The sequence below is a fragment of the Enterococcus sp. 3H8_DIV0648 genome, from assembly GCF_002140655.1.
In the GTDB taxonomy this organism is placed as follows: domain Bacteria; phylum Bacillota; class Bacilli; order Lactobacillales; family Enterococcaceae; genus Enterococcus_A; species Enterococcus_A hulanensis.
In genome coordinates, this window is the sequence record NZ_NGLG01000001.1 from 1631785 (window position 1) to 1689455 (window position 57671).

The window sequence follows — 57671 nt, forward strand, 5'->3', positions numbered from 1 at the left end:
AACTAATTGTAGAGCATTCCAACGCCATTTGAACTGCTGAACTCTTGAAGCAGTCGTTTTGATCTCCGATGCATTCAAGCCATGACGACGATAATAAACCAATTGTTCAGGAATAAAAACCACTCCGCGATAATAATCTGCTAGTAAACCAATCCACATGTCGTGCATCGGCACTCCTTGTGGGATTGGCAAAATAATTTCTTTTAATTCTGATCGAAAGGCCATCCCTGCACCAATATAACTGCTCTTCACAATATTATGCCAGAATCCAGAGTGAGTATGACGCATCGCTTGATAAGAAGGCATCAAAATTTCAAAGTCATTATCAACAATAACTAAATCAGAAATAACCACTTTTGTTCTGGGATTTTTGAAATACGGGAGCATCTTTTTAACTTTGTCAGCATGCCAGATATCATCTTGATCACTTAGGAAAATGATCGGGTGCCTGCTTTGCTGAATCGCATTAGCAAAATTCGCGATCAAACCTTTCCCATCATTTTGAAAAAGTTTTACTCGCGGATCATTTGCTTTTAATTCTAATAAAAATTCCCACGTGCCATCCGTAGAATGGTCGTCGGAAATAATCAACTCATCATGTTCTGAAAGTTGAGGGAATATGCTGTTCAATTGTTCTTCAATAAAGTGACGGCCGTTGTATGTCGCCATACAAACGGAAATTCGCATCTTGGACTTCTTTTGCATTCCCTACCTCCAAAATTAAAAAAATTGCCAGCCCCACTTTTGAAAATATTTTTTCATGGACTGTAAAAAAATAAAAAACAACTTGCGATTTTTAACTGCGCCGCGTTCATATAAATGAACGACAGCGAATTGTGGACTATAAATTGCTTTATAACCTGCTTGCTCCATTTTACGACAAAGATCATTATCTTCGAAATACATAAAGTAACGCTCATCGAAGCCTTCAATCTCATTAAACTTTGCTAGATCCACTACCATGAAACTGCCAGAAATCATTCGTACAAAACTATCTTGCCCTTCTGGTAAATCACGACACTCAAATTTAGCCAATCGCTTTGCAAATAGCCTTTTGACAATCTTAAACGGGATAAATCTCAGTATATAATCAAAAACATTTAAATGATTGCGAATCAAATATTGAGTCGTTCCATCTTCGTTTAATATTTTCGGTGCTAACAATCCGCACTTCGGATAGTTAGCCAAATGGATGACCATTTCTTTTAGATGATTTTCTGACAATATAATATCTGGATTAAAAATAATCCCATATCCTGTAGTATTTAAAAGGTTGGCGTTATGACCAAAACCGAAACCTTTGTTTTCCTCATGAAATTCTATTTTGACAAATGGATAATCGAGGTATTTTCTTAAACGCTCGCGATACGCTGATTCTGAGGCATTGTCAAAAATCTTAATCTGAATCGCCTGATCTTCACTCAACGTTTCAATCAAAGAATCCAAGCTTAGAAAAATCTTGTCGCTGTTGTGCGTCACGATGCTGACAGTTAGATTAGTATCATTCATATTCATAACGGACGACAACACTCATTTCTTGAAATATTTTTGCAATACCTGCGAACGGTACTCCTTGTTCCCAAAGAATCGGAAACTTTTCGTAATAAAACTATATTTTTCACTAATTAATCCAATCAATTCTAATAAGAATGTTAAAGCGAAAACCATGGCAACAATCAAAACAATCGTGCCCACTTGGCTGGTATAGTTCAATAGCAACGCGGAAAAAGAAAATAATACGGCAATTGCATAAATCGTCAAAACCGCTCCACGATGAGTAAACCCTAGATTCAGTAAGCGATGATGCAGATGCTGTTTATCTGCAACAGAAATCGGCATATTTTTAGCTTTGCGTCGAACCATAGCAAAGAACGTATCTGTCACTGGAACACCTAAGATAATCAATGGTGTGATCAAAGAAATGAAAGTAACATTCTTCAGACCCTGTAATGTCAGTACCGACATCATAAATCCCAAGAATAAAGCTCCTGTATCGCCTAAATAGATCTTAGCGGGGTAAAAATTATACGGAAAGAATCCCATAATACTTGCTACTAAGCAAAAAATCGCTAATGAAATATAGACTGTTGATGAATGCAGGAAAAAGTATCCTATGACACCTATTGTTGTCAAACTTATAATTGAAACTCCTGATGCCAAGCCGTCCAAACCATCAATTAGATTCATTGCATTCGTAATGCCAAAAATCCAAAAAACTGTAGCAGGCAGACTCAACCAATCTAAATTAATTCGACCAAATAATGGTGCTGTGAAGAAGTCAAAACGAATTTCTGCAACATAATAAATTATCAAAGCCGCCAGTAATATCCCCACACTTTTTTGTCTAGGAGATAATTCAAATTTATCATCTAGTAATCCAGTGATAATAATAATTAGACCACCTAATAAAATCTTACTAATATAATCAAAAGGGATCGCATCACGAAATAGAATTAACGATGAAATAGCAAATGCAACAAAAATTGGCAAACCGCCAGCACTAGGCATCGGCACTTGATTCATTCGGCGCGCATTTGGATTGTCTACCAACCCAGTCTGGACCGAAATTATTTTAAAAATCGGGGTTAAGACCAACGCAATCAAAAATGTTAAAAAATACTTGATGATCAGCCCGAACGATACTAACATATTGCCACCTGCCTTTTTACTAAAATTATTATATAGGATTAAACACTCTTTACAAGGTTCTCATAAAATCTTTCAAAATTCTTGAGATTATTTTTTCTTTTTTATGAAACGATCCTTCAATTTATTGAACCATTTATTGACACGATTTGATCCCTCTGTAACCTCTTGTCCTGTACGATATTCTTCGATGGCTACGTTCAACACACCACCTAAAATAATAATCGTTGCAGCGAAATTTAACCAAAACATCAGCACAATGAAGCTTCCGATGATTTGATAACCGGAGACACGTTGTGCGAAAGTCTGCGCGTAAATACTGAATCCTTGTGCCAAAACTATCCAACCGACTGTGGCAAAGACTGTCCCAGGAAGTGCATATTTTACACGTACGTGTGCATTAGGAATAACGATATACAAGCCACCTAGTATTACCAGCAGACCAATTAATGTGACAGGCCAGCGTAAAGCCAAGAATGTATCAATAATATCAGGAGAAAAACGTAATAATTGCTGCAAGGCATCTAAAATTACTTGACCCGCACTGAAAAATAGCGCAACAGCAATGATTGCCATCATTAACACACCAACAATACCTACTGATACGATACGGCTAATAACAAAATTCCCACGATCCTCAACACCATAAGCACGATTCAAGGCTGTCTGCAAGGCATTGATTCCTCGACTAGATGACCATAAAGCAGCTAAAACTGAGATTGATAACATACCGCCAGAAGTGCTTTCTAACAATCCTGTGATCGCCGGTTTCAAAAAACTGTAAACATTCGGCGGAATAGCCTCACTTAGATAGGGCAGAACTGTTTCTGGTGTGATATTAAAGTATGGCAGCAAATTGCCGACTATGATCAATATTGGGAAAAAGGACAGCAACAAATAATAGGCGACTACCACGGAACGGTCGCCTATTTCTGTCTCTGCTAAATGTTTTTGGATCGATTGGATAAAATCCATTAGTTTCTTATTTTTTTTAATTTTATCTATTGGTCCCATAAAATCCTCGTCGTCCTAATATGTTCCTTCTTCACCTTGTGAAGTCAAAATTTTCGGTCCTTCTTTCGTGATTGCTAAGGTGTGTTCATATTGCGCACACCAACCACCATCACGTGTATAGGCAGTCCAGCCATTTGGATCCATCTTCATTTGCCAAACACCAGTGTTGATCATTGGTTCGATTGTAATGACCATACCTTCTTTTAAACGCAGTCCTTTTCCAGCAACACCATAATGTGGAATCGCTGGTTCTTCGTGAATTGTTGGCCCTATGCCGTGACCAACAAAATCACGTACGACTGAAAAGCCTTCGCCTTCAGCATAAGTTTGAATTGCATGACCGATATCGCCGATACGATTTCCAACCTGCGCTTGCTCAATACCTAGATACAACGCTTTTTTAGTAACTTCCATAAGTCGGTTGATTTCAGGTGAAACTTCTCCTACTGCATATGACCAACAAGAATCAGACATCGCGCCCTTGTATTCGACACACATATCAACCTTGATCAAATCACCATTCTTTAGTGGTTTTTTCCTTGGAAATCCATGGCAAATTTCATCATTGATACTGCAGCATGTAGCATATTCATAGCCTTCAAAGCCGATTTGTGCTGCAACGCCGCCATGACTTTCAATAAAGTCTCTAACAAAATCTTCAATATCCATACTGGTAATCCCTGGTTTTATAAAATCGCGCAAATGACGATGAACGTCAGCTAGCAACTCGCCTGACTCATTCATCATTTCTATTTCCCGGGGTGATTTTAATGTAATCATGTTCTCGTCTCCTCATATTGATATTTCTACTATATTATATATCTATTTTTTTGGTGAAAATATCTTCATAGGTCGTCCAGTTAATACTTGGATTTTTCGTCTCATAATCTTTTTTTAAGCAATAAAACAAGTCTGTGAAAATCTGGACGAACATCCTTTTTCATCTTGTCCATTTTAACATAACCCTATAAAGCGAACAAATGGTTAGAGAGCAGTGATTTCCTTTTGATTTTTATTTTGATATAATGACCATAAATTTAGCTTAAAGCTAAGGAGGAATTTTTTTGACATTAGCAAAAATTGTTTATGCCAGCATGACTGGAAATACCGAAGAAATCGCGGACATTGTAGCCGAAGCCTTCGAAAACCTAGATATTGATGTAGAAATTGATGAGTGTACACAAGTAGAAGCAGAAGATTTTGAAGACGCGGATATCTGTGTTGTTGCTACATATACTTATGGTGAAGGCGATCTGCCTGATGAAATTGTAGACTTTTACGAAGATCTGCAAGAATTAGATTTAAGCGGGAAAATTTTTGGCGTATGCGGTTCTGGTGATACTTTTTATGATCAATACTGCAAATCCGTTGATGATTTTGAAGCGGCCTTTGCGAAAACCGGCGCAACTCGCGGTGCTGACAGTGTAAAAGTTGAAATGGCAGCCGAGGAAGAGGATATCGAAAATTTAGAAGCTTTCGCCAAAAAAATTGTCGCAGCAGCATCCTAATTATTCGAAAAAAGATGTACCAGATTTGTCTGGCACATCTTTTTTAAATGCATTTTCTTTTGCGAAATTCTAAGAAATGCTAAGATAAGACTAATGAAACGGAGGGATAATAATGGTACTACCTAATTTTGAGACACTTTTAAAAAAATATGCCCACTTGATTACAAAAGTTGGGGTGAATGTTCAAAAAAATGACACAGTGGTCGTTTACGCTAGTATTCAACAAGCATCGTTGGCACGTCTTGTGACAAAGGAAGCTTATCAACTAGGTGCTGCAGAAGTCATCGTTCAATGGAATGACGATGAGATCCAACGGGAATTCTTAAGTCATGCGGCCGAAGATCGTATCACCGAAGTTCCAGCCTATAAAGTGGATGAGGCTAATACATTTGCTGAAAAACGAGTCACTCGTATCAGTATCGTTTCTCAAAATCCAGATGCCTTATTAGGAGTCGATACAAACCGGGTTGCAGCCTTCCAAGCGGCTCGAGGAAAAGCTCTGCAAGCAGTGATGGAAGCAACACAATCTAACAAACTACGTTGGACAGTCGTAGCGGCTTCAAGTCCTGCTTGGGCAAAAAAAGTCTTTCCAGAATTGACTTCAAGTGAAGAACAAGTCGACAAGCTCTGGGATGAAATTTTTAAAACAACTCGAATTTATGCCGATGATCCAGTCAAAGCTTGGGAAGAACACGATGCTACGATGCGAAAACAAGCAGAGCTTCTAAATAAGGAACAGTTTTACGCTCTGCACTACACTGCTCCAGGAACAGATATTGTTATAGGCTTACCAGCGAATCATGTTTGGGAGGGCGCTGGCAGTTTCGCCGCAGATGGAAATGAGTTTATGGCCAACATGCCGACCGAAGAAGTTTTCACAGCACCAGATCGTAATCGTGTAGATGGTTATATTACTAGTACAAAACCGCTGAGTTATGCTGGAACCACATTAAATGAAATGAAATTTACGTTTAAAGACGGCAAAGTGGTGGAGTTTTCTGCTAAAGAAGGCGCTGATGTATTGGCATCGCTATTAGATATTGATGAAGGGGCTAAACACTTAGGCGAAGTTGCCCTAGTACCTGATCCCTCACCAATCTCTCAATCAGGGATTACTTTTTTTAATACCCTCTTTGATGAAAATGCCTCAAACCATTTAGCCCTCGGTGCCGCCTATCCTTTCAGTGTGGAAGGCGGAACTGAAATGTCTAAAACCGAATTAGCAGATGCTGGACTAAACAGCAGCCAAACTCATGTCGACTTCATGGTGGGCTCAGACCAAATGAATATCGATGGTATTCGAAAAGATGGGACAAAAGTTCCAATTTTTAGAAATGGTGATTGGGCTTAATTAAAAAACAAAAAATAGCCACTTAGAAAAATTTTTCTAAGTGGCTATTTTTACGTTCTCGACTGGAATCGAACCAGCGACCTATCGCTTAGGAGGCGATCGCTCTATCCTACTGAGCTACGAGAACGTGCCTATACTATTGTAGCGATTTTAACTTATTTTAGCAAGCTGGCTAACTTAAATTTAAGGGAGTTATTTCGAAAAAATGAAAATTTTCACTAACCGACTATTAGCAATTTATGAATTTTTATCAAATAAGAATCCAGAAGACTTTCGAGCCTTATACTGAGATTACTGAGCTAAAGTAAAAAAAGGGAAAAGACCTATTTTCGTCTTTTCCCTTTACTTTTTTTGCTTTTTTTCTTTTTTGGTTCGCTCTGTTTTACTGGTTCTTCAGTTAGCAGCTCTCCGCCAAATAGATAGATTGGTTCAAGCTTCAAGTCGAGCTTTTTAGCAATTTTAGTCAAATCCGATTTTTCTTGTGGTGTAACAAGAGAAATAACAATCCCACTTTCTCCCATTCGTCCAACGCGTCCAGCACGGTGAAGATAGCTTTCTTCACTCATCGGTACATCCGCATTGATCACAAATGGCAATGACTCGATATCTAAACCGCGACTAGCTAAATCGGTTGTTAATAATCCTAATACTTGATGCTTTTTGAATTGTTCGATTGCATTCTTACGAGATATTTTTGATTGATCTGAAGCAAGACTTGCCACAGGTAATTGGTGAAAGAGCAGTTTTTCTTCGGCACTTCCCATATCGTTTAATTGATTGAAGAAAATCATCCCCCAAAAAGCGGGCAGATTCAGCAGACGTCGCAGTTGATCAACTTTTTTTCGATCACTTGTTTCTAAATAGAAATGGTGCACATCACCTTGACTATCATCTTCATCGGAGACATCTACAACTAATAAATCAGACTCAAGCTGATTCAACTCATCCAGTACGACATCAGCTGTCGCGGAAAAATACAAATGCTGCGCCTGATTATCGCTGGCCTTCAGAATTTTTTGAATCAGCTGCAGGCTTTGTCCTTGAATTAGCTGATCGACCTCATCAAAGACTAATGTTTTGATATTGGGCGCTTTAATTTTTTTGGCTGTGATCAATTCCAACACACGACCAGGGGTCCCAATCAGCAATTCCGGTTTTTTCTTCAGTGCTTCTTGTTGGCGTTTAACATTTGCACCGCCGATTAAAGCTTGCACCTTCATGCTGGAACCTGTCAGCCACTTGCGAGCTACTTCCACCACTTGCATCGCTAATTCTTGCGAAGAGGTCAATACTAAAACTTGACTAGCTTTACCTGCTTCCATTTGATTAATTAAGGGTAATAAATAGGCCAGCGTTTTTCCACTGCCGGTTGGAGCGATTCCAACTAGATTTTTTCCTTCAATAATTGGTGAATAAACTTTTGTTTGGATCAAGGCTGGCTTTTGAAAGCCGGCCTCCTCCCAATTGTTCTTTAAAAATGGTACAAATTCCTGATTGTTCATAGTTTCCTCTATTTCTCGTCAGCATCAAAAACAATGCCCGCACTTTTTCGCATATCATAAATCACTTGGTTTACATTACGGGCTAATTCGACCCATTCCTCATAATCGGTTCCTAATTCACGATCTGTCGGATTTAAAATGACTTCAGCAAATACATTCGCTTCCTCCACCATTGGATTTTCCAATTGATGAACGTTTAGTTTTTCCCTGCGTTGATGATCACGATCATGGAAGACGGCTTCACTAATCGAATTAACTGCGTTCATCACTAAGGTGCCGTTACTTAAATATATCTCTGATTGCTGGAAGCTGTCGCTGATTTTGCCCGTACGAATCGTAACATCAAAGTTATCATACCGCAATACGCCGGTCCCGATTCCATCAACGCCGGTCGAAATTTTTTGGCCAAAATAAATGCTTTCTTTCGGCATACCAAACCAAGCTAACGCCGCATAAATTGGATAGACACCTAAGTCAGCCAATGCACCGCCTGAAAAGTGCGGTGAAAAAATATTTGGTTCTTGGCCATCTAACACTTGATCGTAACGTGATGAATATTTCATAAAGCTAAAATCCGCCCCAATGATCTGATCTTTAAAAGGTAGGAAATCAGCCACCGTTTTAAACGCCTGCTCGTGAATATTGCGAGCCGCTTCAAAGAAAAAGACCTTTTTCTGATTGGCTAGTTCAATAATTTCATCCATCTCTTTAGGTGTTGAAAAGGCTGGTTTTTCCACGATGACATTTTTACCAGCTAGAATTCCTTGTTTGGCTTGTTCAAAATGCAAGCTGTTTGGTGAAGCAATATAGACCGTGTTCAAATGCTCAATACCAAAAAACGTATCAAGGTCAGTCGCATATTCGACATCGCCGTATTTTTCACCGAATTTTTGCGCCGTTTCTAGTCGACGTGAATAAACTGCTGCTAGTTGATACTTGCCTGTTTCATGTGCCGCTTGAACAAATTGATCGGTGATCCAATTTGTCCCAATGATACCTAAATTAATCATGTTTCTTCCTCCCTTTTCACTCCAAGGTATTTTTTTAAGTTCTTTTACTTACACTGTAAAGGGTTGGAAAACGTCTCACTGATTCGGATCAATAAATTTTTGTTCCAAATCAAAGGGAACAGCTTTTTTGATTGAGATATTCTCCTGATCTACATCACAATTATACGCTAAAATCTGGACACCGTCTGCTATGGCCATTTTTACCGCCTCATAAAGTGCCGGCTGCATCTCACGATGAATCGTTGCGGCTTGAATCGTTGGAAACTGAACAACGAATAAAACATAACAATGATAGCTCATTGACTGAGCCACGCGTAATTCTTCAACATGTTTCAAGCCTCTTAACGTTGGTGCGTCGGGAAAAGCACCGATCCCTCGATTTTCCAACGTCATCCCCTTTACTTCCACGAATCCTTTTTCTTGCTGATCCGTCTCAAAATAAATGTCAAACTTCGAATGTTCAAAAGTGTATTCGCGCTTTAAGTAATTAATTGATCCCTTCAATCCAGGCAGTTGGATTTTACCTGTTAGGATTCCTTCAGCGGCCAACGCATTCGGTATTTGCGAGTCAATATTGATCCACATGTCTCCTTTTTTAACTGCGATTAGATCATAAGCCGTTTTCCGTTTGGCGGATGGCTGATGATTCACTGCTACCAAAACTTCAGGTAGTAATAATTCTTTGCTGCGGCCGGTATTTTTTACATGGGTGATAATTTCTTCTCCTGTCTCCAATAAACGGCAGCGAGCAATGAAGCGATTGCTTCTTTCAATAAAAATAGCTAAGTGAATGGCAGAATACTTCATTTTTTATCAAAATCCTTCTAAAAAAAGTTAAATAGTCCTTAAGGCTGATGGAAAGATGACAGACTTTATTATATAGTATAACAAAGCTAGTGTGAAAGGAGTTTTTTGATGAGATTGAAATGGCCCGTCTTCCTAAGTGCGACCTCTCTCGGTGTGGCAGCAGTGAGTTCGAAATTTGTTCGCAAACGTGAAGCGAAGGACTTAAATAGTATATATGTCGGTTCTTGGGAGTTCACTCATCCTAAAGAACACAAACATCACACTATTACGATCTATCCTGATTTATCGATTATTTTAGATGGCACAGCCATCATCTATCAACTGATTGAATTGAGTGAACAAAAATTGGCGATTCAGGATCAATACGGTTATCACTTGTTGATCAAAACAAAAAATGGCATACCTGAGACGCTTTATGACGAATTAGACGATGTGTCTTTTCCAATCGTCCCTGTTAAAAATTAGTAAGAAAAAAGGATGCCGACTGGCATCCTTTTTCTATTGATGGATTAAAGAACGTAAAATCTGATCTACATTTTCTGCCGCTTTGCGCCCTTCACGAATTCCCCAAATCACTAGGCTCGGTCCGCGTCTAGCATCGCCAGCCACATATACTTTTTCGTTATTCGTCGTATAGTCTTCATAAATCTCGTTTACATCAAATGCATCTAACAACTGTTTTTCTGCTCCGGTAAAACCCATCGCCAGTAAAACTAAATCTGCTTTTAACGTTTTTTCCGTTCCCTTGATTGGCTGGAACTGATGATCCACTTGTGTCGTCTCAATCGCAATTACTTGTCCGCGTTCTGCTCCGATAAAAGCTGTTGTTGATGTATTGTAAGCTGTTAACTCAGCATTTTTTAAAGAGCCTTCTGCTTGACCGTAGCCTTCACGATTGATCATTGAATATTCCGGCCATGGATTGTTGGCAGCTCGACTTGCAGGTAATTGCGGCGTGATCTCTAATTGTTTCACCGATGCCGCACCTTGACGAATTGCTGAACCGATACAGTCATTTCCTGTATCACCACCACCAATTACAATAACATGCTTACCTGCCAGCTTTTTGTCACTGACTTTTTTCCCATGCTGTAAAACATCCTTCGTACATTCGGTTAAGTAGTCCACCGCAAACTGGATACCGTGCAGTTCTCGTCCCTTAATTTTCAGGTCTCGAGGAACACTCGCGCCGCTAGCAATAATCACTCGATCGTATTTTTCTTGCAACTCAGAAGCAGTAATATCTATGCCAACTTCGGTATTCAAAACAAACGTAATCCCAACTTCTTCCATCACGTCGATCCGGCGTTGAACAATTTCTTTATCCAATTTCATATTTGGAATGCCATACATCAACAAACCGCCAGCACGGTCGCTGCGTTCATAGACCGTTACTTGATGGCCTAATTGATTTAAGCGCCAAGCCGCTGAAAGACCAGCCGGGCCTGACCCAATGATCGCTACTTTAAAGTCTGTCCGTTCATTCGGCAGCCCATCTGCTTTGACCCAATCATTTTCAAACGCATTATCAATGATGAAGCGCTCATTGTCGTGGATCGCCACACCTGAACCATTCAGCCCTTCTGTACAAGATTTCTCGCAAGGAGCTGGACAGACGCGCCCTGTCATTTCCGGTAACGGATTGGTTTTCGCCAATCGATCAAAGGCATTCTTGAAATCGCCTCGGAAAACAAAATCATTCCATTCAGGAATCAAATTGTCATTTGGACAACCTGAGACTGCTCGTTTGCCGCCATAGAAAATTCCCGTATGGCAAAATGGAATGCCGCAGTTCATACAACGAGCTGCTTGTTCTTTTCGTTCTTCTACACTAAGCGGCGTTTGCAATTCTTCCCAATCTTGAATCCGTTCTTCGACTGGTCGATAAGGATTGTCCTTCCGCGGGTATTTTAAAAATCCAAAAGGATCTGCCATCCTAGCCACGCTCCTTTCCAGCCGGTACTGTTTGTTCGCCGATCACTTCAACGAATGCCTTCTCGATCAATTCTTCACCACTTAGACCAGTTTTTGCCAATTCCTCAGTTACTCGAACCATTTCATGATATTCTCTTGGATAAACTTTAGTAAAATGTTTTTGGGCATTTTCCCAATCATTCAATAATTCGGCTGCCTTCAATGAATCGGTATAAGCTAAATGCTTCTCGATCATTTCCTTCAAGATAGAATCGTCGCCTGCTTCACCTAATTTGAAAAGATCAACCATTTCTAAATTGCATTTACCAGCAAAGGTATCAGTCGGATCATAAACATAGGCGACACCGCCTGACATCCCGGCTGCAAAGTTTCGACCAGTTGGGCCTAGAATCACCGCGACACCGCCAGTCATGTATTCACAGCCATGATCGCCGACACCTTCAACAACAACATGCGCGCCACTATTTCGGACACAGAAACGCTCGCCTGCTTTTCCGCGGAAGTAGCCTTCTCCGCGATTTGCACCGAAGCAAACCACATTTCCGACGATTGGTGAATTTTCGACATCATAAGCAGCATCCTTTGGCGGTACGATGATCACACGGCCGCCACTCAGCCCTTTAGCAACATAGTCATTTCCTTCACCAATCAGCTTCAACTCCATTCCCTGTGTGATGAATGAACCGAAGCTTTGGCCAGCGATCCCGGTGTAAGTATATTTGATCTGACCCGGAGTCAGCTCATAGTTGCCAAAACGTTCCGCGATCCAGCCGCCCATTCGCGCGCCGACCGTACGATTAACATTATTGATTGAGTATGTCATTTCTACTTGTTCACCGTTTTTAATGGCTCCTTCAGCAAAATGATCCAATTCAGGCCATTCCCGTTTTTCTTTGAATGGGTCTTCGGTTTTACGTTCGATTCCAACACTGGTCGCTAAGATCCGTGAGAAGTCTAACGATTTCGCTTTGCCTTTAGCGATAAAGCGCGGCTCCAATACTTCGGTATGTCCAATCATTTCATCGATACTTCTAAAACCTAACTCAGCCATAATCTCGCGTAAATCTTCCGCGATAAAATACATCATATTGACTAAATGCTCAGGTTTGCCGACAAAGAATTTCCGCAATGCCGGATTTTGTGTCGCAACACCTACCGGACAAGTGTTCAAGCTGCAAACCCGCATCATGACACAGCCGATCGCAACTAAAGCAAGTGAAGCAAAACTGTATTCTTCCGCTCCAAGTAAAATCGCCATCGCCACATCGCGGCCGGTCATTAGTTTTCCATCGGTTTCTAACGTCATTCGTTGGCGCAAATTGTTCATTGCCAATGTTTGATGCGCTTCAGCAACACCCATTTCCCATGGTAAACCCGCATCACGAATCGAGTTGCGCGGCGATGCACCTGTCCCGCCATCATAGCCGGAAATCACGACAACATCTGCGCCTGCCTTCACTACGCCTGTAGCGATAGTCCCCACACCGGTACTAGAAACCAGCTTGACGTTGATTTTCGCATACGGATTGATTGCCTTTAAATCGTAAATCAACTGGGCCAAATCTTCGATCGAGTAGATATCATGATGCGGCGGTGGTGAAATCAGACGTACACCTGGTGTTGATCCGCGAATCTCTGCGACCCAAGGGAAAACTTTATTCCCCGGCAATTGTCCGCCCTCACCTGGTTTCGCACCTTGTGCCATTTTGATTTGCAGTTCTTCGGCACTCATTAAATATTCTGCATTCACGCCAAAACGTCCAGAGGCAACTTGTTTGATTTTACTGTTGAAGTTTTTGCCGTCTGCTTGTGGTTTGAATCGTTTGCGGTTCTCTCCGCCTTCACCGCTGTTAGATTTCGCGCCAATACTATTCATCGCTTCAGCAATACATTGATGGGCTTCTTCACTTAATGAACCGTACGACATCGCCCCAACTTTGAAGCGTTTCACGATTTTACTAGCAGGCTCGACTTCAGACAGCTTGACTGCTGGACGATCTTGCTTGAACTCCCACAGTGCCCGCAAATTCGTTGGTTCCTCTAAGGCTTCCTGATTCATTTGCTCCACATAATGCTTGAATAGTTGATAATCCCCTGCGCGGACCGCTTGTTGGAAGTTATAGATCGTTTTTGGATTGAATAAATGATGCTCGCCATCGGCCTTATATTGAAAGCTTCCGCCTGAGGCTAAGCGATCGTCTTGCTGTGGGCCATAGGCTAATTGGTGTCGCTGCAGATATTCTTCTTCAATTTGCTGCAAGGATAGTCCACCAATTCGGCTGGCTGTCCCGGTAAAATATTTCTCCGTCACCGGTAGACTGATCCCCACAACTTCAAATAACTGTGCGCCATGATAACCGGCGATCGTTGAGATTCCCATCCGCGACATGACTTTCACGATACCTTTTTCAGCAGCTTTCCGATAATTTTCCAGACCATTTTCAATCTTAAAGTCATTCAATGTCGCATATGCGCCATAAGGATGGACTCCGCTGGCACCATATCCGATGAGAGTCGCAAAGTGATGAACCTCGCAAACCTCCGCAGAATCAACAACTAAGCTTGCCATGGAAGCTTTCCCTTTACGAACTAGATGATTATGCAAACCAGAGACAGCTAATAAAATCGGCATCGCCATTTTTTTCTGCTCTGAACCGCGATCGCTTAAAATCAGAATCGTACCGCCATGATCAATCGCCGACTCAGCTTCTTTAAACATCTGTTCCAACCCGTCTTCCAAAGCATTCCGGCTGCCGACTGGATATAATGTTGAGATCGTCACCGCTTTTTGTTCTTTGGTATTTAATTGGGCAATTTTTTGAAAATCAGCACTGCTGAGAACCGGACTCTTGATTTTCAATTTTTGACAGTTATGTGCATCGTCTACGCGAATATCGCCATCACGACCTAAGAACATTTCTGTTCCGATCACCAATTGTTCACGGATCGCATCAATCGGTGGATTCGTTACTTGAGCAAATTGCTGTTTAAAATACGTGAACAGCGATTGCGGCTTGTCACTTAAAACGGCTAAAGGAGAATCGTACCCCATTGAAAGAACAGGTTCCTCGCCTTTTTCCGCCATTTGTAATAATGCCCCGCGAATGATTTCATCGGTATAACCGTTCAGCTTCCACAGTCTTTGCAATTCCTTTTCAGTCATTGCCTCTGCTTCGTTTTCCACTTCAGCAAGCTGTGCTAATTCGATGCGATTTTCAGCTAACCATTCTTTGTAAGCATGAGCCTTTGCATATTTTTCTTTGATTTCTTGATTGCGGTAGAATTTTCCATTGATGGTGTCAACTAGGATCATGTTCGCAGGTCCCAGCACACCTTTTTCAATCACATTTGATGGTGCAAAGTCAACAACACCAGATTCTGAAGCAACTTGCACAAAGCCGTCTTTTGTTATGGAATAGCGGGAAGGCCGCAAACCATTGCGATCCAGCGTCGCCCCGACCATTTCGCCATCTGTAAAGCACAAAGCTGCTGGTCCATCCCATGGCGCCATGAAGCTGGCATTATACTCTTGGAAAGCCGTCATTTCTTCACCCAGTCCCGCTTCTTCCGACCACGCTTCTGGAACCATCATCATCAGTGCGTGAGGAATGTCACGACCGTTGCGATATAAATACTCCATACAATTCTCTAACTTAGCCGAGTCAGAGTCTTCTTCGTTATACACTTCGATGCCATGACTCTTCATCCAATTTTCTGACCCGCGTAATGTATTGATCTCACCATTATGGGCTAAGAAACGGAAGGGCTGCGCACGATCCCAGCTTGGAAACGTGTTGGTAGAAAAACGTGAATGCACTACTGCGATACTTGCCGCAAAATCTTCATCCTGCAAATCATCATAAAAAATTCCAACCTGATAGGCATGCAGCATCCCTTTATAAACGATTGTTTTACTGGATAGGCTGCAAATCGCCAGTTCATTCGCATGATACGTTTTTTCCAACTTACGGCGCAAACGATACAGCCGATCTTCAAACTCACGATCCGTTTGGACTTCTAACGGCCGTTTTATGAACAACTGAACAAAGCTGGGCATGACTTTTTGCGCCCCGGGCCCGCAATTTTCATACTGAAACGGCACATCCCGCTGCCATAAAACTAAATAACCAGCGGCTTCGATTTCTTTTACAAGTGACTGCTGCAACCCGCTTTTGTGTTTCTCGTCTGGGGGCAAAAAGAACATTCCTGCCGCGTACTGCCCATGTTCAGGTAAAGTAACACCAGCCGCTTTTGCTTCCCGTTGAAAAAATTTGTCTGGAATCGTCGCTAATATTCCTGCACCGTCACCAGTTTCAGGTTCCGCCCCAGTTCCGCCACGATGATTCATTCGTTCCAGCATCGTCAGTGCATGCTTCACTAATTGATGTGAAGCTTGGCCTTCCATCTGAGCAATAAAGCCCATACCACATGCATCCTTCTCAAAAGAGGGATCATACATGGTCGGGCCTTCTGTTACTTGTTGCTTTGTCATAGACATCATCCTTTAAATAGTTTGACAATTCTCATTTATTTTTAATATACTACCTTTTTTTAAAAAGATAGGCAAGTGTTCTTAGAATATTTTTTTAATTACTCATGTTATCGAAGCCCTGATCTTTTAAAAAGAAAAGACCGATCAAATGGAAAAAACAAAATTTATTTGGTAAACTTAATCTGATATGCTTCGTTATGAAAGGATGAACATCAATGACACCAAATCGCGAAGATTACTTAAAATTAATATTAGAATTAGGTGGCGATAAAGAAAAAGTTAGTAATAAAAAAATCGTTGCTGGTTTGTCCATTTCCGGAGCTTCTGTCAGCGAAATGATCAATAAGCTAGTAAAAGAAGGATTAGTTGAGCATTCTCCTTATCAAGGGGTTCAACTAACACCGGCTGGGCTGGAAAAGGCTAGTACCCTTGTCCGTAAACACCGTTTGTGGGAAGTTTTTCTCGTTGACCATTTAGGCTACTCATGGAACGAGGTTCATGATGAGGCAGAAGTCTTAGAGCATGTGACATCTTCACAATTAGAACAAAAATTGGATAATTACTTGAAGCACCCGACTTTTTGTCCTCACGGCGGAATGATTCCACAACAAGATCAAATCGTTCACGAAAAGGATCGTCAGACCTTAGCAAATTACCCGGAAGGTACAATTGTCCGAATCGCTCGTGTTTTGGATGAGAAGGATCTGCTGGATTATTTGATGGATCTTGGTATTAATATCCACGAAGAATACACGATTACAAATATTGCTGCTTATGAAGGACCGATTACTTTAGCCAACGATCAAAAAGAAGTGGCTATCAGTTACAAGGCAGCATCAACAATATTTGTCGATACTTTATAAGACGAATCAAAATACCAAACCAACTTTTTGCAGTTATCACAATATAAGTGATAAACTCTTGGGGAAACCTCTTAATTGGATGATTGTAAATTAAACTCGTTTTCCACTTGAAAAATGAAGATACTTTGAAATAGGAGTGAACCATATGGAACAAGCAGCACTATTCACCATCTTTGGTGGAACCGGCGACTTGGCGCAGCGGAAACTTTATCCCTCGTTATTTCGTCTTTATAAAAAAGGCAACCTAGCAAAGCATTTTGCTGTGATTGGCACTGCAAGACGGCCATGGAGCGATGACCATTACCGTGAGATTGTTCGCGAAACCATTAAAGATATCGCGGCGACCGATGAAGAAGCACAGGATTTTTCTGAACACTTTTACTATCTATCACACAACGTCAACGATACAGAACATTATGATCAACTAAAAGTTTTGTCTGACGACTTAGATGAAAAATATGGTCTAGAAGGCAATCGGATATATTACTTAGCCATGGCACCTCAATTTTTCGGTACGATCGTGAATCATTTGAAATCACAAGAAATTTTAACCACAACTGGCTATAACCGATTAGTGATCGAAAAACCATTCGGCTTTGACTACGATTCTGCCAATGAGCTGAACAATCAAATTCGAAATGTTTTCCCTGAACAAGATATCTTCCGGATCGATCACTATTTAGGAAAAGAAATGATCCAAAATATTTCGGTGATTCGTTTTGCCAATAATATCTTTGAATCCCTTTGGAATAACCGTTATATCGAAAATGTCCAGATCACGTTTTCTGAAGCACTTGGTGTGGAAGATCGCGGCGGCTACTATGAACACAGCGGTGCGCTAAAAGATATGGTGCAAAATCACATTTTACAGGTTGTTGCTTTATTAGCGATGGAAGTGCCGACCTCTTTTTCAAACAAATCAATTCGTGAAGAAAAAGTAAAAGTTTTACAGGCGATTCGCCGCTACAATTCAGAAGAAGTTCTGCAAAATTTCGTGCGAGGTCAATATGACGCTGGTACGTTAGATGACAAAGAATTTGCTGCATACCACGATGAGCCAAATGTTGCCAAAGATTCCCTGATGGAAACCTTCGTTGCAGGAAAATTCTTGATCGATAATTTCCGCTGGTCCGGCGTTCCCTTCTACGTTCGAACAGGTAAACGCATGACTGAAAAAGGAACGCGGATCAATATCGTCTTCAAGCAAGTCCCTGTCAATGTTTTCAACTTTGAACAAGAAGAGGTTGAAGGAGAGGAACTACCGCAAAATATTTTAACTATCTATATCCAACCAACCGAAGGATTCTCTTTAACTCTAAACGGAAAGAAGATTGGGCAAGGGTTGAATACTGAACCAGTTAAATTAGACTTCCGTCAAAGCGCTGAGGTCACTGAGAATAGTCCAGAAGCCTATGAAAAATTATTGCTGGATGCCTTAAACGGTGACGGAACAAACTTCTCTCACTGGGATGAAGTGGCCAACTCATGGGAGATCGTTGATCGAATTCGTAATACTTGGGATCAAACCACTCCAGGATTTCCAAACTATGCTGCCGGAACGATGGGGCCACAATGCGCCTTCGATCTTTTAGCAAAGAACGGACATGAATGGGCTTGGCAGCCAGATCAATGGTATCGCGAGCGTGGAAAATTAAAATAGTTAGATAAGGGCTGGGAGAAATTCTCAGCCTCTTTTTTATATAAAGAAACCCGTGCCGGTAATTCGACACGGGTTTCTTCTATTATATTATCTTATTCTAGCCCTTCAGCTACTGCTTCTGGATAGTTTTCTTCCACAATATGAGCACATGAAGCACATAAAGTTGGCAGCTTTTCATCTTCACCGACTGTTGTACGGACTTGACGGCAACGATCACAGACTTCCCCTTCAGCTTTTTCCACTAGGATCGCCACATCATCAAATGCCAGTGCATTTTCCGGTGCCGCGTCCTTCGAGATACTAAATGAATCAGGCGATACGATCAATAATTGAGCTAAGTCAGCATCCAAAGCAGTCAGCAATACTGCAACTTGTTCATTTGGATAGATCGTTACTTTAGCCTCCAAAGATTTACCGATTACTTTTTCGTTACGAGCTTCCTCTAAGGCCTTCAATACTTTATCACGGAAATCCATAAAGGCTTTCCATGTATCTAATAATTCGCCTTGGTTAGGATATTCCTCATAGCTTGGCAACTCTGCTAATTGAACATACTCTTCTTCCTCTTTCAAATATGTCCAGATTTCTTCTGTTGTATGCGGAATGATTGGCGTCAATAATTTCGTCAATGCTACCGCTGCTTGATAGAAAACAGTTTGCATGCAACGACGTTCATAGCTGTCTTCTGCTTGGATGTAAACAACATCCTTCGCAAAATCCAAATAGAATGAAGATAAATCACCGGTTAGGAAGTTTACAACCGTTTTATAAATTTGCGTGAAGTCGTATTTTTCATAGCCTTCTTCACGGATCGTTTTGATTACTTCGTTCAAGCGGACCAGCATATATTTATCGACGGAGCGCAATTCGTCATAAGCCACCGCATGTTTAGCCGGTTCAAAGTCTGTCGTATTCGCTAACAAGAAACGCATCGTATTGCGGATCTTACGATAAACTTCTGAAACTTGATTTAAGATGTCCATTGATACCCGAACATCCGCTTCATAATCGACACTGCTGACCCATAGACGTAAAATGTCGGCGCCCATTTGTTTGATGACTTTATCAGGAACGATCGTATTGCCTAAAGATTTACTCATCTTGCGGCCTTCGCCATCCAACGTAAAGCCTTGAGAAAGCACAGACTTATAAGGCGCAACTCCATTAATCGCCACACTAGTAGTGATACTTGAGTTGAACCAGCCGCGATATTGGTCAGAGCCTTCCAAATACATGTCAGCTGGGAACGTTAAGTTGTCACGTTGACGCAACACTGCTTCATGAGAAGAACCTGAGTCAAACCAAACATCCATGATATCCGTTTCTTTTGTGAATTCCCCATTTGGTGAGCTTGGATGTGTAAAGCCTTCTGGCAATAAATCCTTGGCTTCACGTTCAAACCAAACATTTGAGCCATGTTCAGCAAATAATTGTGCTACATGCTCTGTTGTTTCCGGTGTGATGATCGCTTCCCCATCTTCACCATAAAAAATTGGCAACGGCACGCCCCAAGCACGTTGACGAGAAATTACCCAATCCCCGCGGTCGCGGATCATATTGTAAAGACGTGTTTTGCCCCAAGGAATGATCCAGTCAACTTTTTCGATTTCATCTAAGATATCTTGGCGGAATTTATCGATCGAAGCAAACCATTGCGGTGTTGCTCGATAAATAATTGGTTTCTTCGTCCGCCAATCATGCGGGTAGCTGTGAGTAAAGAATTCCAACTTCAACAATGCCCCATTTTTCTCTAACAGCTCTGTCACCATCGGATTGACTTTATCATAAAAGACACCCTCAAATCCGGGAGCATCAGCAGTCATAACACCGCGGTCATCAACTGGCGAAATGATGTCGTTGCGGTATCTCTTCCAAGCAAAGTAATCATCTTCCCCGTGTCCAGGAGCAGTATGAACTAAACCAGTACCGGCATCTAGCGTGACATGATCCCCTAAAATAACTAATGATTCGCGATCATAGAATGGGTGTTGCGCAGTCATATTTTCCAAATCTTTGCCGCTGACCTCTTTAATGATCTTAGGCTCTGTCCAATCCAATTCCTTCGCGACATTGTCCAGTAAATCTTTCGCAACTATATATTTTTTACCCGCAGCTTCCACAACCACGTAAGTATAGGTAGGATTAGCAGAAATCCCTTGGTTCGCAGGTAAAGTCCAAGGCGTCGTCGTCCAGATAATGAATGACGTATCAGTATCTAGGATTCCTTTACCATCTTTAACTTTGAATGCCACAAAAATTGATGGCGATTTAACATCTTTATACTCAACTTCGGCTTCGGCTAATGAAGACTCACTTGATGGTGACCAATAGATCGGTTTTAAGCCTTTATAAATGTAGCCTTTTTCCGCCATTTTTCCAAATACGCGAATTTCAGCAGCCTCGTAATCTGGTGCCAATGTGATATATGGATTGTCCCATTCACCAGCGATTCCTAAACGTTTGAAATCATCTCGCTGCTTATCAACTTGTGACAATGCATACTCTTCACACTTTTTACGATACTCAGCCATTGTCATTTCTTTACGCTTGATTCCTTTATTAGTAAGAACTTGTTCAATTGGCAGTCCGTGTGTATCCCAACCAGGAACATAAGGCGCACGAAATCCTGACATTGATTTCGAACGGACGATAATATCTTTACTGATTTTATTTAGAGCATGGCCAATATGAATATTTCCGTTAGCATATGGAGGTCCATCATGTAAAACAAAGGTTGGTTTGCCTTCATTCAACTTCTGACGTTTTTCGTAAATTTTATTTTCTTCCCATTCTTTTTCCCATTGACCTTCACGATTTGGTAAATTACCGCGCATCGGGAAGCCGGTTTTCCCTAGTTGAAGGGTTTCTTTTGTCTTCACTATCGATCGTCTCCTTTTATCTTAAATTACTAGTAAATATTCCTTGATAAATCAAGAATGAAAAAACACAAAAAAACAAGCTTATCCGCAAAGGGACGAGCTTGTCGTGGTACCACCCAAAATTTGAAACTCAAAAAGTTTCCTCTAATCATCGCTAACGTAATGACACGTCGACTGCTACTGATGGTTCACAATCGAATGATCTAGAGGATCTTTCCAACTAGAGGGTCTGCCGAACTCTCACTACCATCGGCTCGCTTAAAGAATCTAATCAGCTTTTCTGTTCTAGATTAATCTTCGTCTGATTTAATTAATTCAGGAATATCAATCGTTAATCCCATATCTTCCTCGTGGGGTTCTGGGGTAATAATTGGTTCATCTGAGTCTACTGCAACCTCAGCATCATTGTCAAGTTCATTAGCCAAAACTTCTCTCAAGACTTCATGGCCATCACCAACATATGAAGACATTGGTTTCAATACTTCTTCCCAGTCGCCGCTGCGTGCTTGATCGATTTGTGTTTCTAACAATAAAAGTAATTGTTGATGGAACACACGCGTCTTCTTCTTCAAGTCGTTTGTTTCAGCAGCTAATTGTCGTGCTTTAGACGTAGCATCAGTTAAAATCTCTTTAGCTTTGTCTTCAGCAGTTGTTGTCAATAGGTTCGCTTTTTGCATAGCGTTTGAGATTAATTCATCCGCACGATTTTGCGCAGAAGTCACGATTACTTCAGATTCTTTGCTTGCCGAAGATTTTACCTTGTCGGCAGTATCTTGTGCCACGACGATAGATTGGTTCAAGGCTTCTTTCAATTCATTGAAATATTCTAATTTCTCTTCTGAATGCTTCAACGCTTTTTCTAATTCGCGATTTTTTGCAATACTATCCTCGTAATCACGAACGATCATATCTAAGAAATCATCGACTTCATCTTGGTTATAGCCACGCATCTTGGTGGAGAAACTCTTGTTTTGGATATCTAATGGAGTTAATGCCATTTTTTTGTTCACCTCATAAAATTTATTTTCGTAAAACGCCTAAGCGTAAACGGAATTTTTCTTTCTTTGTTTTTCCCTCTAAGCCCTGGATTTGGATTCGACCAAACCCGCGAACTGAAACGACATCTAATAAATCAAGCAAGTAATCTGGTCGTTCATTAACTGACCAGTTAACCTTTACCTTGCTAGCTTCAACTAACTGTTTGGAACGCTGACGAGAAATATTATAAACCGTTGAAATAATTGCATCCAATCGCATCGAAGTTGCTGTAGTAGTTTCTTCTACCCAACTATCTTTAGGAATAATAATATCCGTATACGGACGTTCCTCTAAATGAACTGTTACACGACCAATCTTAGTTACCTGATTTACAATATAGCTGGCAGAATCCTTCGCTAAAAAAATTTGCCAACGATCCCCATCAGAAATAATATCACCAAAATAATCGCGTTTGATTCCCGCATTCATTAAAGTTCCCAGAATCTTCCCATGAGATAGTTCTGTAAATTTTTGCGGATAATTAATCTCAATCATCACAAGTTCAAAATCATCGATTTGCGGTTCATAATAATCCGGATAGATCATACAGCGACAACGTTCAGCATGTTCATAACCGCCATAAAAAGAAAATTTTAATTCGCTATTTTCACGAATCAAAGTCTCTACAATATAAGCTTGGCGCGGGTCTAAAAAATTCGTCAAATAAGGAGCGTACTGGCTTTCAACTTGTTCTAACCAATCGCCAACACTGTCAACAAATGGATGCTCTTCTGGTCTAAAATGTTGATAGACATTCGCATTCATATTGCCACCTCCTTAATAAATAATATTAATCAGAATTTTTTGCAAGACCTCCATTGCAATATTCAATGCTAAAATTGCGGCCATCACTGAAAAATCAATCCCGCCAAACTGTAAAGGCAAGCGCCGAAACAAATCAAGAAACGGCTCACAAATCCGGCCTAAAAGTTGACCAAATTTAGATTGATAGGCTCCAGGGAACCATGACATCAATGCATAAACAACTAAAAGTATCGTATAGAGATAAACTAGACGATTTAAATAGTAAAAAAGTGTAATAAGTAGATTCAACTAAGCGGCTCCTTTACATTCCTAATCCATAAATATCTTCATCAACCATCGAACTCAATGTCGAATTAGTGATTTCAACATTCGTTGGTGTACATAAAAACATTTCATTTCCAACACGTTTGATATCACCATCGATCATAAATACTGCGCCAGTTAAAAAATCCACTACGCGGCGTGCTTTCATTTCATCTAACGATTGGAAGTTGATCAAAACCACTTCACCTTGACCTACACGTTTTGCAATAGTCATTGCTTCGTTGTAAGCTTTTGGTTCCACCACCGAAATCCGGTCTTTTTTCTTTTCTTCCATTCTTGGTGTAAGTCGCTGTGCCCGACTGGTGTTGTTGGGCATTGAGACAACTTTTTCATTTTTCTTAGGCATACTTTCTGCCTTTTTCATAACAGCTTCAGCACGTCGATTTGTTTGAGTCTCAACGACTGGCTGTACTCTTTCTGGTGCTTTTTTCTGCACTCTTTCTTTTGGTCGTTCTTGTTTTTGATATGTAGAACGTGCCGTTACTCGTTCTTTTTTAGGCGCGCTTTGTGGGCGGCTAACCTGCTTCTTTGGGGCAGGTGCTGCTGCTTCTTCATACATATCATCATCTGCTAAACCAAAAAAATCAGTGATCTTTGCTAGACTAATTCCCATTAACTTTACCTAACCTTTCCTAAATAGTGCCGTTCCGATGCGAACAAACGTGGCACCTTCTTCAATTGCCGTTTTGAAGTCTTGGCTCATTCCCATGCTTAATTCTGTACATGGCGCATACCGCAAGTTTTGTTCTTTCACACTTTCTTGAAGTTTTTTCAAGGTAGAAAAAATAGTTTGTACTTCTTGCTGACTAGCCTCATAAGGAGCCATCGTCATCAAACCGATCACATGTATCTTATCTAATCCTTCTAGTTCATTGATAAAGGAATGAAGTTCATCTGGCTTAATACCATGTTTCGATTCCTCCCCAGAAACATTTACTTCAATAAAACACTTTATTTGATGTTCCGCACGTTTTTGAATTTCTTGTGCCAAACGTAAACTGTCTAATGCATGAAAGTAGTCGATTTCATTTATAATCAATTTTACCTTGCGACGCTGTAAATTACCAATAAGATGCCATTTAATCTGCTGATGTTGTGAAAGACTTTGCTTTTTTTCTAGTAATTTATCTACTCGATTTTCAGCTAAATCCGAAACACCTAATTCGACGAGTTCATTTGCTGTTTTGGAGTCGACACTCTTGGTCACCGCAACCATAGTAATCTCCTGTGGCTTACGTGAAACAAGAGCACACGACTCCTGAATTTCTTGCTCGATTTTATGCAAGTTTTCAGCGATCATGTGCTCTCCCCCTCTTATTTTCTACGGCGAAAGAATGGTGGTGTATCTAGTTCTTCGTCTTTTTCAGGTTTTACTTCTTCACGATTGAATGTTTCGAAATCTTTCTTTTCGATATTATCAAATTGCGTTTCCTCAACTTTTGGACGAATATTTTCTTCTTTACGAATATCCCATTCACCAAAAGCAGATTGACCTTCATTATTTCTTGCAGGTTCAATATCTAAATTTTGTTTTTGTGGAACTGATTGGATTTGACTAGCACGCTGTGTGTTGCGAGTAGCCTTACGCTCCTTTTTTGTTGGATCAATTCCTGTCGCAATTACTGTAACACGAATTTCATCACCTAATTCTTCGCTGATTGATGTACCTAAGATAATATTTACATCGCCTGTTGCTGCACTTGCAACAATATCAGAAGCATCTTGTGCTTCGAATAAAGTCATATCTAAGCCGCCAGTGATGTTTAACAATACTTGTTCCGCACCATCAATAGATGTCTCTAACAATGGAGAAGAGATCGCTTTTTTCGTTGCTTCAACTACACGGTCTTCACCGCTGGCAACACCGATACCCATCAAGGCAGTACCTTGATTGGCCATCACTGTTTTCACATCAGCAAAGTCCAAGTTGACATATCCAGGAGCTGTGATCAAGTCTGAGATACCTTGAACTCCTTGACGTAAAACATTATCCGCTTCACGGAATGCTTCAAGCATCGGAGTTTTCTTATCAACAACTTCAAGTAAACGATTGTTTGAGATGATTAATAATGTATCAACATTTTCCTTTAATAAGGAAATACCTTCGGCTGCAAAGCGTCCGCGTCTCGGTCCTTCGAAGCTGAATGGACGAGTAACAACGCCTACAGTTAATGCACCAAGATCTTTTGCGATTTTCGCAACGATCGGAGCAGCACCTGTTCCTGTTCCACCACCCATACCGGCAGTGATGAAGACCATGTCTGCACCTTCTAATGCATCGCGGATTGCTTGTTCACTTTCTTCTGCTGATTTTTGACCAACTTCTGGCTGTGATCCAGCGCCTAAACCACGAGTATATTTAGGACCTAATTGAATAACTGTTTCTGCTTTTGAATTTTTAAGGGCTTGTACATCAGTGTTTGAAGCGATAAATTCTACGCCTTTGACGTTTTCCTCGATCATGCGGTTGATGGCATTGCCACCGCCACCGCCAACACCGATAACTTTAATAACTGCACCTTCGTTAATATTGTTATCTATTGAGAATTCCATATTTTCTATTCCTCCTACAAATTAGTCAAAAATATTAGAGAAGAAGTCTTTAATCTTCCCGGTAACTTTTTCTTCATTTTTTGGTTTTGTTTCTTCTTCATAATCATTTGATGCTTCATAATCGTCATATACAGGTGCTGTAGAAACAGCGTTTGGTTGTGGGGAAGCAGATAAAGAAACCTTTTCCCCTGTTACAGCCGATTTTGCCAAATGATAAACATCGTTTAACTCAGCTGAGTAATTGACGATACTAATGACATTTGTAAAGACTGGATTTCTCAAGCCCATTTGATTTGGCACGTGCAGTTTTACTGTCGTTCCAAAAATATCTTCAGCCAAGTCGACTACACCAGGCAAACTTGCAGCACCACCGGTAAGTACAACACCGCCTGGCAAATCAAGAGCTTCGATTTCATCTAAAGCTTCTTTAGCTTTACGGAATATTTGTTCCAAACGTGCTTCAATGATTTCAGCTAAATAGCGTTCATCCACTTTCACCGGATCAGTTTTCCCAATCACATCAACTGGAAAGTCCTCATCAGCTGATGTTCTGCTTGGATAGGCATCTCCGTAATTGATCTTTAACGCTTCCGCATTATTAAATGAAGTGTTTAAAACGATCGAAATATCTTTAGTAACAAACTCTCCGCCCTCTTGATCTACATGGGTGAATTTTAATTGTTTGTCATGCATAACAGACGTCGTGGTTTGTCCTCCGCCCATATCAATAACGATCGTACCAAAATCTTTTTCGCCATCAGATAGAATAGACTCAGTTAAGGCTAAGGATGTGATCACTGTTTCAGCAACGGATAACCCTGCCTTTTCCACACATTTTGTGATATTATGAATGATTGTTTTAGGACCAGTAAATACTAATCCGAACATTTCCAGTCGTACACCAATCATTCCTCGTGGATCTTTGATCCCTTCAAAACCGTCAACGGTAAATTCTTGAGGTAATAGTGCAACTATTTGTCTTTCAGGAGGAACCGAACGAACCATTGCTGCTGAAGCGACATTACGAACATCATCATCCATAATTTCTTTCGATTCATTGTTTACAGCGATCATACCTTGACAAGGCTCAACTTCTAACAAGTTGGCAGGTAGTCCCACGCTGACACTTTTGATCTGAATCCCAGCTTTTTCCTCGGCCTGTTTTACTGCTCGTTGAATCGCCTGTACTGTTTTATCGATGTCTACGATAATCCCACGATTGATTCCTTCTGATTTTGCGTTTCCAACACCAATGATATTCATTTGGCTATCGATGTACTCGGCTACAACAACTTTTATCGATGTTGTCCCGATATCAAGGCCTACATACATTCCTGCTTTTGCCATGAATGGGATTCCCTCCTATTTTCAAATAAAATGCTTTATTCAGATTTAATATTTTAAGTTACTGTTAAGCATGAAATATAATTTTTTGCAAGTAATTCACTGCTTTCAATTTTAACACATTTTGCCCAGAATGAAAAAGAAGATTCAACATTTTCTTGTAATAAATTTAATCATTTCCAATTGGCGTTTCAGTTTGGTCTGTTGAGACTTGTGTCGAATCCTCAGTAGCTGAATTTTCAGTATAAGGATAGCTGTAAATTCCTGCTTCCATATCAACAACACCCTTAATCTCTTTATCACTCATTTCCTTAGCGATTTGAGGATAATACTTCATTTTACTTGCTAAGTCATTGATACTTATCAAGACCTTATTACCATCATTCATGAAAATTTCCAATAGTTCCTTGTTTTCACTAGTTGGGGCATATTTTATCTGAGAAATACCTTGTTTGACTTCTTCAGATAGCTTTTTATAGCCTTCAAGTACCTTTAATATTCTTTTTGATCCGGTAAAGTTTTCTAAAATAGGCAACTCACCATCACTTTTTTCAACTTCAATCGGAATAATCTTTCCATTTGATATAACGGGAGAATACTTTCCATTACTTTCCAAATAGGCAACCTCGGGATATTCTTTAACCTGCACCTCAAAATGATTAAAGCCATCAATATGCACTTCGGCGTCTTCAATTTGAAGTTCTTGCTTCTTCAAATTTTCAACATTATCCTTGCGGTCAAAATACTGGCTCCATAGATTATCGCCAACAGTAAAATTGAGTTCTTTTTTTATTATCTCCGTCGAAATCTTCTCGTTGCCTTTTACACTCACTCCACCTAACTTACCTAACGGTGATATGTAATATAATAGTAATAACGCCGGAATTGAAAATAATCCAATCAAAACTGAAGCTCTTCTTACAAGTCGCTGATTTCGTTCATGCTTGATATTGGGGAGTCGATCTAAAAATGAGCCATTTTTGGGTCCTTTAACAGGCTCTTCTTCGTTTTCATTCATTTCATTTTCAATAGCTGTTGAATTTTTTTCATCCGTCTCTTCATTTTTATCGTCGGCGGGTTCACTAGTGTCTATAGTTTCAGCCGTCTGTTCAGAATTATTTAGGAGTGATTCTGGTTCTCCTTTTTCAAGAGCTTTTTGTTTCAAATACTCCATATTGGCTAATTGCCAAGGAGTTAAATTCTCGTGTTTTGGCTTGTCTTCTTGTGTTTTGTTTTCTTCTGGAAACTCTTCACGACTAATGATCCTCACCTCCAAAAATTAATTGACGAGTTCGTTTACCAGTGTCCACAGACGCTCAGCAGCATCAGGGATTCCTTCTTGACGCGAGGCCTTCGCCATCCGCTCTCTTTTTTCCGGATCATTCATAATTTCATCTACTGCTTCTACTAATTTATCACCAGTTAAATCAGCGTCAGCTATCATTTTGACAGCTCCTGCATTAACAAGACTTTGAGCATTTTTTGTTTGATGATCATTCGTAACATAGGGACTTGGAATTAAAATTCCTGGTAATCCCAAAGCAGTAAACTCTGCGATTGATGTCGCACCAGCACGAGCTATCAATAAGTCTACATTTGCCATAACATCAGTCATATTTTTAATATACGGTTGAAGCGAAAGGTTACGACTAATTTTTTCAACGTCAAACTTCTCTGATATCTCGTTATAATAACGATCCCCGGATGCATATAACACCTGATATTCTTTTTGAGAAAACTGGGGTAACGCTTGAATAACGGCTTGATTTATTTTAAGCGCACCTTGACTTCCTCCAAAAATCAGGACTGTAGGGATATCCGGCAACAAGCCATATTGTTCCAAAACCTCGGATTTCCCACTAGTGACAACCTCTTGTGCTCGCGGATTTCCCACTAAGACCGTTTTACTTTCTGGAAAATATTGTGCCGCATCAGGAAAACAGATACCAACTTTGTCTGCAAAACGACTCAAAAATTTATTGGTAATTCCTGGAACGCTATTTTGCTCATGAACGATTGTTGGTATTTTCATCCTAGCCGCTGCATATACCACTGAACCAGATACATACCCGCCGGTTCCAATCACCACATCTGGTTTGAATTCACGTAAAATTTCTTTTGAACGTTTAATACTTTCAATGAATAATTGAACCGTCTTAATGTTTTCAAACGAAAGCTTCCGTTTAAAACCTTGAATTTTGATTGTTTTAAAAGAGATGCCTGTCTCAGGCACGATTTTATTTTCCAATCCGCGATGCGTTCCTACATACAAGAATTCAGAATCAGGTTGGATTTTTTGGACGTAGCGGATAAATGCTAAGGCTGGATAAATATGTCCGCCCGTGCCACCGCCTGTTACAAGTATTCTCATTTTTATTTCCCTACTTTTCTAATTGCTTCACCGCATGCATGAATTTATCTCCGCGAATCTCAAAGTTCGGATATTGGTCCCAACTTGCATTTGCGGGAGACAATAAGATGCTGTCTCCTGCCTCGCTTTGTTCATAGGCCAAAGGAACAGCCGTTTCAACATTTGAAGTCAAAATAATGGTTTGGATACCTGCTCGTTTTGCGGTATCAGCGAGCTTATCTTTGGTTTCACCAAAGAGTATGATTGCTTTTAGTCCTTCAAGCGAAGGGATTAATTCATCAAAACCATTTCCACGATCTAAGCCTCCAGCCAATAGAATCAAGCGCTCATTATCAAAACCGCTTAAGGCCATTTCAGTCGCCAAACTGTTTGTTGCTTTTGAGTCATTATAAAACTTACGGCCGTTGATTGTATCTACATATTGTGTTCGGTGAGGTACACCATGGAAATTACTCAATGCTGATCGGATTCCTTCATTAGTAATACCTTTTAATTTTGCCACGGCAATCGCTGCTAAGGCATTCTCAATATTATGGGTGCCCGGTACTCCCAATTCAGAAGTAGCCATAATCTTTTCTTCTTTATAATAGATACTATCATCAACTACATAAACACCATTTGATAATTTTTCCCTCGTCGAAAAAGGAACAATCTGCGCGTTTGTCTGTTTGCTCATTTCCTGCAATTCTTCAGAATTCCAATTTAAAACCAAATAGTCATCAGCAGTCATATTTTCTTGAATTGCCCATTTGGCCGCAACATAATTTTTACGAGTTTTATGATAATCCAAATGAGCTTCGTAGATATTCGTAATAACAGCTATCTGCGGCTTGAATTCCCTGATGCCCATCAATTGAAAACTTGATAATTCCATAACGATATCATCATCCGCTGACGCTTTAGCAGCTACTTCACTAGCTGGAAAACCAATATTACCAGCCAAATGTGCTTTGCCTGCTGTCCGCTCTTGATTCAACAATAGACCGATCATGGTAGTTGTTGTCGTTTTACCATTCGTTCCAGTAATACCAACGATAGGACATTCTGCGACTTGATAGGCCAACTCCACTTCGGTCAAAATTGGGATATGCAATTCTTCGGCTTTCGCCACTAACGGATTGTCATAAGGGATACCAGGATTTTTTACCATCAATGAAAAATCTTCATCCAATAATTCAATCGGATGGTGTCCAGTGATTACTCGTACTCCTTGCTCTAATAAGCCTTGTGCTTCTGGATTTTCTTCAAAAGGCTTTCCATCATTTACCGTAACAAGTGCGCCCAAGTCATTCAACAACTTGGCCGCACTAAATCCACTCTTCGCTAATCCTAACACTAGTACTTTTTCATTTTCATATTGTTTGATTTGTTTCATTTCCTAGTCATCTCCTACAGTACGATCAATAAAACAATAATAGATGCAATCAATCCAATTGCCCAGAATACGGTATCTACTTTCCATTCCGACCAACCTGACATCTCAAAATGATGGTGCAATGGTGACATTTTAAAAACACGTTTCCCTGTCATTTTAAAGGAAGTGACTTGAATAATCACGCTTGCTGTTTCAAAAATGTAAACCAGACCGACTAATAGTAACGTCCACTCCTGATGTAAGACGATCGAAACGGCCGCTAATAGCCCGCCTAATGCAAGAGAACCGACATCACCCATAAAAATTTTTGCTGGTTTTTTATTATAAGGAAAGAAACCGACTAACCCGCCCATTACTGCCAGACAGATAATTAGAACTTCATACTGTTGCTGGTTCCACGCGATAATTCCATATGTTGCAAAAGAGATTGTTCCTAAACCGGAAACTAAACCATCTATCCCGTCAGTGAGGTTGACTGCGTTAGAGAAACCAACCAGCCAAAAAATCACGAACAAACCATATATAATATTTAGCGGTAATTCAATACCGAAGAAATTCAAGGTATTAGGATAACCTTCCATTCGATAGATGACATAAAAGATGATAGCCACAACAACTTGCGCAATAAATTTCTGACTTGAGGTCAATCCTTCATTTTGCTTCTTCGCCAGTTTAATAAAATCATCTAAAAATCCTATGATTCCATATAGTAATAGTACAAATACTAAAATCATCAGTGACGTTGTCATTTGATGAGTCCAAAGACTAAACCAAATTGCAGTAATCACTGCTGCAGCTAAAAAACCTAATCCCCCCATTGTTGGGGTCCCTGCTTTGGAATTATGCCATTTGGGCCCTTCATCACGAATTTCTTGTCCTTGTTTCTTCATTCTAAAATAGCCAATTATAAAAGGCATGCCTGCAACAGTAATTGCGAAACTACTGGCAAAAGCGATAAATAGTTGTGCCGGTTGCATTTTATTCTCTCCAGTCCTAACCTAACGTAATTTTCAATTTCTTCTTTGATACTTCTGTGTAAGGAGCGATGTTCTGTTTCGTACAATAGCCATCTCCCTTAAAGCTCACATCAATATCTAGCAGATTGGTCAATTTTAAGATATCTGCTTTCGACCATCCTCGAACATCTGGCATCTCTTTCTTGCCATCTGTTAACAAGATCAAGTGCTCATTCGCCATAACCTGCTCGCCTGGTTTCGCTGATTGTTCGGTGATTTTATCTCCATCACCAACCACTACAGCTGTGAATCCGCGTTTATTTGCATCTGCTGCTGCTTTAGATGTTGAAAGATTTCGATAATCTTCTACAGTAACCTTAGTATTGCTTTCTTCGTCCGCCGAATCAGTATCATTGTTTTGAAATTCCATCGCACGACTCAACAATGGGTTCGCGATTTCTCCCAAAATACCTTCTTTATTTTCTTGCGGTTGTTTCAACGTTAAATACAAAATATATTCAGGATCCTCTGAGGGAAGCATCAATGCAATTGAATAAATATAGTTTGTTTCACCTGTTAAATATCTGCCATTCTCTGCAATTTGTGCTGTACCAGTTTTAGCAGAAATGTTATATCCAGGTACTTTGTATTGATCATAAGCAGAGCCATAGTTTTCACTTTCAACGGTGTCCCTCATATATTCACGGACTTTTTGAGCAGTTTCAGCTGTAATAGGCTCACCAACTACTTCTGGTTTTGTAATAATTTCTTTGCCATTATTAGGATTAGAAATTTTTTCGATATAATGAGGCTGCAACATTTTCCCGTCATTTGCTACAGCAGTAAAACCACGCATCATTTGGAAGTTAGTCACTCCAATTGCCTGTCCATAAGAACTCATCGCCTGGTCAACAATATTACTTGTAGGTAACGTTCCTTTTGACTCGCCTGGCAAACCAGAATAGGTACTTTGGCCAAAACCGAAACGTTTCACATATTCAGGCCAGCGATCTCCCAATCGCTCTTCTAATTTGACCATACCAACATTACTAGACCAAGAAAGCGCCTGACGCATTGTCAGAATCCCTTTTTTCCCTAGATCCCAGTCATTGATGGTCGCATCCGCCACTTGTATCTTACCTGATACATAGCTTTCATTTTCATTAAAGATACCTTCGTTAACTGCCGCGGAAGTGGTAAAAACTTTCATTGTTGATCCTGGCTCATAACTATCTTCTATTAAAAAGTTTCGCCAAGCGTCAGACTCTCCTAACCCTTCTTTAGTTTCAGGATTGAACGTTGGACGCTGAGACATCGCAAGGATATCTCCTGTTTTCGCCTGCATCAGCATTGCAGTCATCTCAGTAGGCTTAGCTTCTGAATTAACCTTATCCATCAATGTTTCCAAATAACTTTGTAATCCTGCATCTAAAGTAGTATAAATATCCTCACCGTCTACCGCCTTCTTTTCTTCAGCGACACTGCCTGGGATTGGCCGTTGGTTTTCATCTTTTTGATATACTACCTTACCATCTTTTCCTTTTAAGACATCATCGTAAGCTGCTTCAACACCCATCATTCCAACTAATGTTTCTTTCTTATCTGGTTGAGCATAACCAATAAAATGAGAAGCAAAGTTTCCATTTGGGTACATTCGATCAGTATGATCGGTAAAATAGAGACCTTTTATTTTGGCCTTTTTCATCGCATCTTCAATATTTTGTTTGGTTTCTTCAGAGATATTTTTTCCCTTATTACCAAATTCAACTTGGTAATACTTACTTGTTCCATCACTATTTATGCCGCTTTCCAGAGTCTTCAACGCTGATTTTTCTTTGATTCCTAAATACTTATGTAAAATTGAAGCTAACTCATCAAAATTTTTCTCTTGGGCATATAGTTTTTCTTTTCCTGAAACATAGCTTTCTGAAAGAATCGCATATACTGAGTAAGAAGTCGCATCTTCTGCTATTACCTCACCATTACGATCATAGATTGTCCCCCGTTTAGCCTTGACAACTTCACCACCGTGATAAAGTTCTTCGGTTTTAGCTTTTAACGAGGTTCCTGCTACATGACCTCCTGCCACTACATAAATCATGCGAACGGCAAATAAAAAGAACAATCCAATACTCGTAGCAAACAAAATAACGCCTACTTTTTTGCGATTGTTCATCGGAGTCAAATTCTTTTTTCGGATTTTTCTTCTTAGCCTTTTAAAGCTCATTTACTTCACTTTCCTTAAATTCGCGTCATTGATCGAAAGTCCTGCTTTTTCAGCAACTTCTTTTAAACGATCCGAACGAGACAATTCACTTTTTTCTTGTTGTAATTGTGTCGCTGTTTTCTCTTTCGCATCAATATCGGTTTGAATACTAGTAATTTCGTTTTGGGTTTTGCTGATTTCGTTACGGTAATTAACCATCACAATCGATAGTCCAATCAACATCACTAAGAAGGCTAACACGGCGATTTTTTCCACTCGTGTAATTCTCTTTAAACGATCTCCAGGAGAAACGAAGACTTTGAAAGAATCTGGCGTTTGGTGAATCTCTTCTTGCTGAGAATCAAATTGAAACTGTTGTTTATTCTTTAATTCTGCCATAATTCCTATCCTTTCTTCACTTTCTCAGCGATCCGTAATTTTGCACTTCTCGCGCGATTATTTTCTTGTAATTCCTCATCTGAAGGAATAATTGGTTTTCGATTAACTAACTTCAATATTGGTTGGAATTCTTCCGGCACCATCGGCAAGCCTGGCGGCATGTCTTTAGGTGTACTAAATTCTTTAAACATTGTCTTAACGATTCGATCTTCTAATGAATGAAAGGTGATCACGCTGACCCTTCCTTCAAGATCCAATATATCGATTGCTTGCTCTAACGAACTCTCAATCGCACCCAGCTCATCATTCACAGCGATGCGAATAGCTTGAAAGACCCGTTTAGCAGGATGTCCGCCTTTTCGTCTTGCCGGAGCTGGGATAGCCTCTTTGATTACGTCGACAAGTTCGCCAGTCGTTTCAATCGGCTTTTCAGCTCGCTTGCGTTCAATCAAACGGGCGATTTGTTTAGAAAATTTCTCTTCACCATAGCGAAAGAAAATTTTTACTAACTCATGATATGAGTAATCATTTACCACTTGGTAAGCACTCAATGAAGCGTCTTGATCCATCCGCATATCTAATGGTGCATCTTGATGGTAGCTAAACCCGCGTTCAGCTTCATCTAGTTGTGGAGAAGAAACACCTAAATCATATAAAATCCCATCAACTTTCGTCACACCTAAGAAATTCAACTCTGTTTTAAGTTCTCTAAAATTAGCTTTAACAAAGGTCACTTGTTTTTTTGCGACGTATTCATCTAAACGAACTTTCGCATTATTAATAGCTTTTTGATCTTGATCAAAAGCATACAGATGTCCATCTGCATTCAGCTGACTCAGTAGATATTCACTGTGACCAGCTCCACCTAATGTACAATCAACATAAATACCGTTGGGTTTGATTGCTAGACCATCAACTGTCTCGCGAAGCAAAACGGTTGTATGTTGAAAGTCTGTCATTGATAATCCTCTTCTCTAAAATCCAAAATCGACCATTGTTTCTGCAATGTCATCAAAACTAGCTTCTGTTTCTTTTGTAAATTCATTCCATCGTGCTTGATTCCAAATTTCAATACGGTTAGCTACACCAATGATCACACATTCTTTTTCAAGAGAAGCGTGGTTACGAAGTGACACTGGTATATTAATTCGACCTTGTTTATCAATCTCACACTCGGTAGCTGCGGAGTAAAAGAAACGAACAAATGCACGCGCATCTTTTTTAGAAAGCGGCATTTCATTCAACTTTGTTTCTAATTCGTTCCATTCGGTTAAAGGGTAACCAAATAAGCACCCATCCATACCACGGGTAACAACAAATTTTTCGCCTAATTGTTCACGTAACTTTGATGGAACGATCAATCGTCCTTTTGTATCAATGTTATGTTGAAATTCACCCATGAACATTTAGACTTCACCCCTTTTTACCACCGCATGAGATTAGTCTACCACAATCCCCCACAATCTACCACACCTGTCTCTTATACACATCTAGATGTGTATCAGAAGTAGCCATAATCTTTTCTTCTTTATAATAGATACTATCATCAACTACATAAACACCATTTGATAATTTTTCCCTCGTCGAAAAAGGAACAATCTGCGCGTTTGTCTGTTTGCTCATTTCCTGCAATTCTTCAGAATTCCAATTTAAAACCAAATAGTCATCAGCAGTCATATTTTCTTGAATTGCCCATTTGGCCGCAACATAATTTTTACGAGTTTTATGATAATCCAAATGAGCTTCGTAGATATTCGTAATAACAGCTATCTGCGGCTTGAATTCCCTGATGCCCATCAATTGAAAACTTGATAATTCCATAACGATATCATCATCCGCTGACGCTTTAGCAGCTACTTCACTAGCTGGAAAACCAATATTACCAGCCAAATGTGCTTTGCCTGCTGTCCGCTCTTGATTCAACAATAGACCGATCATGGTAGTTGTTGTCGTTTTACCATTCGTTCCAGTAATACCAACGATAGGACATTCTGCGACTTGATAGGCCAACTCCACTTCGGTCAAAATTGGGATATGCAATTCTTCGGCTTTCGCCACTAACGGATTGTCATAAGGGATACCAGGATTTTTTACCATCAATGAAAAATCTTCATCCAATAATTCAATCGGATGGTGTCCAGTGATTACTCGTACTCCTTGCTCTAATAAGCCTTGTGCTTCTGGATTTTCTTCAAAAGGCTTTCCATCATTTACCGTAACAAGTGCGCCCAAGTCATTCAACAACTTGGCCGCACTAAATCCACTCTTCGCTAATCCTAACACTAGTACTTTTTCATTTTCATATTGTTTGATTTGTTTCATTTCCTAGTCATCTCCTACAGTACGATCAATAAAACAATAATAGATGCAATCAATCCAATTGCCCAGAATACGGTATCTACTTTCCATTCCGACCAACCTGACATCTCAAAATGATGGTGCAATGGTGACATTTTAAAAACACGTTTCCCTGTCATTTTAAAGGAAGTGACTTGAATAATCACGCTTGCTGTTTCAAAAATGTAAACCAGACCGACTAATAGTAACGTCCACTCCTGATGTAAGACGATCGAAACGGCCGCTAATAGCCCGCCTAATGCAAGAGAACCGACATCACCCATAAAAATTTTTGCTGGTTTTTTATTATAAGGAAAGAAACCGACTAACCCGCCCATTACTGCCAGACAGATAATTAGAACTTCATACTGTTGCTGGTTCCACGCGATAATTCCATATGTTGCAAAAGAGATTGTTCCTAAACCGGAAACTAAACCATCTATCCCGTCAGTGAGGTTGACTGCGTTAGAGCTGTCTCTTATACACATCTAGATGTGTATATTACAGCGGTAATAAAGAGTTTTTTTAAAGTTTTTTTCAATTATAAGGCATTAATAACACTTGCGATAATCAAAATGAAGTAGACTAAAACCGACAACAAAAACGTTAAGCGCCAAAACATTTTAAAGAAGCGGCCGTACATGATTTCGCGATAGCGATAGGCTTGAAAAACAACTACACTAATGCCCAATAATAGAATAGTTAATAAAAAATATGGCACAGTGATATCTGGCGTTTTCAAATTGAAGCGTTGTTTTAATTTGAAAGTTGTTACGATATAATCAGACGCTAAAAAGACGATAATCGGAAAAATGTACCATAACAATAATATTGGTGAAAATGATGCCAACAAACACAGTCCTTCCTCTTCAAACTACTACCCTCACTATACTGCATTATCGTTACATTCGTGTTTCAATTCATTTAAAATATAAAGGATTTAGCAAGTTTTAACAATTGAATTCGCGATATTGACGCGAAAAGATTTCTTAGTATTCTTTAAAAGTTTTTTCAGTTATTTGCGGAGTTTTGAGAAATGAAGTATGATGGATTTGACATTTTTTTGAGGACGGTGACGGTATGAATAAAAAAAAATCCACGAGCACTTTTTCTAAAGTTACCAAGGTTGTTATTTGGACCATGTTAATTTTAACAATTGGTTCATTAGTTTTGAGTAGTCTACTAAGTATTATGTAAGCAAATAGCCGGAGCAGCAGCTCCGGCTATTTTTTGGCTAATTGCAATAATTCCTTCGCGTGTCTAACAGTCAAGTCTGTAATTTCAGTCCCAGCTAACATGCGAGCAATCTCTTCGGTACGTTCTTTTTCCGTTAATTCTTCCACTTTGGTCAATGTCCTGCCATCCACTATCTCTTTGCGAATAAAGAGTTGGTGGTCAGCCTTCGCTGCTACTTGGGGCAGATGGGTGATACAAAGTGCTTGTGAGTTCTTCCCAATTTGACAAATTTTATCTGCGATTGCTTGAGCTACGCGTCCGCTTACACCTGTATCTACTTCGTCAAATACAATACTCGTCAATCCCTGTGTTGTTGAAAAAATTGTCTTCAAAGCCAGCATGACCCGAGAGATTTCCCCACCTGAGGCTACTTTGACTAACGGCTTCAATGGCTCACCGGGATTTGTCGTTATATAGAATTCTGCTTCGTCAATTCCTTCAGACGCAAAGTTGATTTCTTTGAACTTCACTTCAAAACGAGCATTTTCCATATACAAGTCCTTTAATTCATTTTGGATAGCAGCTTCCAATTTTTTGGCCATTTTTTTTCGTGATACCTGTAATTTCACAGCCAATTTATGCAACTTTTCTTCCTTTAAAATCAATTCTTTTTCCAATTTTTCAAGTTTATCACCAGAAAAATCTGAATCTAAAAGTTCCTGACTGATTTTATCATAATAATTCAAAATAGCCTCAATTGAATCTCCGTATTTTCTTTTCAACTGATGAATCAATTCTAAGCGCTCATTAACCAAATCTAGACGCTCCTCGTCCAACTCTAACAGATCTAATTGACGACCGATTTCAGTGACCGCATCTTGCAATAGATAATAAGCACTGTGAACATTATCAGAAATATTTTCGTAATCCTTATCCAAGGAAGCAATCGTTTGGAGTTCTTGGCTAGCCGAACCGATCACATCTAATGAACTCGACTCTTCATTAGTCATTGCCTGGTAACTATATGAAAGACTATCAACGATTTTTTGATAATTCGTAAGTTTTTCACGTTCTTCTACTAGGCGCTCTTCCTCGCCAAAAGATAGTTCTGCATTTCCGATTTCTTCTTGTTGAAAAGTTAACATGTCGATCCGTTGAACAAAGGATTGTTCATTTTGTTTAAATTTCCTTACTTGATTCACCAAATTATTGTAGCTTCGATAAGCTGCTTGATAGACAGTTTTTAACTCTTGAAAATCTGCATCACCAAAACTATCTAAAAGTCGTAAATGGGATTCTGGATGCATCAATTCTTGATGATCGTTTTGCCCTTGAATGTCAACTAGGAATTGGCCAATTCGTCGCAAATTCGCTAAGGTAACAATTCTTCCATTCACTCGTGAAACGCTTTTCCCCGAAATATTCAGATCTCGTTGGACAATTAATCCAGCTTCGTCAACTTCAATTCCAAGTTCTTCCATTAATAATTGAAACTCTTGCTGCTTTGGTAAATCAAAGAGACCTTCGACTAAGCATTTATCGCTGCCTTGACGAATATACTCCATTGAAGAACGAGTTCCTGCCAGCAAACTAACCGCATCAATAATAATTGATTTTCCGGCACCAGTCTCACCAGTCAAGGCTGTCATTCCGTCAGTAAAGCCTAAATGCAATGAAGAAATGATCGCAAAATTTTTGATTGTCAGTTCTTGCAACATTTTTTATATTCTCCTTTTAATGAGACATACTAAACATTCTGACTTTTCTCAGTGATGTCCTGTTGGATACGCATAGCATCTTCCTCAGTTCGCGCTATCATCAAGACACTATCATCATCATTCAAAGTCGTAAACAAACTCTTCATAAATTGCTTTTCTAATAAATTTGCACATGCTGAAGCATTTCCCGGTAAAGTTTTGACGCTAATGAACTTTTCCATGCGATCAACGGCAATCACTGCTTCTTTTAAAAGGTCAGTTAACTTTTCGTTCACATCTTCTTGCTCTTTACGGGGAATACTGTAGCGATAACCACCATTTTGTGCAGGAACTTTGATTAACTTCATTTCCTTGATGTCTCGTGAAATTGTTGCTTGAGTTACCGTCACACCTTGTTGCGCAAGAATCTCAACAAAATCTTCCTGTTTCTTCACATCATGCTCACTCAATAACTGAGTAATAATACGGTGCCGCTCTTTTTTACGCATTTCTTCTCCTCCAATTATTTATCTAGTTGTTGATGTGCTTCCGACACAACTGTTTCTAAATTAATTTCTGGATTTAATACACCCGTTTCCGCTACTTTTTTCAAATGGGCCAGAAATTCAATATTTCCTTCACCGCCAGTAATTGGAGAAAAAGTTAATTCTTGCACATCAAATCCATGTGATACAGCAAAATCTGTAATCTCTTCTAACACCATCAAATGGATTTTAGAATCTTTAATAATCCCTTTTTTCCCAACATATTCTTTTCCAGCCTCGAATTGTGGTTTGATTAATGCAACCACATCTCCATTCTCTGTTAGGATTTCATGTAATGGTGGTAGAATTAATTTCAAAGAGATAAAGGAAACATCAATTGTCGCAAAATTTGGCTGTCCTTGATCAAAGTCAGCTAAATTAGAATAGCGGAAGTTCGTTCGTTCCATTACAACTACTCGTTCATCTTGTCGTAATTTCCATGCCAATTGGTTATACCCAACATCTAAGGCGTAACTTAATGTTGCACCATTTTGTAACGCGACATCTGTAAACCCACCCGTAGAAGAACCGATATCTAATAAAATTTTTTGCTCGATATCTACATCAAATTCCTTCAAAGCTTTTTCCAATTTCAACCCACCACGAGAAACATACGCTAAACGTTGACCTTTTATTTGTAAAATCGTCTCTATTGAAATTTTTTCACCTGGTTTGTCTAGACGTTCATTTTTTTGATCATAGACCAAGCCAGCCATTACGCCGCGTTTCGCCTTTTCTCTAGTTTCAAAAAGTCCCTGATTAAAAGCTAACACATCGACACGTTCTTTTTTCATGTTGTCCCCTACTTTTTTAATAGATTTAGTTTTCAGCCGACATATTTTACTTCTCCAAGGTAAAAAGCGCTAGTAATTCTTCAAATATTTCAGGTTGAAATTCCGTTGCTTCCATTAATTGTTGAATCGTGGTTTCCGCTTGTCCTAATTCATCAGCTAATGCTTGTTTAGCACCTTCAATTCCTAACAATGCTGGGTAAGTACTTTTATCTGATTTTTCATCCTGACCAACCTGTTTACCTAATTCTTCGGTGGTACTTACAACATCTAATAAGTCATCACGAATCTGAAAAGCTAATCCGACATGACCACCAAGTTTTTCAAGAAGTTCAATCACATACTCAGTCTGATTTGCCAAAATTCCCCCAGCTACAAAAGCATAAGTTAAAAGAGCACCGGTTTTTCCGCGATGAATTGCTTTTAAATCCTCTAGAGGAACATGATGCTTTTCTGCAGCCATATCCCCTGCTTGGCCTGCAACCATGCCGCTGATACCAGCAGCTTTAGCTAATAACTGTATCAATAATACATTCTCTGCTGAATCTAAAGTTGTCTCACTAATTAATTGAAAAGCCCCAGTTAAAAGTCCATCGCCAGCTAAAATTGCTAAGGCATCTCCAAAAATTTTATGATTAGTTGGTTTTCCACGACGTAAATCATCATTGTCCATCGCTGGAAGATCATCATGGATCAATGAATAGGTGTGAATCATCTCAAGTGCTCCAGCAGTTTGATAAACAGGAACTGTCAATTCTTTTTGAAAAGCTCGCACAGTGGCTAAAACAATCAACGGGCGAATTCTTTTACCACCTGCTTCAATTGAATAAAGCATACTCTTCTTTAGTTCTTCATGAGTGGTGCAAGTGCTGATAAAATCGATGACTTCTTTTTCAACTTTAGGCAATTCTTCAGCAGAAAGCTGCTGTAACATTTAGGCTTCCTCCTCACCAGTAAATGGCACTTCTTCATCTTCACTCATCATTTTAGTTAATGTTTTCTCTGCTTTTGTCAAAGTATCCTGACATTGCTTGCTTAAAACCATTCCTTTTTGAAAAGCTTCTAATGCTTCTTCTAGCGGAACATCGCCGCGTTCTAACTGTGTTACGATAGTTTCGAGTTGAGCAATTGATTCTTCAAAGGTTGTATTTTCCATTATTTTGTTCCTTTCTCAATTTCAATTTCTAAAACGGATGCTTTTACGGTACCATCGGTAAAATGTACCGTCATTTCTTTTTCTTTTAAATCTTTTACCGAGCGAATCACGTGATCATCTTGAGTCGTATAAGTAAAACCACGTCCCATCGTTTTCAATGGACTTAGCAAATCAAGGGATGTGATTGCTTGTTGAAGGCGTCGCTGTTGATTTTCTAAGTAATTCTGCATTTGCTGCTGTAAACGTTCTTGCAAATAGTCCATTTGTTGCTGTGCTTGTTTAACACGATTAATAGGATTGGCTTGGGCTAAGCGATTACTATACTGCATCAATTCTCGCTCACGTTGATTAACTAAGACAGTCATATTCTGCTGTAACTGTTGGATTAATCGATCTAATTGAACGCTTTGGGCTTCATACAAGCGATTTGGTTGTCTAAAAATGTATGATTGCTGTAATCGTTCAAAACGCTCTTTTTTTCGTTGCAATTGATATAAAAAAGCTTGTTCCAAACGTGCCTGCTTTTCTTTTATTCGTAAGATTTCTTCTGATAAAACCGGCACAGCTAATTCCGCAGCAGCCGTTGGCGTGGCTGCACGAACATCTGCCACTAAATCAGCTATCGTCGTATCAGTTTCATGACCAACTGATGAAATTATCGGTATGGGAGAAGCAACTATCGCTCGTGCGACTATTTCTTCATTGAAGGGCCACAAATCTTCGATTGATCCTCCGCCACGTCCAATAATCATAGTATCGAAATCTAAGTTTTCGGCTTTTTTAATATTTTTAACGATATCAGCCGCGGCTTTATCCCCCTGTACAAGCGTTGGGAATAGTACCAACTGTGTGATTGGATAACGACGTTTCACTGTCGTGATGATATCGCGAATAACAGCTCCGCTAGAACTTGTTATCACGGCTATTCTTTTAGGATAGCGCGGCAATGGTTTCTTAGGTTGTGAAAACAGACCTTCTTTATCCAACTTTTCACGCAGTTCTGCAAGTGCTTGGTATAAAGCGCCGACACCATCGGGTTCCATATGATCAATATAGATTTGATACATCCCGCTTGCTTCATACAAAGCTACGCGCCCAACGACTAAAACCTTCATACCTTCTTTAGGAGTGAACTTCAGCTTTTGGAAAGCTCCCTTGAACATGATCGCGTTGATTTTTGAACGTTCATCCTTCAAACTGAAATACTGGTGATTATTCGGACGCATGCGGAAATTTGATATTTCCCCGGTCAAATAGACCCGCTCTAAATAGGGGTCTACATCGAATTTTCGTTTAATATATTTGTTTAAAGCACTGACAGTTAAGTACTCTTGTGCCATTTAAACACCTCTTTACTATTCGTGATTCAACACTTGTCGTTCGCAACATTCTACTGTTTGTTGCATTAACATTGTAATGGTCATAGGACCTACACCACCAGGAACAGGCGTGATGTAGCTGGCAATCGGTTCAACTTCATCAAACTTCACATCGCCGATTAACTTGCCTGCTTCATTACGGTTCATACCAACATCGATTACAACTGCTCCCGGCTTAACAAACTCTTTCGTAACAAAATGACCTTTACCGATTGCTACGACTAAAATATCTGCTTTGCTAGCAACTTTTGCTAAATCTTCAGTTTTCGAATGGGTTAATGTTACCGTTGCATCAGCACCTAGGAGTAAGATCGCCATTGGCTTACCGACAATATTGCTGCGTCCAATCACAACCGCTTGTTTCCCAGCTAATGGAATATCATATTCTTCAAACATTTTCATAATACCGTATGGTGTACAAGGAATCGTATGCGGCATCCCTGCAAATAATCGACCCATGTTCATTGGATGGAACCCATCAACATCTTTTAAGGGATTGATTGCAAGGAGCACTTTTTCTTCATCAATATGTTCTGGTAATGGCAACTGCACTAAAATCCCATGAAATTCATCCGATTTATTGAAATAGTCAATTTCTTTAATCAAATCAGCCTCTGTGATTGTTTCAGGGTAACGCTTTACTTCAGAATGAATTCCGATTTTCTTCGCTGCCCGCTCCTTATTTCTCACGTATATTTGACTAGCGGGGTTCTCTCCGACCAATAATACGACTAAACCTGGATGAACACCTTTTTCTGCCAATGTTTCAACTTGTTTTGCTGTTTCTTGTTGAAGTTTTTCTGCTAATTCTTTACCGTTAATAATTTGTGCCATATTCATTCCCCGCTTCTTTCTCTATATAGTTTAAATGAAGCTGGGAAAAATAGCTTTATCAGCTATTTGCCCCAGCTTCATCGATCTCTTTCATTACATTAGATAAGATACCATTGACGAACTTTCTTGATTGGTCATCACTGAAAGTTTTGGCTAATTCGATTGCTTCATTTAGAACCACTCGATTGGGTACTTGAGTGTTATACAACATCTCATAAATTCCTAGTCGTAAGATAATCAAATCCATTTTTGCAATTCGTTTAATCGACCAGTTAGAACGTAAATGTTTTTGAATAATCTCATCTAGTTCTGCTTGGTGTTCTACGACTCCGCCAACTAACTCATCAAGATAAACTGGAACAAAAGCTTCTTCGTCTTCACTGACGAACTCTTGTTGGTCAATACTCAATGCATGGTTAATGGCATCTTTTTTCGTTAATTCTTGGTTAACGTCTAATGGGAATAACGCCTGTAAGGCTTTTTCCCGAATCTCGTGTCGTGATAATTCTTTACTCATTATTTTCCTCTTCATCATTGAATAATTCTTCTAGGGTTGGTTGTTCTAATTTTTCAGCAACAACACCAACTACATGGATGTTTACTTCACTTAAAGCTACATCTGTCATAAACAAAACCTGTTGTTTTACTCGTTCTTGCATGGCCATAGCCACTTTTGGTACAGAAGTGCCGTAGTCAAAGTAAGAATAGATATCGACTTTCAAACCGTCTTCATCATTTTTAAGATAAACACCTTTTCCGTGAGCTGCTTTACCAAGCAACTCATTCACGTTGCTGGCTAAAGAGCCACGCATGCCATAGACACCATCGACTTTAGAAGCCGCGATTCCGATAATTACTTCGATCACTTCTGGTGCTGTCTCTTATACACATCTAGATGTGTATAAGAGACAGGTTCAGGACTTTCGCCTAAAACCAAATTTTTTTCATCTGCCATCTTACTCTCTCCTTATTACTCCAATGTACTTATCTTTTCTATAAGAAAAAATAAGTCTGATGTTCATGTATCTTCATTAGATATATTTTTATAATTAGCTAACTTCTTGGAACACAGGCTATTTAAGCTCGGGACACATAACTTCCATCTTGTGTGTTAACAATCAGTTTGTCTCCTTGATTTACGAAAAATGGCACGTTGACTGTCAAGCCAGTCTCCATCACAGCAGGTTTTGAGCCGCCTGACGAAGTATCACCTTTAATGTTTGGCTCCGTTTCTGCAACTTTTAATGTTACCGTGTTTGGAAGGTCAACACCTAAAACTTCATTGCCATACATAATAACCGTTAACTCTGTATTTTCTAATACGTAAAGCATTTCTTCTGCCACTTGTTGTTTGGGCATTTCGATTTGCTCATAGCTTTGCATATCCATGAAAACATAATTATCTCCGTCATCATAAAGATACTGCATTTTTTTATTGTCAATTTGAGCTTTCGCTACTTTTTCGCCCGCACGGAACGTTTTTTCTTGCACAGCTCCAGTACGCAGATTTTTAAGTTTTGAACGAACGAAGGCCGCACCTTTACCTGGTTTCACATGTTGGAAATCGACTACGCGCCAAATGCCGCCGTCCACCTCGATAGTCAAACCAGTTTTAAAATCGTTTACTGAAATCATGATACTTCCTCCTAATTCAATGAAAGGTAATCAATGGATTTTTATGTCCAGTAAAATTGATTACCTGCACGTTGCACCATCTTTACAGATTTGGTTCTAGTTTATCATTTCTTGTTTACTTACGCTACCACTACTCGATCACGGCTAGTTCTTTTTAATGAAACTATTTTTTAAGACGTTCATTGCCCTGATCTTACTATATAATAATCAATTCTTTCGGTGAGTGCGTTAAAATCCGATTGCCCCCAGCTAAAATCACTAGGTCGTCTTCGATCCGGACACCGCCAAGACCAGCTATATAAATACCTGGTTCGTCAGTAATAATGCTGCCGACTTTTAAAGGTTCATCATTGAAACGAGTAATGTTTGGTCCTTCATGAATTTCCATCCCAATACCATGCCCCGTAGAGTGACCAAAAGCCTCGCCATAGCCAGCTTCAGTAATAAAATCTCGGGCTATTGCATCCAGTTGTGCACCGGTAACTCCAGCTTGCGCTACATCAATAACTTTTTGTTGTGCCTCTAACACAATTTGATAGATGTCTTTTAACTGCTGTCCCGGATCACCTATTGCAAAAGTACGTGTGATGTCTGAAACATAACCTTGATAGACACAGCCAAAATCAAGCGTGATCAAATCGCCTTGCTCGATCGTTTTTGTACTAGCAACACCATGAGGCAAAGCAGAACGAACTCCACTAGCTACGATCGTATCAAATGACGTTCCCGTTGCACCCAGCGAGCGCATAAAGAAGTCTAATTGGTTTGCAACCTCGATTTCTGTCATTCCCGGACGAATCATTTTTAAAACATGCTCAAATCCTTCATCAGCTATTGTACAAGCCTTCTCAATGATGGCAATTTCTCCATCGTCCTTCTGCTCACGCAACGTTTCAATCAAACCGCTAGCCGGAGCCAATTCCGCATCAATTACTTCTTCAAAAACAGAGTACTCAGCATAAGTCATGAAAGCATCCTCAAACCCAAGGACGTTGATACCTTCACTTTCCATCAGCTTGATAATTTCTCCTACGACATCTCCTTGTTGTTGGACGATCGTCATCGCTTGAACTTGCTCACCGGCTTGCTCAGTGTAACGAAAATCAGTAATAAAAAAAGCTTTTTCTAAAGTAATAAATGCTAAGCCTGCTGTTCCTGTAAAATTTGTCAGATAGCGAAGGTTCGCTGGACTCGTTACTAAGTATGCATCGATTACTTCTTTTTTCATCAATGCACGTAATTTTTCAATTCGTTTTATCATTCTTATCACCCACCCTCCATTATAACAAAGAGTTTCAAAAAGCAGAACGAACACGACTAGAAAAACAAAAAAGACTACTTTTGAACACAAAAAAACAGAAGCCTTTTTCAAGCTTCTGTTAATTAAATCTTATCGTCGCCCTGTTAAAAATGAGGCAACTGCCACAACGACTACTGCCCCTAGAATCGACGGTACTAGAGCCATTCCTGCTAAGTGAGGACCCCAATGTCCGAAAATCGTTTGACCGATATACGATCCTGCCAAACCCGCAATAATATTAAAGATACATCCCATTTGCTTTCCTCGTCCAGAAAGGCTTCCGCCGATCGCTCCGATCACGGCACCTACTATTAAAGTCCAAATCATAATTATCCCTCCATTTTTAAATGTAGCAAAATCCTTTTTTTATTCCTAAAACAAAAGCGTCAATCGCAAATGTCAAGTACCTAACCATAGTTTATCCAAAAAGTTTCGCAGTTGTGAAACTTATAAAAAGACTGATATGATCGCTTTTATGCCTATGTAAGCGGCTAATCCGAGCAATTAAAACGCTTTTTCACGACTACCTGTGAATAACTTTTTATTCAATTAAATCTGATCGAAGTTTCACCCTGTTTTTCTCCCAATCTATCCTATCTAAATGATAGGGAAAATTTCCACTTAATGAATAACTTCCGTTTTCAGGCACATTGGTTTTGTTCATCCTTGCATTGCCTTTGGCCAAATAACCTGTTCCCAACTTTAGCATATCTTTTAAGTTGAGATTGCTGCCTGAATGCTCTTTGACTGTTACATAATTATTGGTGATAGCAGACAAACTCGGACGAACCGTTTTGCGTTTCATCAAGCGAATAATATCTTCTTGCCGTTCAAATACATCGATGCGACCATCCTGATCAATCTGATAGCTGATGTAAGCATCAATTTCATCCAACGTTAGCCGCTGTTCGCCTTTTATAAACTGCTGTCCATTTTTTAAAGCAATAAAGTCTTTGTAGACTGTTACTGGCATTTTTCCATCCTCATCGAGACCTGCTTCTTTCACACCAAGCAAACTGTCTTCTTTTTTTAGGATTAGATATTTTTTTACTTCTATAGAAAAGGCAACTGAAAAATAAGCTAAAAACTTTTCAATTGGCACTTGCGTGTACAATTCACCAAGTGTCAGTTTCTGAATTTTTATTTCAGGCGAGACCCGCAACAGACTATTTACTCCGCTGGTCAAATCATAAACAAAAAAACTTGAATACTCTTGGTCATCAAATACAAATAAAACTTTCATGACGATCTTCCTCTCTGAAATAAGTTTATTAAAGATTGAAAGAAAAAACATCCGCCGTAAGTCTGAGGTTTAAACGCAAAAAACTTTCGATAGATTGCTATCGAAAGTTTTTTTGTATTTACTCTACATATTGAGTGTCATTGATTTTATCTACAGAGTATTTATTGTCATGGTACTTAAGTGTAGTTACACTGCAGTTATCAATTGCCTCTCCTTGATATTCGCCAGGAACTAACATCTCTAATAAAGTAGGAATCATACTGCCAGAAGAAACGATTAATACATTCTTGGCCTTTTTCTTTTTCGCGTTGGCAACTACTTTATCCATAGCAGCTTGACCTCTTGTAGTGATTTCTTCGTACGTTTCCGCTACTTTTAATGGATCACTTTCTGCTATGGCGTCCGCTACACCCTCATCGCCTAAATTGTTCACCAATTTGTCATAGTCAGTCCACTCTTCATCGAACTTAAGACCATTTGCCTCAAAGATTGGTGTCCACATCTCTGCATTTGTTTTCCCTTCAAAGCCGCCGTAATTCCATTCTTTAAAACCATCGTGTTCGCTTATTTTAGGCGTCTTATTTTTGTTTTGCGCAAGAATCAATTTCGCTGTATTTCTTTGACGACCTAAATCACTTGAATAAGCCAAATCAAATTTAGTATTTTTCAATCCTTTGCCTACTTGCTTCGCTTGTTCGATCCCTTTATCGGTCAACGGTGAGTCCGCAAAGCCTTGGACCTGACCGGTTGTGTTGAAAAAAGTTTTCCCATGACGAACAAGATAAATCGTTATTTCGTCCTTTTTGTCTGCTGCTTTTTCCTTCGCCTGAGCAGAAATCCCACTAGTCAGGCTAAGTCCTAGTAATGCAACGAATAATAATCGTAAAATTTTTTTCATTCCTATAACTCCTCCCCATTGCTCTTGATAACTTTTTGATACCAATCAAAGGAATCTTTTTTAGAACGTTCTAAACTTCCTTTACCCTCGTTATCTAAATCAACATATATGAACCCGTATCGTTTACTCATTTCTCCCGTAGTTGCACTGACCAGATCAATTGGTCCCCAAGTTAGATATCCAAAGCATTCTACATAATCTTCTTCTACGGCTTGCTTAACTGCCTTAATGTGTTTTTTCAAATAGTCGATACGATAATCATCGTGAATCGCTCCATTTTCTATTTGATCGACAGCACCTAAGCCATTTTCAGTAATTATGATTGGCAATTCATATTTTCGATACAAGTAATTCATCACATAACGAATTCCCGTTGGATCAATACCCCAACCCCATTTTGATTGTTCTATATGAGGATTTTGAATACCACCGAACAAGGCTGTTTCTGCCTCAACTGGTGTGTTCGGTTCTGAAATGCTGGACATGTAATAATTCAGACCAATAAAATCGATCGAACCTTTAGCAAAATCCTCTACATCATTTGGTTGATTTTCTAAATCAATATTCAATGATTCATATTGCTTCAATTTATATTTAGGAAATTTGCCATTACACATAGCATCAACTTGATAGTAATCTCGATCGTTGTCTAAAAATCCTTTCAAGACATTATCAGGCTGGCAATCATATGAATAGATTGGATTCAATCCGAAAACGCAGCCGATTTTGTTTTTTTGATTGATTGTTCGTCCTAAACGAGCCGCCTTAACACCTGCTAGAGTCATGTTGTATCCGATTCGCGCTAAATCTTCTGCAGGATTTTTCATCTCACTATATTTTAGACCAGCAATTAAGTAGGTAAAGATATCCGATTGCTCGGACTGCGGATCAAGATGATTCATCTCATTAAAGGTGATCCAATATTTTACTTTGCCGTCATAAGCGCGCATAACTGTTTCGCAATAATGCAGATAAAAATCGATGACTTGCCGATTTTTCCAAGAACCATATTTTTGAACTAAATAGATTGGCAGCTCAAAATGATAAAGTGTCACGATCGGTTCAATCCCATTTGTTAGCAGTTCATCAATAACTTTCTCATAGTAATCAAGTCCATTTTGATTTGGTGTTTGTTCATCACCATTAGGAAAGATCCGTGACCAATCGATCGAAATACGTAATGCGTTGAAGCCCATTTCTTTAAATAATTGGATGTCTTCTTTGTAATGATGATAAAAATCGATCCCTAGATGGGAAGGATAATCTAGCTTGGGATCAATCGATTCAGTAATCAGTCGCGGTTCTTTATTTGACCCTTTTGTAACAAAGTCCATAATCGCTGGTCCTTTGCCGCCTTCTTGCCAAGCTCCTTCACATTGATGGGCGGCGATGCTGCCGCCCCACAAAAAATCTTTTCTTAATGTCATAAACTGCTCCTTTTATAAAATCACTGTTAGTAATTCTTCGTCTTGATCATTGCCCGCTGAAATTACATCAAGGTAATCATTTGAATTTGTTACAACCACAATGATTACTGGATCAAAACCGGCTTCTTGTACTTTATCTGCTTGATATTTAGCTAAAATATCACCTTTTTTCACTTCTTGACCTTGCTCTACAAAGCCCTCGAAGTATTTTCCTTCCAGATTCACAGTATCAACGCCGATATGAATCAGCAGTTCTACACCGTTTTTAGTTTTGATGCCATATGCATGTTTAGTTGGAAAAGCAACCGTGACAGTTCCTTCAACAGGAGATACAATTGTCTCTTCGGCATTAGCAGGTAAAATACCGACACCTTTTCCTAATGCACCTGAGGCAAAGGCCTTATCACTGACTTCGCTCAATGGAATCGCTGTACCTTCAGCAATTTTTCCAATACAAATCTGCTTTAACCCTTGATTGCTTTCTAATGCTTCCACTAATTCTTTTTCTTCAAGTTCTTCTTCAGAAACTTCTTTTGGAATACCGACACCGTAAGCTACTGCTGCAGCACCGACAAAGCCAACAATGACACTGACCAACATCCAAATAAAATTGCTGGTCCCGCCAGCTAAATAAGTTGGCAAGGCAGCTAAGCCCCAAACAAATCCCATTGTTCTCACACCAGTTAAACCAGCGATCAATCCGCCAAGTCCACCGCCGATAATAACGGCTAAGAACGGTCGACGATATTTTACAAAGACACCAAAAACCGCTGGCTCTGTGATCCCCATTAAGGCACTAAAGCTTACTGTACCGAACATTTGTCGTTCATGACCCTTTTTCGCACGTAAGAAGTAGCCAAACATAGCACCACAAACCGCAATGTCAGAAATCGTTGCTGCGTGGTTGATGATTGGATCATAGCCTAATGTTCCCAAGAAATTCAACACGATTGGATAAGTAAAATTCGCTGCTCCTAAGACGATCAAGAATGGTTGGAACGCCGCGTACAGCATTACTACGATCCAGTTTCCGATTGTATTCATCAGTATGCTGAAGAATGCATTTACTCCGTCACCGATCAATGTTCCAATCGGGCCAAAAACTACTAAGATGACTGGGAAAGTCAAGACAAGCGACAAAGCTGGTACTAAGAAATACTGCAATCCGCTTGGAATGATTTTCTTCAGATATTTCGTCACAACACTTAAAAACCATACACCAAGTAAAATAGGAATAAATGTATTGGCATAACCAATCGTCGGTAAATTATAACCGAACAACTCTAGTCCTTTGACACCATCAATACTAGTTGAAAGTAGAGCCACCGCTAAGGCCATCGCTACATACTCATTCAGCTTCATTCGTTTAGCTGCGGAGGCCGCAATAAAGACTGGTAAAAAGTGGAAAACCCCGCCGCGTAATGTGTCAAAAATCATATAAGTTGAGCTGTCTTTTGAGACCAGCCCTGTTAATGAAATAATTGCCATAATGCCGGCAATCATACCTGCCGCCAGTAATACCTCAATAATCGAAGTCATTGTCTCCGAAATCATGACTAGAATCGATGAAGCGACACCCTTGATACCTTTTGCTTTTGGTTTTTCGGCTTCCTCACCGTCGGGCTTTAAACCAAGCATTGCCATGAATTCATTGTAAACGTCCGTTACATGTGTCCCAACGATGATTTGATACGCAACGTCATTGGAAACAACATCGATCACGCCATCTAAATTCTTGATTTCTTCTGTTTTAGCTAGACTGCGGTCATTTAGTGTCAAACGCAGGCGTGTCACACAGTGCGCGACTGCTTTGATATTATCTTTTCCGCCGACCAACTCGATCAGCTGCTTATTTAGTTTTTCATAACTCATTTTTTGTCCTCCATTCTTTCTGTCACACGATTGATATGAAGCATCAAATAGGTCTCTTCATTGATGGAAATTTCTAAATTAAATTGCGACTGCACGTAGATTTTCATTTTTTGAACAGCCTTAAAGGATTCTGGATACAACTGACAAACCTGTTTGTACAGTTCTAAGGTTTCTGATCCATCATTAAAAATTTCACCATCAATAATTCGCTGCACAAAATATTGCAGATGTGTGGTAAATCGCATATAGTTCGTTGATTGTTCATCTAGATTCACATTGAAATGATGCTCCACAATTGAAACCAAATCGCCTAATGTACGCATCTCCAATACATGATCCTTACGACCTTCGCGACTTTCCTCCATATTGACAAAGTGTAAACATAACGATACTGCTTCATCTTCAGGCAGCTGCAGCCCCTTTTGCTCTTCAATCATTTTTAATGCTTTAAGTCCAACTTTGAAATAATCCGGATAAAATCGTTTCGTATCCCAAATCAATGGACTCTTAATAAATTGCTGTTTCTCTACTCGTTTCAACAGGAACTCCAGGTGATCAAGAAGAGCCAAACTCAAATAGTCACTTGCTTTGATGCCAAGTTGTTCCTCCCCATAGGAAATAATTTTGCTGATCAAAAGAATATCGTTGGGGTCAGAATGAGATAATAAATAACTGAAATGATCCAACATATCAAAGGAATCGAGAATATACATTTTTTCGACTTCCTCTTCTGATATCTGCTGCCCCTTTTTCTTTTTGAAACCAATTCCTTTTGCAACGACGAAGACCTCATTTCCTCCACGCTTCACCAATGCAACGTTATTATTTAAGATTTGGCTGATCTTCATTTTTTCCTCCTTTCCAGAAAAAAAACCCAAGAAAGTATACAGTGAGACCTTGGTCTCCTGATTAGCTTCCTTGAGTTCTGCCTGATTATCTTCAGTAACATACTCACAATCATGACTCCAGCGCCATGATCGGTCTTTTCTCTTTATTATTTAATAACTTCATTCTAAGGGATGCGCATATGAATGTCAACGCTTTCTTCAAATGTTGCTAATTCTATTTTTTTAATGTATCGATTAACAAATAAAATCTTTTGTTATTTAAAACGAAATTGTTCCAACATTGATTGACTCAGTTAGCAAAATTATTAAACAGTGATACAATAGATTCTGAGAAAAGTTCCATGAAAAAAATATTTAAACAAAATCCTTAATGGAAAGGATCACAGGATGAATACGATTAGTTATGTTGTTCTAGCGATGCTTGTGCGTTCGCCTTTGACCGGTTACGAGTTGAAACGCTTCTTGAATCTTTTTTGGGAAGCCCATCATAGTCAAATCTATCCAACCTTAAAAGAGCTGCGAAAACAGGAGTTGATCGAGATCATCGATATTCCTGATGGTAAGCGAAAAATCTATGACATTACGCCAGCAGGAAAAGAATTAGTAAAGGAATGGGTCTTTACGAAGAGTCATGCGCCTTCTCAGAAGGATGAATTCTTAGCCAAAGTTTTTACGATTTCTGCTTTGGATCGAGATACATCGAAATTTTTGATCATGGAGCGAAAACAATATTTCCATGAGCAGCTTAACGAATATTCACAGGTTTTAGCCAGCGTGGAGGAATTAAGTGCGGAAGAACGTCGTAAAAATTTTGGCCGCGAGCTGATTCTTGAACGCAAGATTCGTCTATGCAAAGAAGAACTTGCTTGGTGTGCTTGGGCCGAAGAGAAAATCGATGAATACTTCAAATAGTAACGAGCAGAAACAGATCATTTGCGATCTGTTTCTTTTTTTCTGAAAATATATGTAAAAATATTTATGTAAATATTGACACAAATAAAGATTGTGATTAAACTGTTGGATGGAAAGTGGTGACTTAATGGAAAATTTAAACGAAAACTTAGTTACGGAAAAAGAAAATGGCAAGGCTGCTTATGTTGTCGCCTTTGCCTGCATGATCGCCTTCATGGGGATCGGATTGGTAGATCCTATTTTAAATTCGATCGCGAAATCCTTACAAGCAACGCCTGCACAAACAACGCTATTATTTACCAGTTATATGATGGTGACGGGAATCGTTATGCTGTTCACCGGGTTTGTTTCTAGCCGGATCGGGACCAAGCGAACCTTAATGCTGGGACTATTTATTATTATTTTATTCGCACTTTTTGCTGGCTTGTCCAATACAATCGATGCGCTGATCTACTTCAGAGCTGGCTGGGGCTTAGGTAATGCGCTATTTATTTCAACAGCATTATCAGCGATCGTCAGTGTTTTGATCGGTCAAACGGAAAAATCGATCATGCTTTATGAAGCGGCAATGGGACTAGGCATGTCGATTGGCCCGCTAGTCGGCGGATCACTTGGTTCGATCTCTTGGCGCTGGCCTTTTGCCGGTGTATCGGTGTTGATGCTGATCTCATTCCTATCAATTTTGATCATGTTCAAGGAACCTAAAGGCGCGAAAGAAAAAATAGAATTTTTTGCTGGTGTCAAAGCATTGAAAAATCGTAAACTGCGTTCCGTTGGTTTGATCGCGCTGCTTTATAATTTTGGTTTCTTCACTTTACTAGCATATGCTCCCTTTTTAATGCCGAACTTTTCAGAAATGGAAATCGGGATGACCTTCTTCGGCTGGGGAATTTTATTGGCGCTTTCTTCTATCTTCTTGGCAACACGGTTTGAAAGAAAAATCGGGACTTTTTATACTTTAATGATCGGCTTTATCGGTTTTGTTATTTGCTTACTGCTGATGGGAATCAATGCGGATCAACCTGCGCTTGTAGCGGCTGCTTTAATCGTCGCGGGTTTCTTTCAAGGGATCATCAATACCTTGATGACTACGATCGCGATGGAGATTCCGGGGATTAAACGGAATATCGCTTCATCAACGTACAGCTTCGTCCGTTTCTTCGGTGGTTCCCTTGCTCCTTTTGTCGCTGGTCTGATCGGTGCAAGATTCGGTGGAAACTATACCTTCTATTTTGCCAGCGCGATGGTCTTTATTGGGATTGTCTTAGTTGTGGTTCATTCGCAATATTTTGAAACAAAAGAAGACGAGCTTGAAGAGAATGCATAAAAAAAAAGAGCGAGTGATCGCTCTTTTTTTATTGCATTAATTGGCGGACTTTTTTGGCTAATACTTCGATCATGTAGATGACGGGTATCTGAGTCGTGGTGTCGATCAAGTATTCATAGGACTCGATCGTTTTCTTTTCCTGTTGAACATAATAGGCCAAGTTGCAATCCGAGATTTTAGCTAACGGATTGTTGCGGCTGTTGGTGATCGAAATAATTTTTGCTTCGCTGGCTTTGATCAAGGGCAATGTTTTCAAAAACATTTCTCCTGACACAGAGAAGAAAATGAACACAGTGTCTGATGAAGTCGGTATATCGATGGCGAACATTGGATTGTCAACATTGACTGCGAATTTTCCTAATGAAGAAAAATAGCGGGCCGCATAAATCGCCATTACCCCAGAATTTCCTGTCCCGACACAAATAATCATACGAGCATCCGCAAGAACTTGAGCCGTTTCGTCTAATTTCTTTTGAAAATTTGTTTCTTTCGCCCGCGCAAAGAAGGCCTCGGCAACAGAGATGTCATCGATTATCTCCGTTTCGGTTTGAGTTTGTTCTTTTTTGAAAAGCAGCTTGAACTCGGTGAACCCGCCGCATCCGACTTTTTTAGCAAAACGTGTGATAGACGCTGTGGAAACATGGGTCTCGGCAGCTAGTTCTCGGATGGTCATATAAGGAATTTTCGCTGGATTTTCAATAATAAAATTATAGATTAAGTAGTCTAAATCGTTAAAACTTGATAGCTGTTCGACTGAAAACATCGGCATCTCCTCCAGTGCAATCTCAAATAGATTGTACTGGTTGGAGCTAGCTAATGCAATCGGCAAAAAAATGTTGGGCAAATATAAATGGTTATTATAGCTTGGCGCCATTTTGCTGAATCGTTTGTTGGAACCAAGCAAAGCTGTCCTTTTTCAGTCGCTTTTTACTGCCTTGGCCGTAGTCGTCAATGTCCACATAAATGAAGCCGTAGCGTTTACTCATTTGATGTGATGAGGCGCTCACGATATCAATCGGTCCCCAGGCATAATACCCGCGAACATCCACACCATCATAAATGGCTTCCTTCACCTGCTTCAAATGCTCAGCCAAATAGTAGCTGCGATAGTCATCATGAATCTCGCCTTCCTCAACGACATCAGTGGTTCCCAACCCATTTTCTGTAATATAGATTGGACATTGATAACGATCATAAAATTGATTCAAAACAATCCGCAAGCCAACTGGATCGATCGACCAGCCCCAAGGTGTCTTTTCCAATTCGGGATTACTCAAGAAAGAGCGATTATTTTCA

53 protein-coding genes, 1 tRNA gene, 3 pseudogenes and 1 other annotated feature (1 of these 58 running past the window's edge) are annotated in these 57671 nt (G+C 39.6%); of the genes and pseudogenes, 8 read left to right on the top strand and 49 right to left on the bottom strand.

Features of this window, described 5'->3' with window-relative positions; translation table 11 throughout:
• From A5875_RS07530 to map, 5 genes are all read right to left on the bottom strand, one after another.
• A partial coding sequence (locus tag A5875_RS07530; protein ID WP_088933024.1) for a glycosyltransferase occupies nt 1-705 on the bottom strand: 705 nt, incomplete at its 3' end.
• Between the two features lie 15 nt (nt 706-720).
• The gene (locus A5875_RS07535) at nt 721-1515 is read right to left on the bottom strand and encodes a glycosyltransferase (protein WP_088933025.1); all 795 of its coding nucleotides are present in this window, start codon (nt 1513-1515) and stop codon (nt 721-723) included.
• A gap of 15 nt (nt 1516-1530) precedes the next feature.
• Nucleotides 1531-2649: a glycosyltransferase family 4 protein gene (locus A5875_RS07540; RefSeq protein WP_088933026.1), complete on the bottom strand. Its 1119-nt coding sequence runs from the start codon at nt 2647-2649 to the stop codon at nt 1531-1533.
• 87 nt (nt 2650-2736) lie between these two features.
• Nucleotides 2737-3660, bottom strand: a complete 924-nt coding sequence (locus A5875_RS07545) for a YihY/virulence factor BrkB family protein (protein WP_088933027.1) — start codon at nt 3658-3660, stop codon at nt 2737-2739.
• 15 nt (nt 3661-3675) lie between these two features.
• Nucleotides 3676-4440 (bottom strand): type I methionyl aminopeptidase, encoded by a 765-nt coding sequence (gene map, locus A5875_RS07550; protein WP_088933028.1) that lies wholly within the window; start codon nt 4438-4440, stop codon nt 3676-3678.
• A 284-nt stretch (nt 4441-4724) separates the two neighbouring features.
• Here map and A5875_RS07555 point away from each other — a divergent pair, with 284 nt between their 5' ends.
• Together A5875_RS07555 and A5875_RS07560 are read left to right on the top strand one after the other, a co-directional pair.
• Nucleotides 4725-5168 carry a flavodoxin gene (locus tag A5875_RS07555; RefSeq protein WP_088933029.1) on the top strand — a complete coding sequence of 148 codons (444 nt, stop codon included), beginning with the start codon at nt 4725-4727 and terminating at the stop codon, nt 5166-5168.
• A 112-nt stretch (nt 5169-5280) separates the two neighbouring features.
• Complete coding sequence (locus A5875_RS07560) at nt 5281-6519, top strand: aminopeptidase (RefSeq protein WP_088933030.1); 1239 nt, start codon at nt 5281-5283, stop codon at nt 6517-6519.
• Nucleotides 6520-6572: 53 nt separating this feature from the next.
• Here A5875_RS07560 and A5875_RS07565 read toward each other — a convergent pair.
• The 4 genes from A5875_RS07565 to sfsA all read right to left on the bottom strand — a co-directional run bounded on the left by A5875_RS07565 (nt 6573) and on the right by sfsA (nt 9838).
• Nucleotides 6573-6646, bottom strand: a tRNA-Arg gene (locus A5875_RS07565).
• Between the two features lie 196 nt (nt 6647-6842).
• A complete protein-coding gene (locus A5875_RS07570) occupies nt 6843-8021 on the bottom strand; it encodes a DEAD/DEAH box helicase (RefSeq protein ID WP_088933031.1) in 1179 nt (392 codons plus the stop codon).
• 8 nt (nt 8022-8029) lie between these two features.
• Complete coding sequence (locus A5875_RS07575) at nt 8030-9031, bottom strand: Gfo/Idh/MocA family protein (RefSeq protein ID WP_088933032.1); 1002 nt, start codon at nt 9029-9031, stop codon at nt 8030-8032.
• Between the two features lie 75 nt (nt 9032-9106).
• Complete coding sequence (gene sfsA / locus A5875_RS07580; protein ID WP_088933033.1) at nt 9107-9838, bottom strand: DNA/RNA nuclease SfsA; 732 nt, start codon at nt 9836-9838, stop codon at nt 9107-9109.
• A gap of 108 nt (nt 9839-9946) precedes the next feature.
• Between sfsA and A5875_RS07585 the strand changes: the two genes are divergently transcribed.
• A complete protein-coding gene (locus A5875_RS07585; protein WP_088933034.1) occupies nt 9947-10303 on the top strand; it encodes a DUF4828 domain-containing protein in 357 nt (118 codons plus the stop codon).
• A 33-nt stretch (nt 10304-10336) separates the two neighbouring features.
• On the opposite strand, the gene A5875_RS07590 is transcribed toward A5875_RS07585, so the two are convergent.
• Entirely contained in the window at nt 10337-11773 is a 1437-nt protein-coding gene (locus A5875_RS07590) for a glutamate synthase subunit beta (protein WP_088933035.1), read from the bottom strand.
• A gap of 1 nt (nt 11774) precedes the next feature.
• The gene (gltB, locus tag A5875_RS07595) at nt 11775-16265 is read right to left on the bottom strand and encodes a glutamate synthase large subunit (RefSeq protein ID WP_088933036.1); all 4491 of its coding nucleotides are present in this window, start codon (nt 16263-16265) and stop codon (nt 11775-11777) included.
• A 215-nt stretch (nt 16266-16480) separates the two neighbouring features.
• Here gltB and A5875_RS07600 point away from each other — a divergent pair, with 215 nt between their 5' ends.
• Entirely contained in the window at nt 16481-17128 is a 648-nt protein-coding gene (locus tag A5875_RS07600) for a metal-dependent transcriptional regulator (RefSeq protein WP_088933037.1), read from the top strand.
• A 145-nt stretch (nt 17129-17273) separates the two neighbouring features.
• Nucleotides 17274-18788 carry a glucose-6-phosphate dehydrogenase gene (gene zwf / locus A5875_RS07605; RefSeq protein ID WP_088933038.1) on the top strand — a complete coding sequence of 505 codons (1515 nt, stop codon included), beginning with the start codon at nt 17274-17276 and terminating at the stop codon, nt 18786-18788.
• Between the two features lie 92 nt (nt 18789-18880).
• On the opposite strand, the gene ileS is transcribed toward zwf, so the two are convergent.
• The 19 genes and pseudogenes from ileS to A5875_RS07700 form a co-directional block, all read right to left on the bottom strand.
• Nucleotides 18881-21667: an isoleucine--tRNA ligase gene (ileS, locus tag A5875_RS07610; RefSeq protein WP_088933039.1), complete on the bottom strand. Its 2787-nt coding sequence runs from the start codon at nt 21665-21667 to the stop codon at nt 18881-18883.
• 88 nt (nt 21668-21755) lie between these two features.
• Nucleotides 21756-21969: a binding site (T-box leader), on the bottom strand.
• Nucleotides 21958-22665 carry a DivIVA domain-containing protein gene (locus tag A5875_RS07615; protein ID WP_088933040.1) on the bottom strand — a complete coding sequence of 236 codons (708 nt, stop codon included), beginning with the start codon at nt 22663-22665 and terminating at the stop codon, nt 21958-21960. (Overlaps the previous feature by 12 nt.)
• Before the next feature lie 22 nt (nt 22666-22687).
• Nucleotides 22688-23470: a YlmH family RNA-binding protein gene (locus A5875_RS07620; protein ID WP_088933041.1), complete on the bottom strand. Its 783-nt coding sequence runs from the start codon at nt 23468-23470 to the stop codon at nt 22688-22690.
• 12 nt (nt 23471-23482) lie between these two features.
• Complete coding sequence (locus tag A5875_RS07625; RefSeq protein WP_171004873.1) at nt 23483-23758, bottom strand: YggT family protein; 276 nt, start codon at nt 23756-23758, stop codon at nt 23483-23485.
• 13 nt (nt 23759-23771) lie between these two features.
• Nucleotides 23772-24407 carry a cell division protein SepF gene (locus tag A5875_RS07630; RefSeq protein WP_088933042.1) on the bottom strand — a complete coding sequence of 212 codons (636 nt, stop codon included), beginning with the start codon at nt 24405-24407 and terminating at the stop codon, nt 23772-23774.
• 9 nt (nt 24408-24416) lie between these two features.
• Nucleotides 24417-25094 (bottom strand): YggS family pyridoxal phosphate-dependent enzyme, encoded by a 678-nt coding sequence (locus A5875_RS07635; protein ID WP_088933043.1) that lies wholly within the window; start codon nt 25092-25094, stop codon nt 24417-24419.
• 14 nt (nt 25095-25108) lie between these two features.
• Nucleotides 25109-26347: a cell division protein FtsZ gene (ftsZ, locus tag A5875_RS07640; protein WP_088933044.1), complete on the bottom strand. Its 1239-nt coding sequence runs from the start codon at nt 26345-26347 to the stop codon at nt 25109-25111.
• A 21-nt stretch (nt 26348-26368) separates the two neighbouring features.
• Complete coding sequence (ftsA, locus tag A5875_RS07645; RefSeq protein WP_088933045.1) at nt 26369-27694, bottom strand: cell division protein FtsA; 1326 nt, start codon at nt 27692-27694, stop codon at nt 26369-26371.
• A 166-nt stretch (nt 27695-27860) separates the two neighbouring features.
• A complete protein-coding gene (locus A5875_RS07650) occupies nt 27861-28967 on the bottom strand; it encodes a cell division protein FtsQ/DivIB (protein WP_176244633.1) in 1107 nt (368 codons plus the stop codon).
• Nucleotides 28968-28970: 3 nt separating this feature from the next.
• Nucleotides 28971-30062, bottom strand: coding sequence for an undecaprenyldiphospho-muramoylpentapeptide beta-N-acetylglucosaminyltransferase (gene murG, locus A5875_RS07655; RefSeq protein WP_088933046.1), 1092 nt, complete (start codon nt 30060-30062; stop codon nt 28971-28973).
• Between the two features lie 10 nt (nt 30063-30072).
• Nucleotides 30073-31437: a UDP-N-acetylmuramoyl-L-alanine--D-glutamate ligase gene (gene murD, locus A5875_RS07660; RefSeq protein ID WP_088933047.1), complete on the bottom strand. Its 1365-nt coding sequence runs from the start codon at nt 31435-31437 to the stop codon at nt 30073-30075.
• Between the two features lie 14 nt (nt 31438-31451).
• Nucleotides 31452-32414 (bottom strand): phospho-N-acetylmuramoyl-pentapeptide-transferase, encoded by a 963-nt coding sequence (mraY, locus tag A5875_RS07665; RefSeq protein WP_088933048.1) that lies wholly within the window; start codon nt 32412-32414, stop codon nt 31452-31454.
• Between the two features lie 16 nt (nt 32415-32430).
• A complete protein-coding gene (locus A5875_RS07670) occupies nt 32431-34620 on the bottom strand; it encodes a penicillin-binding transpeptidase domain-containing protein (RefSeq protein WP_088933049.1) in 2190 nt (729 codons plus the stop codon).
• Nucleotides 34621-34998: a cell division protein FtsL gene (gene ftsL, locus A5875_RS07675; RefSeq protein WP_088933050.1), complete on the bottom strand. Its 378-nt coding sequence runs from the start codon at nt 34996-34998 to the stop codon at nt 34621-34623.
• Between the two features lie 5 nt (nt 34999-35003).
• The gene (gene rsmH, locus A5875_RS07680) at nt 35004-35957 is read right to left on the bottom strand and encodes a 16S rRNA (cytosine(1402)-N(4))-methyltransferase RsmH (RefSeq protein WP_088933051.1); all 954 of its coding nucleotides are present in this window, start codon (nt 35955-35957) and stop codon (nt 35004-35006) included.
• Between the two features lie 15 nt (nt 35958-35972).
• On the bottom strand, nt 35973-36404 hold the full coding sequence (gene mraZ, locus A5875_RS07685; protein WP_088933052.1) for a division/cell wall cluster transcriptional repressor MraZ: 432 nt from the start codon (nt 36402-36404) through the stop codon (nt 35973-35975).
• Between the two features lie 94 nt (nt 36405-36498).
• A pseudogene (murD, locus tag A5875_RS07690) lies at nt 36499-37320 on the bottom strand (UDP-N-acetylmuramoyl-L-alanine--D-glutamate ligase); the annotation flags it as partial.
• Nucleotides 37321-37334: 14 nt separating this feature from the next.
• A pseudogene (gene mraY / locus A5875_RS07695) lies at nt 37335-37805 on the bottom strand (phospho-N-acetylmuramoyl-pentapeptide-transferase); the annotation flags it as partial.
• 71 nt (nt 37806-37876) lie between these two features.
• Entirely contained in the window at nt 37877-38188 is a 312-nt protein-coding gene (locus tag A5875_RS07700) for a DUF3397 family protein (protein WP_088933053.1), read from the bottom strand.
• A 227-nt stretch (nt 38189-38415) separates the two neighbouring features.
• Here A5875_RS07700 and A5875_RS07705 point away from each other — a divergent pair, with 227 nt between their 5' ends.
• The gene (locus A5875_RS07705; RefSeq protein WP_088933054.1) at nt 38416-38532 is read left to right on the top strand and encodes a DUF4044 domain-containing protein; all 117 of its coding nucleotides are present in this window, start codon (nt 38416-38418) and stop codon (nt 38530-38532) included.
• Between the two features lie 26 nt (nt 38533-38558).
• On the opposite strand, the gene recN is transcribed toward A5875_RS07705, so the two are convergent.
• From recN to A5875_RS07790, 17 genes and pseudogenes are all read right to left on the bottom strand, one after another.
• Nucleotides 38559-40229 (bottom strand): DNA repair protein RecN, encoded by a 1671-nt coding sequence (gene recN / locus A5875_RS07710; RefSeq protein ID WP_088933055.1) that lies wholly within the window; start codon nt 40227-40229, stop codon nt 38559-38561.
• Nucleotides 40230-40258: 29 nt separating this feature from the next.
• A complete protein-coding gene (locus A5875_RS07715; protein WP_088933056.1) occupies nt 40259-40717 on the bottom strand; it encodes an arginine repressor in 459 nt (152 codons plus the stop codon).
• A gap of 14 nt (nt 40718-40731) precedes the next feature.
• Nucleotides 40732-41547, bottom strand: a complete 816-nt coding sequence (locus tag A5875_RS07720; RefSeq protein ID WP_088933057.1) for a TlyA family RNA methyltransferase — start codon at nt 41545-41547, stop codon at nt 40732-40734.
• A gap of 46 nt (nt 41548-41593) precedes the next feature.
• Complete coding sequence (locus tag A5875_RS07725) at nt 41594-42478, bottom strand: polyprenyl synthetase family protein (protein ID WP_088933058.1); 885 nt, start codon at nt 42476-42478, stop codon at nt 41594-41596.
• Complete coding sequence (locus tag A5875_RS07730) at nt 42479-42700, bottom strand: exodeoxyribonuclease VII small subunit (RefSeq protein ID WP_010740497.1); 222 nt, start codon at nt 42698-42700, stop codon at nt 42479-42481.
• Complete coding sequence (xseA, locus tag A5875_RS07735; RefSeq protein WP_088933059.1) at nt 42700-44040, bottom strand: exodeoxyribonuclease VII large subunit; 1341 nt, start codon at nt 44038-44040, stop codon at nt 42700-42702. Before xseA ends, A5875_RS07730 begins: the two co-directional genes overlap by 1 nt.
• A 15-nt stretch (nt 44041-44055) precedes the next feature.
• Nucleotides 44056-44913, bottom strand: coding sequence for a bifunctional methylenetetrahydrofolate dehydrogenase/methenyltetrahydrofolate cyclohydrolase (locus A5875_RS07740; RefSeq protein ID WP_088934654.1), 858 nt, complete (start codon nt 44911-44913; stop codon nt 44056-44058).
• 58 nt (nt 44914-44971) lie between these two features.
• On the bottom strand, nt 44972-45430 hold the full coding sequence (nusB, locus tag A5875_RS07745; protein WP_088933060.1) for a transcription antitermination factor NusB: 459 nt from the start codon (nt 45428-45430) through the stop codon (nt 44972-44974).
• A pseudogene (locus A5875_RS07750) lies at nt 45423-45788 on the bottom strand (Asp23/Gls24 family envelope stress response protein); the annotation flags it as partial. The gene nusB and the pseudogene A5875_RS07750, both read right to left, overlap by 8 nt.
• 202 nt (nt 45789-45990) lie before the next feature.
• Nucleotides 45991-46548 carry an elongation factor P gene (efp, locus tag A5875_RS07755; RefSeq protein ID WP_088933061.1) on the bottom strand — a complete coding sequence of 186 codons (558 nt, stop codon included), beginning with the start codon at nt 46546-46548 and terminating at the stop codon, nt 45991-45993.
• A gap of 196 nt (nt 46549-46744) precedes the next feature.
• Complete coding sequence (locus tag A5875_RS07760; protein WP_088933062.1) at nt 46745-47809, bottom strand: M24 family metallopeptidase; 1065 nt, start codon at nt 47807-47809, stop codon at nt 46745-46747.
• Between the two features lie 129 nt (nt 47810-47938).
• Complete coding sequence (locus A5875_RS07765) at nt 47939-48175, bottom strand: GlsB/YeaQ/YmgE family stress response membrane protein (RefSeq protein ID WP_088933063.1); 237 nt, start codon at nt 48173-48175, stop codon at nt 47939-47941.
• Between the two features lie 214 nt (nt 48176-48389).
• On the bottom strand, nt 48390-49091 hold the full coding sequence (locus A5875_RS07770) for a hypothetical protein (RefSeq protein WP_088933064.1): 702 nt from the start codon (nt 49089-49091) through the stop codon (nt 48390-48392).
• Between the two features lie 118 nt (nt 49092-49209).
• Nucleotides 49210-49989 (bottom strand): histidine phosphatase family protein, encoded by a 780-nt coding sequence (locus A5875_RS07775; protein WP_088933065.1) that lies wholly within the window; start codon nt 49987-49989, stop codon nt 49210-49212.
• Between the two features lie 2 nt (nt 49990-49991).
• Entirely contained in the window at nt 49992-51416 is a 1425-nt protein-coding gene (locus tag A5875_RS07780) for a family 1 glycosylhydrolase (protein ID WP_088933066.1), read from the bottom strand.
• Nucleotides 51417-51428: 12 nt separating this feature from the next.
• Nucleotides 51429-53288 (bottom strand): beta-glucoside-specific PTS transporter subunit IIABC, encoded by a 1860-nt coding sequence (locus tag A5875_RS07785; RefSeq protein ID WP_088933067.1) that lies wholly within the window; start codon nt 53286-53288, stop codon nt 51429-51431.
• Nucleotides 53285-54136 carry a PRD domain-containing protein gene (locus A5875_RS07790; protein ID WP_088933068.1) on the bottom strand — a complete coding sequence of 284 codons (852 nt, stop codon included), beginning with the start codon at nt 54134-54136 and terminating at the stop codon, nt 53285-53287. Before A5875_RS07790 ends, A5875_RS07785 begins: the two co-directional genes overlap by 4 nt.
• Before the next feature lie 387 nt (nt 54137-54523).
• Between A5875_RS07790 and A5875_RS07795 the strand changes: the two genes are divergently transcribed.
• On the top strand, nt 54524-55048 hold the full coding sequence (locus tag A5875_RS07795; RefSeq protein WP_088933069.1) for a PadR family transcriptional regulator: 525 nt from the start codon (nt 54524-54526) through the stop codon (nt 55046-55048).
• 109 nt (nt 55049-55157) lie between these two features.
• Complete coding sequence (locus A5875_RS07800) at nt 55158-56375, top strand: MFS transporter (protein WP_088933070.1); 1218 nt, start codon at nt 55158-55160, stop codon at nt 56373-56375.
• Nucleotides 56376-56403: 28 nt separating this feature from the next.
• On the opposite strand, the gene A5875_RS07805 is transcribed toward A5875_RS07800, so the two are convergent.
• Together A5875_RS07805 and A5875_RS07810 are read right to left on the bottom strand one after the other, a co-directional pair.
• Complete coding sequence (locus tag A5875_RS07805) at nt 56404-57138, bottom strand: MurR/RpiR family transcriptional regulator (RefSeq protein WP_176244634.1); 735 nt, start codon at nt 57136-57138, stop codon at nt 56404-56406.
• A gap of 94 nt (nt 57139-57232) precedes the next feature.
• Nucleotides 57233-57671 carry the final stretch of a glycoside hydrolase family 1 protein gene (locus A5875_RS07810; protein WP_088933072.1) on the bottom strand. The gene runs 1007 nt beyond the window's last position, so only the last 439 of its 1446 coding nucleotides appear in the window; its start codon lies off the right edge, out of view; it ends in the stop codon at nt 57233-57235.

Coding starts and splice junctions, on each gene's coding strand:
- A5875_RS07535 (WP_088933025.1), bottom strand. CDS start 1,515: ATGAATATGAATGATACTAATCTAACTGTCAGCATCGTGACGCACAAC.
- A5875_RS07540 (WP_088933026.1), bottom strand. CDS start 2,649: ATGTTAGTATCGTTCGGGCTGATCATCAAGTATTTTTTAACATTTTTG.
- A5875_RS07545 (WP_088933027.1), bottom strand. CDS start 3,660: ATGGGACCAATAGATAAAATTAAAAAAAATAAGAAACTAATGGATTTT.
- map (WP_088933028.1), bottom strand. CDS start 4,440: ATGATTACATTAAAATCACCCCGGGAAATAGAAATGATGAATGAGTCA.
- A5875_RS07560 (WP_088933030.1), top strand. CDS start 5,281: ATGGTACTACCTAATTTTGAGACACTTTTAAAAAAATATGCCCACTTG.
- A5875_RS07570 (WP_088933031.1), bottom strand. CDS start 8,021: ATGAACAATCAGGAATTTGTACCATTTTTAAAGAACAATTGGGAGGAG.
- A5875_RS07575 (WP_088933032.1), bottom strand. CDS start 9,031: ATGATTAATTTAGGTATCATTGGGACAAATTGGATCACCGATCAATTT.
- sfsA (WP_088933033.1), bottom strand. CDS start 9,838: ATGAAGTATTCTGCCATTCACTTAGCTATTTTTATTGAAAGAAGCAAT.
- A5875_RS07585 (WP_088933034.1), top strand. CDS start 9,947: ATGAGATTGAAATGGCCCGTCTTCCTAAGTGCGACCTCTCTCGGTGTG.
- A5875_RS07590 (WP_088933035.1), bottom strand. CDS start 11,773: ATGGCAGATCCTTTTGGATTTTTAAAATACCCGCGGAAGGACAATCCT.
- gltB (WP_088933036.1), bottom strand. CDS start 16,265: ATGACAAAGCAACAAGTAACAGAAGGCCCGACCATGTATGATCCCTCT.
- A5875_RS07600 (WP_088933037.1), top strand. CDS start 16,481: ATGACACCAAATCGCGAAGATTACTTAAAATTAATATTAGAATTAGGT.
- zwf (WP_088933038.1), top strand. CDS start 17,274: ATGGAACAAGCAGCACTATTCACCATCTTTGGTGGAACCGGCGACTTG.
- A5875_RS07615 (WP_088933040.1), bottom strand. CDS start 22,665: ATGGCATTAACTCCATTAGATATCCAAAACAAGAGTTTCTCCACCAAG.
- A5875_RS07620 (WP_088933041.1), bottom strand. CDS start 23,470: ATGAATGCGAATGTCTATCAACATTTTAGACCAGAAGAGCATCCATTT.
- A5875_RS07630 (WP_088933042.1), bottom strand. CDS start 24,407: ATGGGAATTAGTCTAGCAAAGATCACTGATTTTTTTGGTTTAGCAGAT.
- A5875_RS07635 (WP_088933043.1), bottom strand. CDS start 25,094: ATGATCGCTGAAAACTTGCATAAAATCGAGCAAGAAATTCAGGAGTCG.
- ftsZ (WP_088933044.1), bottom strand. CDS start 26,347: ATGGAATTCTCAATAGATAACAATATTAACGAAGGTGCAGTTATTAAA.
- ftsA (WP_088933045.1), bottom strand. CDS start 27,694: ATGGCAAAAGCAGGAATGTATGTAGGCCTTGATATCGGGACAACATCG.
- murG (WP_088933046.1), bottom strand. CDS start 30,062: ATGAGAATACTTGTAACAGGCGGTGGCACGGGCGGACATATTTATCCA.
- murD (WP_088933047.1), bottom strand. CDS start 31,437: ATGAAACAAATCAAACAATATGAAAATGAAAAAGTACTAGTGTTAGGA.
- mraY (WP_088933048.1), bottom strand. CDS start 32,414: ATGCAACCGGCACAACTATTTATCGCTTTTGCCAGTAGTTTCGCAATT.
- A5875_RS07670 (WP_088933049.1), bottom strand. CDS start 34,620: ATGAGCTTTAAAAGGCTAAGAAGAAAAATCCGAAAAAAGAATTTGACT.
- ftsL (WP_088933050.1), bottom strand. CDS start 34,998: ATGGCAGAATTAAAGAATAAACAACAGTTTCAATTTGATTCTCAGCAA.
- rsmH (WP_088933051.1), bottom strand. CDS start 35,957: ATGACAGACTTTCAACATACAACCGTTTTGCTTCGCGAGACAGTTGAT.
- mraZ (WP_088933052.1), bottom strand. CDS start 36,404: ATGTTCATGGGTGAATTTCAACATAACATTGATACAAAAGGACGATTG.
- A5875_RS07705 (WP_088933054.1), top strand. CDS start 38,416: ATGAATAAAAAAAAATCCACGAGCACTTTTTCTAAAGTTACCAAGGTT.
- recN (WP_088933055.1), bottom strand. CDS start 40,229: ATGTTGCAAGAACTGACAATCAAAAATTTTGCGATCATTTCTTCATTG.
- A5875_RS07715 (WP_088933056.1), bottom strand. CDS start 40,717: ATGCGTAAAAAAGAGCGGCACCGTATTATTACTCAGTTATTGAGTGAG.
- A5875_RS07720 (WP_088933057.1), bottom strand. CDS start 41,547: ATGAAAAAAGAACGTGTCGATGTGTTAGCTTTTAATCAGGGACTTTTT.
- A5875_RS07725 (WP_088933058.1), bottom strand. CDS start 42,478: ATGTTACAGCAGCTTTCTGCTGAAGAATTGCCTAAAGTTGAAAAAGAA.
- A5875_RS07730 (WP_010740497.1), bottom strand. CDS start 42,700: ATGGAAAATACAACCTTTGAAGAATCAATTGCTCAACTCGAAACTATC.
- xseA (WP_088933059.1), bottom strand. CDS start 44,040: ATGGCACAAGAGTACTTAACTGTCAGTGCTTTAAACAAATATATTAAA.
- A5875_RS07740 (WP_088934654.1), bottom strand. CDS start 44,913: ATGGCACAAATTATTAACGGTAAAGAATTAGCAGAAAAACTTCAACAA.
- nusB (WP_088933060.1), bottom strand. CDS start 45,430: ATGAGTAAAGAATTATCACGACACGAGATTCGGGAAAAAGCCTTACAG.
- efp (WP_088933061.1), bottom strand. CDS start 46,548: ATGATTTCAGTAAACGATTTTAAAACTGGTTTGACTATCGAGGTGGAC.
- A5875_RS07760 (WP_088933062.1), bottom strand. CDS start 47,809: ATGATAAAACGAATTGAAAAATTACGTGCATTGATGAAAAAAGAAGTA.
- A5875_RS07765 (WP_088933063.1), bottom strand. CDS start 48,175: ATGATTTGGACTTTAATAGTAGGTGCCGTGATCGGAGCGATCGGCGGA.
- A5875_RS07770 (WP_088933064.1), bottom strand. CDS start 49,091: ATGAAAGTTTTATTTGTATTTGATGACCAAGAGTATTCAAGTTTTTTT.
- A5875_RS07775 (WP_088933065.1), bottom strand. CDS start 49,989: ATGAAAAAAATTTTACGATTATTATTCGTTGCATTACTAGGACTTAGC.
- A5875_RS07780 (WP_088933066.1), bottom strand. CDS start 51,416: ATGACATTAAGAAAAGATTTTTTGTGGGGCGGCAGCATCGCCGCCCAT.
- A5875_RS07785 (WP_088933067.1), bottom strand. CDS start 53,288: ATGAGTTATGAAAAACTAAATAAGCAGCTGATCGAGTTGGTCGGCGGA.
- A5875_RS07790 (WP_088933068.1), bottom strand. CDS start 54,136: ATGAAGATCAGCCAAATCTTAAATAATAACGTTGCATTGGTGAAGCGT.
- A5875_RS07795 (WP_088933069.1), top strand. CDS start 54,524: ATGAATACGATTAGTTATGTTGTTCTAGCGATGCTTGTGCGTTCGCCT.
- A5875_RS07800 (WP_088933070.1), top strand. CDS start 55,158: ATGGAAAGTGGTGACTTAATGGAAAATTTAAACGAAAACTTAGTTACG.
- A5875_RS07805 (WP_176244634.1), bottom strand. CDS start 57,138: ATGTTTTCAGTCGAACAGCTATCAAGTTTTAACGATTTAGACTACTTA.